This is a genomic window from Blautia caecimuris, from assembly GCF_024622975.1.
Taxonomy (GTDB): Bacteria; Bacillota; Clostridia; order Lachnospirales; family Lachnospiraceae; genus Blautia_A; species Blautia_A caecimuris.
Genome location: NZ_JANJZT010000013.1, coordinates 57,672 through 98,072 on the forward strand (window position 1 = coordinate 57,672; position 40,401 = coordinate 98,072).

At 39.7% G+C, this 40,401-nt stretch carries 44 protein-coding genes (1 of these 44 cut by a window edge); 10 read left to right on the forward strand and 34 right to left on the reverse strand.

Going from position 1 to position 40,401, the window contains the following annotated elements; all coding sequences use genetic code 11:
* Positions 1-1,428, forward strand: partial view of a TrkH family potassium uptake protein gene (locus NSA57_RS09705; RefSeq protein ID WP_147600147.1) — the 3' portion only. 12 nt of this gene lie to the left of the window's left edge; only the last 1,428 of its 1,440 coding nucleotides appear in the window; its start codon lies off the left edge, out of view; the stop codon is at positions 1,426-1,428.
* A gap of 333 nt (positions 1,429-1,761) precedes the next feature.
* Here the strand turns inward: NSA57_RS09705 and NSA57_RS09710 are convergent, their stop codons facing one another.
* A complete protein-coding gene (locus NSA57_RS09710; protein ID WP_178709438.1) occupies positions 1,762-3,435 on the reverse strand; it encodes a glycosyl hydrolase family 18 protein in 1,674 nt (557 codons plus the stop codon).
* Between the two features lie 777 nt (positions 3,436-4,212).
* Here NSA57_RS09710 and NSA57_RS09715 point away from each other — a divergent pair.
* The gene (locus NSA57_RS09715) at positions 4,213-4,956 is read left to right on the forward strand and encodes an adaptor protein MecA (protein ID WP_178709440.1); all 744 of its coding nucleotides are present in this window, start codon (positions 4,213-4,215) and stop codon (positions 4,954-4,956) included.
* 83 nt (positions 4,957-5,039) lie between these two features.
* Here NSA57_RS09715 and NSA57_RS09720 read toward each other — a convergent pair whose 3' ends face one another.
* The 14 genes from NSA57_RS09720 to NSA57_RS09785 form a co-directional block, all read right to left on the reverse strand.
* On the reverse strand, positions 5,040-6,680 hold the full coding sequence (locus NSA57_RS09720; protein WP_257464724.1) for a recombinase family protein: 1,641 nt from the start codon (positions 6,678-6,680) through the stop codon (positions 5,040-5,042).
* Positions 6,681-6,770: 90 nt separating this feature from the next.
* A complete protein-coding gene (locus tag NSA57_RS09725; RefSeq protein WP_257464725.1) occupies positions 6,771-7,016 on the reverse strand; it encodes a hypothetical protein in 246 nt (81 codons plus the stop codon).
* Complete coding sequence (locus NSA57_RS09730) at positions 7,003-7,371, reverse strand: replication initiator protein A (protein WP_257464726.1); 369 nt, start codon at positions 7,369-7,371, stop codon at positions 7,003-7,005. Before NSA57_RS09730 ends, NSA57_RS09725 begins: the two co-directional genes overlap by 14 nt.
* A 367-nt stretch (positions 7,372-7,738) precedes the next feature.
* The gene (locus NSA57_RS09735) at positions 7,739-8,101 is read right to left on the reverse strand and encodes a cysteine-rich VLP domain-containing protein (RefSeq protein WP_081484672.1); all 363 of its coding nucleotides are present in this window, start codon (positions 8,099-8,101) and stop codon (positions 7,739-7,741) included.
* 711 nt (positions 8,102-8,812) lie between these two features.
* Positions 8,813-9,106, reverse strand: coding sequence for a winged helix-turn-helix domain-containing protein (locus NSA57_RS09740; RefSeq protein ID WP_330671324.1), 294 nt, complete (start codon positions 9,104-9,106; stop codon positions 8,813-8,815).
* Positions 9,107-9,391: 285 nt separating this feature from the next.
* A complete protein-coding gene (locus NSA57_RS09745) occupies positions 9,392-10,771 on the reverse strand; it encodes an MATE family efflux transporter (protein WP_117755296.1) in 1,380 nt (459 codons plus the stop codon).
* Positions 10,772-11,267: 496 nt separating this feature from the next.
* A complete protein-coding gene (locus NSA57_RS09750) occupies positions 11,268-13,085 on the reverse strand; it encodes an FtsX-like permease family protein (RefSeq protein WP_257464728.1) in 1,818 nt (605 codons plus the stop codon).
* Between the two features lie 136 nt (positions 13,086-13,221).
* The gene (locus tag NSA57_RS09755; RefSeq protein WP_117755298.1) at positions 13,222-13,989 is read right to left on the reverse strand and encodes an ABC transporter ATP-binding protein; all 768 of its coding nucleotides are present in this window, start codon (positions 13,987-13,989) and stop codon (positions 13,222-13,224) included.
* Between the two features lie 90 nt (positions 13,990-14,079).
* Positions 14,080-14,268 carry a cysteine-rich KTR domain-containing protein gene (locus tag NSA57_RS09760; protein ID WP_040332740.1) on the reverse strand — a complete coding sequence of 63 codons (189 nt, stop codon included), beginning with the start codon at positions 14,266-14,268 and terminating at the stop codon, positions 14,080-14,082.
* A 5-nt stretch (positions 14,269-14,273) separates the two neighbouring features.
* Positions 14,274-14,396: a hypothetical protein gene (locus NSA57_RS09765; RefSeq protein ID WP_257464729.1), complete on the reverse strand. Its 123-nt coding sequence runs from the start codon at positions 14,394-14,396 to the stop codon at positions 14,274-14,276.
* A 10-nt stretch (positions 14,397-14,406) separates the two neighbouring features.
* Positions 14,407-15,054, reverse strand: coding sequence for an ABC-2 transporter permease (locus tag NSA57_RS09770; protein WP_230104406.1), 648 nt, complete (start codon positions 15,052-15,054; stop codon positions 14,407-14,409).
* Positions 15,047-15,907, reverse strand: a complete 861-nt coding sequence (locus tag NSA57_RS09775; RefSeq protein WP_117755300.1) for an ABC transporter ATP-binding protein — start codon at positions 15,905-15,907, stop codon at positions 15,047-15,049. The genes NSA57_RS09770 and NSA57_RS09775 overlap by 8 nt, the downstream gene beginning before the upstream one ends.
* The gene (locus NSA57_RS09780) at positions 15,900-16,283 is read right to left on the reverse strand and encodes a GntR family transcriptional regulator (protein WP_117755301.1); all 384 of its coding nucleotides are present in this window, start codon (positions 16,281-16,283) and stop codon (positions 15,900-15,902) included. Before NSA57_RS09780 ends, NSA57_RS09775 begins: the two co-directional genes overlap by 8 nt.
* A 434-nt stretch (positions 16,284-16,717) precedes the next feature.
* A complete protein-coding gene (locus tag NSA57_RS09785) occupies positions 16,718-16,918 on the reverse strand; it encodes a DUF1858 domain-containing protein (protein ID WP_022066590.1) in 201 nt (66 codons plus the stop codon).
* A gap of 222 nt (positions 16,919-17,140) precedes the next feature.
* On the opposite strand from NSA57_RS09785, the gene NSA57_RS09790 reads away from it, so the two are divergent.
* Positions 17,141-17,314: a 4Fe-4S ferredoxin gene (locus tag NSA57_RS09790; protein WP_022066589.1), complete on the forward strand. Its 174-nt coding sequence runs from the start codon at positions 17,141-17,143 to the stop codon at positions 17,312-17,314.
* A 65-nt stretch (positions 17,315-17,379) separates the two neighbouring features.
* On the opposite strand, the gene NSA57_RS09795 is transcribed toward NSA57_RS09790, so the two are convergent.
* The 7 genes from NSA57_RS09795 to rpsF all read right to left on the reverse strand — a co-directional run bounded on the left by NSA57_RS09795 (position 17,380) and on the right by rpsF (position 23,618).
* Complete coding sequence (locus NSA57_RS09795) at positions 17,380-17,922, reverse strand: MerR family transcriptional regulator (RefSeq protein ID WP_147600149.1); 543 nt, start codon at positions 17,920-17,922, stop codon at positions 17,380-17,382.
* Between the two features lie 508 nt (positions 17,923-18,430).
* A complete protein-coding gene (gene dnaB / locus NSA57_RS09800; protein ID WP_022066587.1) occupies positions 18,431-19,759 on the reverse strand; it encodes a replicative DNA helicase in 1,329 nt (442 codons plus the stop codon).
* An 18-nt stretch (positions 19,760-19,777) separates the two neighbouring features.
* Positions 19,778-20,224, reverse strand: coding sequence for a 50S ribosomal protein L9 (gene rplI / locus NSA57_RS09805; RefSeq protein WP_022066586.1), 447 nt, complete (start codon positions 20,222-20,224; stop codon positions 19,778-19,780).
* Positions 20,221-22,275, reverse strand: a complete 2,055-nt coding sequence (locus tag NSA57_RS09810; RefSeq protein WP_138270790.1) for a DHH family phosphoesterase — start codon at positions 22,273-22,275, stop codon at positions 20,221-20,223. Before NSA57_RS09810 ends, rplI begins: the two co-directional genes overlap by 4 nt.
* 147 nt (positions 22,276-22,422) lie before the next feature.
* Positions 22,423-22,686: a 30S ribosomal protein S18 gene (rpsR, locus tag NSA57_RS09815; RefSeq protein WP_022066584.1), complete on the reverse strand. Its 264-nt coding sequence runs from the start codon at positions 22,684-22,686 to the stop codon at positions 22,423-22,425.
* A gap of 112 nt (positions 22,687-22,798) precedes the next feature.
* The gene (locus NSA57_RS09820; RefSeq protein WP_178709446.1) at positions 22,799-23,260 is read right to left on the reverse strand and encodes a single-stranded DNA-binding protein; all 462 of its coding nucleotides are present in this window, start codon (positions 23,258-23,260) and stop codon (positions 22,799-22,801) included.
* Between the two features lie 70 nt (positions 23,261-23,330).
* On the reverse strand, positions 23,331-23,618 hold the full coding sequence (gene rpsF, locus NSA57_RS09825) for a 30S ribosomal protein S6 (protein ID WP_138270781.1): 288 nt from the start codon (positions 23,616-23,618) through the stop codon (positions 23,331-23,333).
* A 263-nt stretch (positions 23,619-23,881) separates the two neighbouring features.
* On the opposite strand from rpsF, the gene NSA57_RS09830 reads away from it, so the two are divergent.
* From NSA57_RS09830 to NSA57_RS09850, 5 genes are all read left to right on the forward strand, one after another.
* Positions 23,882-25,144, forward strand: coding sequence for a dihydroorotase (locus NSA57_RS09830; RefSeq protein WP_257464730.1), 1,263 nt, complete (start codon positions 23,882-23,884; stop codon positions 25,142-25,144).
* Between the two features lie 410 nt (positions 25,145-25,554).
* Positions 25,555-26,772: a MarR family transcriptional regulator gene (locus NSA57_RS09835; RefSeq protein ID WP_257464731.1), complete on the forward strand. Its 1,218-nt coding sequence runs from the start codon at positions 25,555-25,557 to the stop codon at positions 26,770-26,772.
* Positions 26,772-27,305 carry a hypothetical protein gene (locus NSA57_RS09840; RefSeq protein ID WP_257464732.1) on the forward strand — a complete coding sequence of 178 codons (534 nt, stop codon included), beginning with the start codon at positions 26,772-26,774 and terminating at the stop codon, positions 27,303-27,305. Before NSA57_RS09835 ends, NSA57_RS09840 begins: the two co-directional genes overlap by 1 nt.
* A gap of 58 nt (positions 27,306-27,363) precedes the next feature.
* Positions 27,364-28,293 (forward strand): tyrosine-type recombinase/integrase, encoded by a 930-nt coding sequence (locus tag NSA57_RS09845; RefSeq protein WP_257464733.1) that lies wholly within the window; start codon positions 27,364-27,366, stop codon positions 28,291-28,293.
* Between the two features lie 130 nt (positions 28,294-28,423).
* Positions 28,424-29,863 (forward strand): pentapeptide repeat-containing protein, encoded by a 1,440-nt coding sequence (locus NSA57_RS09850; RefSeq protein ID WP_257464734.1) that lies wholly within the window; start codon positions 28,424-28,426, stop codon positions 29,861-29,863.
* Position 29,864: 1 nt separating this feature from the next.
* On the opposite strand, the gene NSA57_RS09855 is transcribed toward NSA57_RS09850, so the two are convergent.
* From NSA57_RS09855 to NSA57_RS09880, 6 genes are all read right to left on the reverse strand, one after another.
* Complete coding sequence (locus NSA57_RS09855) at positions 29,865-31,064, reverse strand: pyridoxal phosphate-dependent aminotransferase (protein ID WP_257464735.1); 1,200 nt, start codon at positions 31,062-31,064, stop codon at positions 29,865-29,867.
* A complete protein-coding gene (locus NSA57_RS09860) occupies positions 31,042-31,713 on the reverse strand; it encodes a GNAT family N-acetyltransferase (RefSeq protein WP_257464736.1) in 672 nt (223 codons plus the stop codon). Before NSA57_RS09860 ends, NSA57_RS09855 begins: the two co-directional genes overlap by 23 nt.
* A 285-nt stretch (positions 31,714-31,998) precedes the next feature.
* Positions 31,999-32,517: a ClbS/DfsB family four-helix bundle protein gene (locus NSA57_RS09865; RefSeq protein ID WP_257464737.1), complete on the reverse strand. Its 519-nt coding sequence runs from the start codon at positions 32,515-32,517 to the stop codon at positions 31,999-32,001.
* A gap of 53 nt (positions 32,518-32,570) precedes the next feature.
* Positions 32,571-32,987, reverse strand: coding sequence for a DUF3788 domain-containing protein (locus tag NSA57_RS09870; protein WP_257464738.1), 417 nt, complete (start codon positions 32,985-32,987; stop codon positions 32,571-32,573).
* 181 nt (positions 32,988-33,168) lie between these two features.
* Positions 33,169-33,498 carry a DUF1648 domain-containing protein gene (locus NSA57_RS09875; RefSeq protein WP_257464739.1) on the reverse strand — a complete coding sequence of 110 codons (330 nt, stop codon included), beginning with the start codon at positions 33,496-33,498 and terminating at the stop codon, positions 33,169-33,171.
* A 181-nt stretch (positions 33,499-33,679) separates the two neighbouring features.
* On the reverse strand, positions 33,680-34,447 hold the full coding sequence (locus NSA57_RS09880) for a hypothetical protein (protein ID WP_257464740.1): 768 nt from the start codon (positions 34,445-34,447) through the stop codon (positions 33,680-33,682).
* A 364-nt stretch (positions 34,448-34,811) separates the two neighbouring features.
* Here NSA57_RS09880 and NSA57_RS09885 point away from each other — a divergent pair, with 364 nt between their 5' ends.
* Both NSA57_RS09885 and NSA57_RS09890 read left to right on the forward strand, forming a co-directional pair.
* Complete coding sequence (locus NSA57_RS09885; RefSeq protein ID WP_257464741.1) at positions 34,812-35,042, forward strand: helix-turn-helix domain-containing protein; 231 nt, start codon at positions 34,812-34,814, stop codon at positions 35,040-35,042.
* A 32-nt stretch (positions 35,043-35,074) separates the two neighbouring features.
* Entirely contained in the window at positions 35,075-35,743 is a 669-nt protein-coding gene (locus NSA57_RS09890; RefSeq protein ID WP_257464742.1) for a response regulator transcription factor, read from the forward strand.
* An 80-nt stretch (positions 35,744-35,823) separates the two neighbouring features.
* Here the strand turns inward: NSA57_RS09890 and NSA57_RS09895 are convergent, their stop codons facing one another.
* From NSA57_RS09895 to NSA57_RS09920, 6 genes are all read right to left on the reverse strand, one after another.
* On the reverse strand, positions 35,824-36,837 hold the full coding sequence (locus NSA57_RS09895; RefSeq protein ID WP_257464743.1) for an ABC transporter permease: 1,014 nt from the start codon (positions 36,835-36,837) through the stop codon (positions 35,824-35,826).
* Position 36,838: 1 nt separating this feature from the next.
* Positions 36,839-37,840, reverse strand: a complete 1,002-nt coding sequence (locus NSA57_RS09900) for an ABC transporter permease (RefSeq protein WP_257464744.1) — start codon at positions 37,838-37,840, stop codon at positions 36,839-36,841.
* On the reverse strand, positions 37,841-38,689 hold the full coding sequence (locus NSA57_RS09905; RefSeq protein WP_257464745.1) for an ABC transporter ATP-binding protein: 849 nt from the start codon (positions 38,687-38,689) through the stop codon (positions 37,841-37,843). It abuts the gene before it with no gap.
* The gene (locus tag NSA57_RS09910; protein WP_257464746.1) at positions 38,686-38,841 is read right to left on the reverse strand and encodes a hypothetical protein; all 156 of its coding nucleotides are present in this window, start codon (positions 38,839-38,841) and stop codon (positions 38,686-38,688) included. Before NSA57_RS09910 ends, NSA57_RS09905 begins: the two co-directional genes overlap by 4 nt.
* Positions 38,842-38,977: 136 nt before the next feature.
* On the reverse strand, positions 38,978-40,054 hold the full coding sequence (locus NSA57_RS09915; RefSeq protein ID WP_257464747.1) for a HAMP domain-containing sensor histidine kinase: 1,077 nt from the start codon (positions 40,052-40,054) through the stop codon (positions 38,978-38,980).
* The gene (locus tag NSA57_RS09920) at positions 40,051-40,362 is read right to left on the reverse strand and encodes a winged helix-turn-helix domain-containing protein (protein ID WP_330671325.1); all 312 of its coding nucleotides are present in this window, start codon (positions 40,360-40,362) and stop codon (positions 40,051-40,053) included. Before NSA57_RS09920 ends, NSA57_RS09915 begins: the two co-directional genes overlap by 4 nt.
* Between the last annotated feature and the right edge of the window lie 39 nt (positions 40,363-40,401).

Here is a 40,401-nt window from a genome sequence, read left to right on the forward strand (position 1 = left end):
ATTATTTTTTATATTGTTGGATGGGTATTTAATCTTCAGGCGATATTTATGGTTCTTCCATGCCTGACTGCTGTTATTTATGGAGAAACTGACCTTGGAGCTTTTCTTGTTTCCATTGTCATCTGTCTTGCCGTTGGTCTGCCCCTGACAAACAAGAAGCCTCAAAATAAAGTATTTTATATAAAAGACGGCTGTATTGCAGTTGCCCTCAGCTGGATTGTTCTCAGTATCACCGGAGCGATTCCCTTTATACTTTCCGGCGCGATTCCGCATCCCATTGATGCGATTTTTGAAACAGTATCCGGTTTTACCACTACCGGTTCCAGTATCCTGACTGACGTGGAAATTCTTCCGAAATCAGTCCTTTTCTGGAGAAGCTTTACCCACTGGATCGGCGGAATGGGAGTGCTTGTCTTTCTTCTTTCTCTCCTGCCTCTAGCAGGCGGATATCATATGAACCTAATGAGAGCAGAAAGCCCCGGACCTTCTGTCAGCAAGCTTGTCCCAAAAGTACAGTCCACTGCAAAAATACTTTACACGATTTATCTGGGCATGACTGTCCTGCAGATCATCCTTTTGCTGCTTGGCGGCGTACCTGTATTTGATTCTCTCTGTATTACTTTCGGTTCTGCCGGAACCGGAGGCTTTGGAATCAAAAATGACAGTATGGCAAGCTACAGCACTTATTGTCAGGTGGTAACAACTGTTTTTATTATTTTATTTGGTGTGAATTTTTCTGCCTACTATCTGATCCTCACAAAGAAATTTAAGCAGGCGTTTAAGCTTGAAGAAGTGCGGTATTATTTTGGAATCATCCTTGCTTCCGTAATTCTGATCGCAGTGAATACCCGCCACATGTTCAGCGGATTTGCAGAAGCATTCCAGCAGTCAGCATTCCAGGTTGGTTCTATTATTACAACCACCGGTTATTCCAGTACAGATTTCAACCAGTGGCCTGCGCTGTCAAAAACGATTCTGGTTCTGCTTATGTTTGTTGGTGCCTGTGCAGGAAGTACAGGAGGAGGTATCAAGGTTTCCCGTGTTGTTCTTCTCTGTAAGGCAGCCCGAAAGGAGTTTCAGCTATACCTTCACCCAAATGCGGTAAAAAAACTGAAAATGGATAATAAGGCGGTTTCACATGAGACGCTGCGCTCTACCAATATTTTTCTCAGTGTTTATCTGCTGATCTTCTGTGGTTCTATCCTGATCGTCTCACTGGATAATTTTGATCTGGTTACCAACTTTACCGCAGTTGCCGCTACCCTGAATAATATTGGACCCGGCCTTGAAGTTGCAGGACCAATGGGAAATTTCAGTTCCTTCTCCTATCTGTCCAAAAGTGTTATGATTTTCGACATGCTTGCCGGGCGGCTGGAAATCTTCCCTCTGCTTCTTTTATTCTTTAAGGATACATGGAAAAAATTTTAACTTTACTGTAAGCAGAAAAACAATTATATTTTGCCTGGATGAAAATGTTCCGTAACTGTGACAGAAAATATTTCAAAATCATCTGAAAAATATTATGTCAGAGGCAACACTGTTTTTCATAATTTTTTCAAATTGATATCACAATTTCTTCACATTTATGTTTTATAGTAAGGTATGTAGAAAGCTCAGTGCTTTCTATACAAATATTTTTCTTTTTCATACGCGCCGGTACGAAAGTACCGGCCTCCTTCCAATTATGACCTTTTTATAATCCATCTCTTTATAAAAAAAAGCGTCGGGAACAATTTTCCCACGCTTTTTTATGTATGTCCGTTATTTCAGATTTTCACTGATCACCTTCCAGATACTGCTGTTTTCAAATCCAAGTTTCCACTGTGCTACGCCTGCAAGTTTGTATTTCGGAATGAGTTTTACCTTTTCCGCAATAGACTGTGCATCCTCAACCCATATTTCATAACTGGAACCGTCTTTTTCATAAGAAGCAGTATTCTGCCCAACACTGCCGTCCCATATAGTCTCTGCCTTATTTTCTTTTATTACATTCTGTGCCTGATCCATTCCAATCGCTTCGCTTGTCAAAGCTCCTCCGGTTGTCTTCCAGAGTCTTGTATAAAATGGGATTGCCAGAATGGTCCGTTCTGCCGGTACTTCTGCCAGAGTATCCACAACCCCTTTTTCTACCCAGGGAAGAGAAGCCACAGAGCCCGGTTCTTCTGAACCTACATAATGTTCATCATATCCCATGATGATCACATAATCTACAACCTCCCCCTGTTCTTCTCTGTCATAATGACTGGTAAAATCTTCAGGTACCGGATTATCCACAGACAGTACAAGATTTCTCTTATGACACTCAATAGACAATTCTCTTAAAAATTGCAGAAAATGCGGTCCCGCATCTTCACTGAGCGTTTCAAAATCCACATTGATTCCATCAAGTCCTGTTTTTTCCGCAGCGCTCATAAGCTGACTGATAATATTCTGGCGTGAAGAAAGCTGAGACAAAGTATCTGTTGTACTTACGTCTGCGGTAAAGTTGTCAATCAGTCCCCATACCTTCATTCCTTTATCATGCGCCTGTTTTACATAGTCAGCAGAAGATATATCTGCAATATTGCCCTGTGTATCCTGCAAATAGAACCAGGTAGGAGAAATAACATTTACTCCGCTTACATTTGCCACTGCATCGGTAAAATATGTATTAGACTCTTCTGACGTCACCTGATGCCAGGACAGATTCACCGGTTCTTCCATAGCCAGGTGCTGATACTCTTCCTTCTGAAAGTCTCTCTCAAAATCCTTTGCTTCCGGAGAAGACACATCTTTCTTTTTCACAAATCCGATATATCCATCCATTGTAGCAACCTGCACCCATTCTTCATATTCCTCCATGAAGGTCAGAGTATCGCCTTTCTTGACCTCTGTGAGAACCGGTGACTTGATTCCTCCGCGATAACGGACATATGTATCTTTTTTTGCAGTTGCTACATTTACCCCGGTAAACTGATTCTGTATAATGATTCTGGAAGGATTTTCTCCCATATATACGTCCATGTCTGTATATTTTTGTACAAAAGGCAGACTTAAAAATACACTTCCATCCTTCAGCCACACATCTCCATCTCCGTTCTGAGATGCCGGATACATCTGAAGCTCAGAAGGTGTTGCATAAAGAATCTGCTGATTTGAACTGTCCCAGTAATATCTCTGGTTCAAATGGCCTGATACAAACTCCAGCGGAAGATAAGTCTGATCATCAGATGTTACTGCGCGCTCCTCCATAATCTCTGTTCCCAGGACGATCACGGACTCTCCCTCCGCAGTCTTGCCGTAATATTCGTTCAGATCCATGCGCTCTTTTGTCGGAATATATTTTTTGACCACATGAATTCCAACTCCTGCTGCAGCAAGCAGAAGAATCAGAACGCAGACGATAACTGCCGGCATATACTGCTTCTTCATTTGTTTTTTTACCTGCTTTTTCATTTGCTTTTTCCTTTCAGTTCAGAACTATATGTTTCACAAACTTCCTCTTATGTTAAAAAGGCTGTTTCATTATATCATACTTTTGTGCGATTGCGTTATAAAATCATTCTTTTTATATTTTTTTCATATTTCGGGAATACTCCGCCTGGTCAGGCATGAGAGGGGAATTTACTGCCTTTGACGGGGAATTCCCGTTCTTCTGTGCATATCATCATGCTTTTGCATAAAATTCCTTTGTACTGTGTGATATATTTTCTCTTCTTCCCTCCTTTCGCGGATTTTTGAAAGCACCCTGTGGGTTTCTGAAAAATCTCTGTCCATAAAAGAAGCCTTATCTTTAAAATACGTGGAATTTGTATGATTGCCGCAGCGGGAATGCTGCATGACTATAAAATGGCAACAATACATTTGAAAAAAGAAATCAGTCAATATGTAAGCTGTTATCTGTGATGTTCCGGCGCTTCCATTACATCCAGAATGATTTTTCTGTTTTTTATTATACCTTGTTTTTAATCATATGCAAGAGGTTTCAGCAAAATATAAAAAATTTTCGATTTTGTTTTCAAATATTTTATATTTAGGTAAATTGAATTTCTTTACATTCTCCATATTTGTGGTATATAATAGATGCTAAGTTGATATGCATTTTTTTGCTGTAAACCAATAAAATCATTGACAATGTCCTGCTCTTCAAAAATGACATCATCTGCATGTATGAGTATAATAACATATGCACATGGTAAACAGACAGGATAAAAAGAATAGGATGTGATTATTATGAAAATAGAAAAAATTAACGAAAACCAGATTCGCTGTACTCTGACCCGTGAAGACCTGGAGCTTCATCAGATCCGTCTCAGCGAACTTGCTTACGGTTCCGAAAGAGCAAAAAAACTTTTTCGTGATATGATGGAGCAGGCTCAGCTGGAATTCGGATTTGAAGCTGATAATATTCCTCTGATGATCGAGGCAATTCCTGTCACAACAGACAGTATTATCCTCATTATCACCAAAGTAGAGGATCCTGAAGAACTGGATACCCGCTTCTCCAAATTTACACCTTTTAAAGATCAGGGGCAGGGAGATCCGGTTTCCCTTGACGGTGCAGATAATATCATAGATCTTTTTCAGAAACTCTGTGAGTCCAAGCTGAAGACACTGTCCAAAAAGAACTCTGCAGAAGATAAAAAATCTGCAGAAGAAAAGCCGGAACAGGAAACTCCCGCTGTTAATGTAATCCGTCTGTTTGTTTTTTCCCGGCTGGATGATGTAATTGCTGCGGCTCATGGACTGAACGGATTCTTTACAGGCCAGAATACTCTGTACCGGAATACTGAAAATGAAACTTATCTTCTCGTTCTCCATCAGTCTGAGACTTCTCCTGAAGATTTTAACAGAGTATGCAATATCCTTTCTGAATATGGAAGCAGCAAGGCTTTCACAGTCTCGGGAGAAGCATATCTGAAAGAACATGGAAAACTGGTTTCTGCAAATGCCCTTCAACAGCTTGTACAGCTTTAACAAATAATAAAAGGACATTGCTCTTTAGCCGGAGGCCCATAAGGAAGTAAACTAAAATCCCGGTAAAACCGGCGTGGCAGAGGTCACGCCGGTTTTTCTGTATCTGTCAGTAGTTCCGGTTTGGCAAGTGGAATCCGGATTTTCCCCACATAGGTAAAATAGACTTCAATCGTGACATGTTTCTTCCCTCTGATCTTCTCCGGGCTGTGGACCACGATCTTTTCAATCAGTTCATTTACCGTAGAGGCGTCAAGCTCCTGCAAATCGGAATACCTGTCGGCAAGCTGAAGGAAACGCCCTACATCGGCAATCTGTCCGGCTTCATTTTCAATTTCTCTCTCCAGCGAAGCTGCAAGCTGCTGAATTTCCGCCTGCTCTGTTTCATACTGTGCCGAGAGTTTTTGAAAGCGGAGGTCGCTTAATTTCCCAAGTACGGAATCTTCATAAAGCCTTTGGATGATCTTGTCCAAATCCTCCATACGCTTCTGCGTCCCGGAGAGGGCTTTCCGTTTTTGCGTCAGTTCCGCTTTCCGGCTGGCCTCGTCCTGCGCCAACATTTCCTGAGTGAAATCATCCCGAAACAAACGCACATAGGTCAGTGTTCCCTGGATACATTCCAGCACCCGTTTATAAAGCGTAACCTCTCGGATGTAATGGATTTGGCAGGAACCTGTATTGCTCTTGTAATTGGAGCAGACGAAATGGTCTTGAGACTCATCCTTGTAGGTATTGCAGGTACAGTAATAGAGCTTTGCACCACAGTCGGCGCAATAGACAAGACCGGAGAAAATGCTTGTTTTTCCCGTCTTTGTGGGTCTGCGCTTGTTGGCTCTTAACGCCTGCACCCGTTCCCACTGTCCCCGCTCAATAATCGCTGGCTGTGTGTCCTCAAATATCCGTTGGTTTTCTTTCGGATTCTCCATCCGCTTTTTGAATTTTAGGGATTTTGTATAGGTCTTAAAATTAACGGTACAACCGGTATATTCCGGCCGCTCCAGTATTCCGGCAACGGATTTGGCACACCACCGGTACAGATTATCCGGCATGGCCCATCCCTTCTGTCTGGCGTTATACGCAGTAACCGTCAATACCCTGTCAGCGGTCAGGATTTTTGCAATCTGCATTGGTCCTTTGCCCGCAATGCACAGATCAAAGATACGCCGCACCACTCTTGCGGATTCCTCGTCTACAATCCATTTCTTTTTATTCTGTGGGTCTTTCACATATCCGTAGGGCGGGTTACTGGCGATGTGTTCCCCGGCTTCTCCGCGCATTTTTACGACTGCCCGGATTTTTTTGCTTGTGTCCTTGGTGTAATAATCGTTAAATACGTTTTTGAACACAGCGAAGTCATTTTCGCCCTTTGCACTGTCCACATCATCATTGATGGCGATAAACCGGACATCGTAAGCGGGGAAGATGAAATCCTGCAGCCGCCCCATATAGGAATATTCCCGGCCCAGACGGGACAGGTCTTTGACAATCAGGGTAGAAACCGAATAATCTTCCACATATTTCATCATTTCCCGAAATCCGGGCCTTTGAAAATTCGTTCCTGAGAATCCGTCGTCCACGAAAAACATGGGATTGCGGAATCCGTGTTCCGCCGCATATTTGGATAATAACGCCTTTTGGTTGGTGACGGAATTGCTCTCCCCATCGAGAGCGTCGTCCTGGCTCAAACGGCAATATAACGCTGTGATCTTATCTGGCTGTTGGTTCATAGTAGCTCCTTTCCTCCTGTAGTCCGGGATAACAGCCAGGTAAACGGTTGCCTGTATTATAACGCGCCCGTCCTCTTTTTTCAGCAGCTTTCATTCGGTTTCCTCCAAATTTCCCGCCATGATACGGCGCAGCTTGTCCAGTACGCTTTCCGCCTCTCCCCCTGCGTAATGGGGAATGACATGATAGACCGTATTTCCCTCAACGGCAATCATTTCTTCCGTACTGAAATCAAACTCGAAAGCACCGTCCTTGAAATGCTCTGCCACACGCTCGGCAATTTCAGGTTTCAGATTTTTGGGAAGTTCGCTTAAATCCACAGGCTTACGCAATCCCATCACGCTCCTTCCTTGCAGGTAAAATATTCAGCGTAATGGCCGCCGGACGGCCAAGCCCCTGCTTTCTGCGGAGAATCAGGCCACAGCGTTCTAATTCCTGAAATGCCCTGGTCGCCACCTGCCTGCTCCTATGCAGCTTTCCTTTTGCTTCTTCCAGCGTAAAGTAGAGACGAATCCGCCCGTCCGGTTCTATGTATCCGTTTTCTCTGGAAATGCCCGCCCGGTCTAAGAGCATGGCATACAGTACCTTTGCGTCGTTGGATAAGTCCATCGGCACCAGAAAACGGGGGAACGGCAGATAAGGCGGTACGCCGCTGTCCTCTTTGTAAGGCGTCAAAAAATCATTTTGCATCATATACTCCTTTCCATCAATCCATCCCTGATTGATTGGATTGATATTGACTATCTTGTTATTAACTTCTTCTCTTTAATTTCCATCTAAATATGGGCCGTCAAGACTGTCTGGAAATCCATCGCCGGAAAGAGAGGAACAGGGCTGTCCGGAGCGTCAGGTTTTCCAGTCTCTGAAAATCCAGTATTGGAGAATCCCATATAGGAGGAAATGGCAAAAGCGGTAAATTGGCAAAGTAGAAATCAACACCTGAATGGGAAAATCCCGTTTAGGTCAAAATTGTCCTGCGGACAGTTAAAAACAGGTTTTAGAGGGGAGCAGGGGATTTATCCCTCATACCCGTTGACCGCAGCCTGAAACGCCAATAATCTCAAGGCTTTTTTGCTTCTAATTGTCCGCATAGGAGCCGCCTTTTCCTGTCGCTGGCTGTTTTCTGTCCGCGGTGGATTTTCTTTGCACAGAGCTTACAGTATTTCGCCCGGTTGGAACCGGGAAGGAATGATTGGCCGCAGACCACGCAGCGTTTTAATTCCTCCTGGAACAGCAACGCCGTTTCCAATGGCCTGTCCAGCGGCAGGACAGCGCAGCGGAACCATTTGCAGAGAAGCGAATAGGAAATACTCTGGACGCAGACACATTTCTCCCCGTCGTCCAGAAGAATACAGTTTCCGTTATCGTAGTTGCAGCACTCGTGTACCAGTTTACGCATCCGGCGGTACTGCGGATAATTCATCACCGGAATCTGATTGTGGATAAAAACACCTCCTTCCTACCGTAAAAAAATGTCCCTCTACTATACATTTCATTTTTGAGGGGAAATAGGGCGGTCAATTTTGCACAAAAAATATCTTTCTATTGTTCAATTCATTTTTGAGACGAAATTACGGGGGCATTTTGCAAATTTCACAAAAAATTCATAATTGCCGTGTACAGGTAAGTTGTTATAAAATAATCCCCTCATATATCTGTACATTTTTTAGGGGAAAGTTGCCGTCTGAATAAAAATTTGCAAAAAAATCCGCCGCATTTGTTCCTACGACGGATTTTATGGAGCAGACAGATATTCAAATTTATAACCGATTCCGGCAACGCTCTCGACGTAATTTGGCAGATCAGGCTCAAACCTTAGTTTCTTCCAAAGTTTACTCACATGGTTATGGATTGCCTTTCTTGAACCTTGACAGCATAATGTCAAGGTTACTTGTCGGTAAATTTGTGCGTCCATTGTAAAGGCATACGAAAAGCGGAACAAAAATGGTTATCCCGAAAGTCTGATTATCCCGAATACATCATAGAAAGCCAGCGACAGAGGCATTTTTGAAAGAAATGTTCGGGATAATTTTCCCTTGCAGCACAAGCTGTAAAGTCTCCCTAATGTTCCTTCACCACCTACCATATCTAATAAAGGCCACAGGGCAAGCAAAATCTTACATTGTGGTCTATATTACGGCACTTCAAATTTATAACCAATGCCAACAACGCTTTTGATGTAGTCCGGGGAATTCTGCGTAACTTTCAGCTTCTTCCGCAGATTACTTACATGGTTATTGACTGCCTTGCGGGAGTAGTAGCAATAATCCTCATTCCAGACCAATTCCATAATCAGCTCATAAGTAAATACCCGTTTCGGGTGGGTGATCAACAAAGCGAGGATGTCAAATTCCTTAGCCGTTAATTTGATTTCCTGCTCGCCAATATATACAAGTCGTTGTTCCTGGCAGAAGTATAAATCACCCATGCGAATCTCTGTAAACGGTTCATCAATAACTGTCTGCCCTCTATAAGTTTCAGGAATGGTGCATGGGCTGTCGGTCCGATTATTTTGTTGTTTTTGGGAATTGAGAAGATAGCTTACCAATTCTTGACGCTGACGGGAGCTTAACAGCATGAGCAGTTTTTCTGCAATTTTGCCGCCCGGTTCGGATATATCAAATACAGCTAATTTCCCATGTTATCACCTCCTATTGACTCACAGGTTCATCGACTCTGCATCTACGCGTCTGGCTCTTTTCAATTCGATTCATCAATGACTTCTCCCCTTGTTGCTTGATTGAATGAGCGTTTTTCGCTCCCATTTTTTACTCATGAAATAGAGTAAACCTACAATAGCGGGCAGGACTGGCGAAAGCGCCTGACCGTAATAAATGCCGGGGAACCCCATATTAAGTGCAAAAGCCAAGATCCAACTCATAGGTAGACGCACGATAACTGCGTCCAGTAAAGCGTTAATCATAGCGACATTTGCCGCACCGACACCAATGGCAAAGGAATCCAAAGTGTACATAGCGGCATAAATCAAACTATTGATACCGCAACAGATACGCAAATAATAAACACCATCATTTACTACTTCTGGGCTGGTACTACCGAAAAGCAAAATCAATGGTTTTGCAAAAAGCTGTATGCCAATTACGACAACGAGCGTTACGGCGACATTCATCAACAAACTAATTTTTACCACCTTTCGGATGCGTTTGACTTGTCCAGCCCCCATACACTGACCGACCATCGCCGTTACTGCCTGTCCAATAGCCCAGCAGGGCATACCGGCAAATGTGTTGATTTGCAGTCCTACATTAAATGCAGCAGATACTGCAGTACCAAACTGATTGAGCATTCCCGTCACAAGCAGATAGGCTGTGTTTACCACGACCATCTGGATGGCTGTAGGCAGACCGACTTTCAAAATGGCGGTCAGCTTATCCCATTGAAACGTAAATTTTCTTTGAGTTTCCATAGAAAAAAATATCTTATGTCGCTTCAAATAGAATAGAGAAATCACAAAGGAAATTCCTTGTGCAGTAATTGTTGCACAAGCCGCTCCTGCTGTTCCCATTCCAAAAGGCCCCACCAAAATAATGTCTAAAACGACATTGATGATGGTAGCAATTCCCACAAAGTAGAGGGGAGATTTAGAATCCCCCAATCCTTTTAGCACAGAGCAGACCGCATTATATCCAAAGACGAACACAGTCCCACAGCAAATGATTTTCATATAGTCGCAGGCATCTTGATATGTGTCTGCTGGAACATTTAACATCTTGAATAAAGGCTGGTAGGTTGCCAAACTTACAATAGTCACAAGCAGAGAAGATACCAGTGAAAGCAAGGCCAGCATCTGAAAGGACTCCGCCTGCCCCTTTTTATCGTCTGCCCCCTTATACTGAGCAATCAACACGGCTCCGCCCATCGTCATACCAATACAAATTGAATTGATAATATAGCACAATTTAGAAGCGTTACCAATGGCCGCAAGGCCTGTATCGCCTACAATTCGGCCGACTACAAGCATATCTACTACATTGTAAAATGATTGCAGTATATTTGCTAAAAGCAACGGGAAAGCGAAAACGACCAGTTTTTTCGGCACACTCCCAGTCAACAAACTATGTTCTTCAGTCATATCTATTTCCTCCAAAAGAAAAAGGGTACACTACATCGTGCACCCTTTGCATAGTCACTTATAAATAAGCAAAACAAAAGGCCACAAACAAAACATTGTCTGTGGCCTAAACAGTCAATTATCGATTGTTGATTTGATAAAAGGGTATAAAAAGCAAAGACAGTCTTATATCTGCCTTAGCCTTTCCACTTTATAAATCAACTTTCAGAAAAGGCTCCGCACAATGTTTCATAGTATAAACTTGTGTGGAGCTGAATCCAATACAAAACTTCCCGAACAACATCGTGTTCACCTCTCTCATGTTTACTGTAATAAATTATACGTAATTTGCACTCTATTGTCAACTCAAGCCTTATAGGCAGATACTTCTGATCTTGACGATTACCTGCATTAAGCGAAGCAGATAGATATCGGCAACCACACCTCAGCTACATCCAACTACCAGCCAATTTCATGGTCAATATTACGGCATTTCAAATTTATAACCAACCAAAAATTATCTCATTTCAGGCCGAAGAATGACTCGTCTGAACAGGAACATGGTCGCACCGAAATAGGTCAGGTATATAGCGCAGAACAGCAGGATTGTGACCAGACCATAGAACAGCACCAGTCCTTCCTGCAAAATTGCGTCCCCGAAAAAGAACTGCGTCCCCACAATCAGCAGAACTGTAAGAACGATAGGAAAAAATAGAGGGATTAGGAATACGGTGGACAGTTCCTTGCGGATAAGGGAAGCCTGCCTATGGCCTGATACACCCAGCCGGTCAATCACCGCGTAATTTTTCTGGTTCCGGTCGATGGCGGAAAGCTGCTCAAAGGCCAGCACTGAACAGGAGAGAATGATAAAAATAACGCTCAGATACAAGCCGCAGAAAGAAAGTGTCGTGAATCCGGTCAGTGAATTGGCAACGCCCCACGCCTTTACTGTTACCCCCATCGTCACCCGTTCCGGCAAACCCTGTCCAAGCTGGATGTCAGGCTGCCATTTACCGCTGTTCAGGAATTGCTTGAGTTCGTTTTTCAGTTCCGGGTATCCGCTATCCTCAAGTTTCATCACCAGACGGATTTTCTCCCCGGACAGCCGGGAAGCCACTTCATCCGGCAGAACCAGAACATATCCCTTTGTTCCGGCCATTTGATACTGCTCCATTGGCTCTGTCAGGATCGGCGTTTCCGCAGGGGTCAAAGTCCGGCCGTTTAGTGTAATCTCCGGCTGCTGTTCCAATCTCTGCCGAGTGCCGTCCATATAGTTCCATGTATCACAGTGAATCAAAAATTCATTGTCGCTCATGGAAACAGGCGAAAGCCCCAGAATCTCTCGGAGGTGATTGTAGTCAGACAAGGCCAAGGCTTCAATGGCTTCATTCGGAACCGCATACAGGTAATAGGTTACGCTGTCCTCTGCCTCGCAGCGTTCCTCCACAAAGGAACGGACGGAATCCATGCTGTTCTTGGTTAAGGGCGCGTCAATGGCAACACCGGCATCATAGGGGTAATACGCCTCCATGTTGGCCTTATAGCCCGCCCCCATTGTCAATCCCACAAACATGGTCGCAAGCGAAACGGTCAGCAGGATCGCCACAACAGCCATTGTCCGCCCTGAAGATTGGATGCGCCTGCCGATCTGTCCCAAGAAAAATAGATTTTCTCCCCGATACTTCCGGCGCGGGTTTCTTTTTGCCAGTTGGTAGAGCAACACAGGAACCTTCCGGTGCAGCTCATAAACGCCTGCAAGAATCAGCAGACAAGCCCCGCTCCAATACAGCATCGCTTCATTGGTCTGAATGTGCAGCGCCTTTTCCAGCAGAATTACGCCCGCCACCATAGCGGCAAGGGAGAGCAGACCGGTCAGAACGCTCCGATATAAGGGCTGGTATCCAACTTCCTCATTCTTCTGGTTGTCGTAAAGCAGTTCAATCACTTTCTGGCGCCGGATGACCTTTGCCGCACGAAGCATACTGAATCCATACATCAGGACGAAAAAGAAAAAGGTCGTCCCCAAAGCACGGAGAGAGAACAAGACCTGATAATGATGCGTAACTTCAAAAATATTTTGAACTACCTGATTCAATAACCCGGACAGTCCGGTTCCAAGCAGCGAACCCAGCAAAAAGGCGGCTCCGCCAATCATGCTGTTTTCCACCAGAAATAGGTTTCGGACGGTTTTCACCTCCATACCCATCAGTTCATAAGCGGCAAACTCTTTTTTCCGCTGGCTCAACATGAACCGGATAGCATATCCAACGATAAACGAGGACAGCAGCGCAACCAGCACGGACAGCATCAGGATACCAGAGGTAAGCATCGACATATTTTCCGTCATGGCAAGAATATCTGGGGAGAATCCCAGCGCCAGGAAGGAGTACATCAACGACGCAGTCAGGGTAAGCGTCACAAAGTAGATGATATAATCCCGTAGACTCCTACGAATATTCCGAAAAGCAAGTTTAGAGTACATCGTTCACGCCCCCTCCCATCATGGTGAGGACATCTAAAATTTTGTTAAAGAAAGTCCTGCGTGAATCGTTGCCTTTGAGAATTTCCATGAAGATTGCACCGTCCTGTAAAAAGAAAATACGGTTTGCGTAGCTTGCGGAAAAGGCGTCGTGCGTCACCATCAGAATGGTTGCTCCCATGGTTTCATTGATGCTCTGAATGGTGGAAAGCAGCATCTGGGACGAATGGCTGTCCAGTGCGCCGGTGGGTTCGTCCGCCAGAATCAGCTTGGGATTGTTGATGATGGCTCTGGCGCAGGCGCACCGCTGCTTCTGGCCGCCGGACACCTGATAGGGGTATTTGTCCAGAATATCCGTGATGTTCAGCTTTCCGGTCAATTCCCGCACCCGGCCGTCGATCTCGCCTGCGGGGATCTTGTTGATGGTAAGAGCCAAGGCAATATTTTCGGAGATGGTCAGGGTATCCAGTAGGTTAAAATCCTGAAACACAAAGCCCAGGTTTTTCCGACGGAACCGGGCAATCTGCTTTTCATTGATTTCGGTCACATCGGTTCCATCCAGATAGATATGTCCCGTGCTGACCGTATCAATGGTGGAAATGCAGTTGAGCAGGGTGGTCTTACCGGAACCGGACGCACCCATGATCCCCACAAATTCCCCCTCCTGAACGGAAAAGCTGATGTCCTGAATCGCTTTTGTAACATTCTCGCCGTTCCCGTAATACTTCTGGATATGCTCCAGTTTCAAAACCTCGTTCATATAGTTAGACCTCCTTCAATCATTCATAGCATAATAGCGACACCTCCATTCAAAAAGAGCCAATAACCACAAGGAACCAGACCTTGTGAGTTATCGGCTCTGCGGCTGTGCGTCTGGCGCTTTGATAACAGTTATATGAAATTGTTCAATATCAATCAGACACTCGCTTTTGCATTTGGGACAAAAGAGAGGAAAATTTTTTAAGATGGTATCTTCCCGGATTTTGTCGCGTGTTTTATTTCCACAGATGGGACAACGGATGAACTCGGTTTTCTCCATACCCGTCATTTTGCATCCCGATCCTTATCTTTCTGCTTCTTTTCTTCCCGATATTTTCGGATCAGCTTGTTACGGAAAGGGATACCAATGCCAATCAGAAGAACTACCGCTAAAATTGTGAAATCCATATTGCTCACCTCACATTTCCTTGTTTTCCATAATCCGAATGGAGAACCAGATCGACACAGCGTACATGACAACGACGAGTACAAGCACAAGGCCGATCAGCAGTACCGGGGAACTTACAACCGTAGTCACAATGGGATTGTCTGTGGGCATCTTGGGCAGGAAAAACAAGGTCGCCAAAAATCCAGCCACTGGAATATACATGAACACACGGCCTTTGATGGCTCCATATTTGTAATAGCCCGGAATTTGAAATACGGTATAAAGGGCGAACAGGAACAGGCCGCCAATGGCTGCGCTAATCATATCAAGTGTCCCAACACTTTCACCCATTGCCCGCAGCACAAGCGGCTGTGTGATAAGAGAAACCACCAGGGCCAGTGCGCCCAATGCAAGAACAAAGAGATACCGGCCTGTCACCATTTCGCTTTTCTTGATGGGTAAAATCCCATACAAACGCTCCATGCTGTTTTTTTCCGTTACCGAGAAAGTGTAGCCTGTGGTCATGGCGATAAAGCACATGGCAAAGGAAACGCCTGTCAGGATGGAACGGTTAATGGCCGCAAAAGCGATAGGGAGAAGCATGGTAAACCCAATCACTTTGATATATGGCTTTACCAGAGAAAAGTCCAATTTTGTGGATTTCAAAATATTATTCATAATCGTCACCTTTCTTGCTTGTAAACACTACAATTTCATCAATGGTGGCAGGCTCAACGGTCAGGTTGGAAAAACCGCTAATATCTTCGGTTTTCATCAGCGCCTCAAATCCCGTAGGAAATGTACGAATACCAGCCGCCTTATTTTTCAGATCATCGGACAGTTCCTCCATTCCACCTTTTACAATGCGGAACATATCTACAAAATCATCTTTGCTGCCAGTAAAGAACAGCTCGCCATAACTGATGTAGGTAATATAATCGGCCGCACGCTCCAAATCGCCGGTGATATGGGTGGAGAACAAAACACTATGCTCGCCATCTTCAATATACTCTGAAAGAATTTTCAAAAGTTCATCTCTGGAAACTGGGTCAAGTCCACTGGTCGGTTCGTCAAGGATTAGCAGTTTTGCGTCGTATGAAAACGCACAGGCAAGCATTAACTTCATCTGCATACCTTTGGAAAGTTCTTTTACCTTTTTGGTGGGTGCAATGTGAAATTTCCGTAACATATCCGCAAATTTCTGGCTGTCCCAATTTGGATAAAATACCGAGATGGATTTTTCAACCTGCGACACTTTCCAATCATCACTGAAATAGTTTGTATCGAAAACAACGCCCAGCTCTGATTTTACTTTTTGTTCTTCTGCGATATTATCCAGCCCCATCACTTTGACTGTGCCGTCGGTACGCTTGAGCATATTCAAAATCAGTTTGATTGTCGTTGTTTTGCCAGAACCATTCGGACCAATCAAGCCCATAATATAGCCCTTTGGCAAAGTAAAGCTGATATTGTGAAGCTGAAAGGAATCAAAAGATTTTGAAAGGTTCGTTACCTCTAAATAATTAGTCATCTGTTTTTACCTCCATTAAGATGTCCAAAAGGCGATGTAGTTCCTCTGTGGATAGATTTGCCATTTTTGCTGCTTTTATTGCTTCGGTAAGATTGTTTTCTACTTTGCAAATAAGCTGCTCCTTAATCAGTTCTGAACCAGACCCCATTACGAAACATCCGCGCCCCTGCACATTTTTAACAAAGCCCTCTTGCTCTAATTCTGTGTATGCCTTTGTCACTGTTAAGACGCTGATCTTTAAGTCTTTGGCAAGCGTTCTAAGAGAGGGCAGAGTTTCTTCGGCTTGAAGTTCGCCAGATAAAATAGCTGCCTTGATCTGTTGTTTAATCTGCTCGTATATGGGGACGCCAGATACATTTGAAATAATCAGTTTCATTCCTGCATCCTCCGTGTGTTTTAACTGTTATGCTGTTGTGTATAACAGTATAACACAAGCAGGGCTAAAATGTCAATACCTGAGGATAAACTACCGGTAAACTACTGGCAAGCAATGCAATCTTCCGTAAGATTGCGTATTTAGCAGGATTTCCGTTCCCGGAATTCCTGCTAAATGCTTGTTGGTGACATGTCCCCAAACCCCTGAGATCATCACCTGCGGTGATGGCTGCGCGTTCCGTTGGAACGCTGAAAATGGAAACCTAATATCTTGCAAAAATAAAAAATGCTATGCAATTAGTAAACCTTTTGCATAGCATTTTCTATTTTTCCGTTTACCTGGCGTAAGTCATAAGTTTTGTAATGTTTCCTTATGGGCTACTGCCATTATGCAATGTCCTTTTATTATTCATTCTGCTCCTCTGTATATCTCTCTTATTGAGCAAGAAAATCATTGATCTGCTGAACAAGGATATCTGCATCGAATCCATGAACCATAGCAGCCTCTTCCAGAGACTCCATCTGTGAAGACGGGCAGCCGATGCAGTGCATTCCCATTCTCATAAGAATTGCAGCGCAGTTGGGATCTATTCTGAGAAGCTCACCAATTGTTGTTTCTTTGGAAACCTGTGCCATTTCTGCTACCTCCTTTTATAATATGCAGAAAACCAATCCATCATTTCCTGCAATGTTATGCTGTTTATAGCACATTTATTATAATATAAAAATCACCTAGAATCAACGGGCTAATTATAAAAATATGTTTATAATTTTATACTTGTAATCCTCTATAAGATATATTAGAATAGCATTATAGAACCTTTCGGGGTACTAATGAGAAAAAAGGAGGATACTATAATGGCATACGTAATTACAGACGAATGTGTAAGCTGCGGATCCTGTGCTGCTGAGTGCCCATCTGAGGCAATTTCTGAAGGCGCAGATCATTTCGAGATCGATGCAGACGCTTGCGTTGACTGCGGAACATGTGCAGATGTTTGTCCTACAGAGGCTATCCAGCCAGGAGAATAATCCAACGGACTACATACAGAAAAAGAAAAGAAGAGCTGCAGCAAACGCTGCGGCTCTTTTTTGTTTTATATATTCTTATGTATTTTCAGGATTCTCCCTGATTTTTTATCCACTGAAGCGGCAGCGGCTTCGCGTCTGGCAAGCTGCTGTCTTCTGATTGCAAGATCAAGAGAACGATATCTCTCCTCATCTTCATTTTGGGACTGTATCTCCTGTGTGATCAGTCTTTCCAGGATTGTCTGGAATTCCAGGATTTTAGGATTTACGGTTTCTTCTGCCGCACCGACCTCCACAGAATATACAGCTTCCTTTACCGGCACCTCATTTACAGATACCGCTTCTTCCAAAAGGCGTATCTTACTGTCAGAAGAGCCCGGAGCCGTGCGGGCAATCTGAGGGATCAGATCCTTAATCGCCCGAAGCTGCAAACCTCTTTTCTTCAGTTCTCTGATATTCAGAAAAAGTTGAATATCATATCTGGTGTAGTAGCGGTGGCCAAGTTCATTTCTCTGGATATGAAGGTCAAGCTCGTCCTCCCAGTAACGCATAACATATGGCTTCACCCCCGTCATTTCTGATGCCTGTCTGACCGTATATCTTGTCTCCATACCGCACCTCCTACATCTCAAATTATAGCAGAGTATATGAGTATTTCAACAAAAACCGTTCGACAATTTTTGCTGTAAAATAATCCGTAGTTATTATCCAGTCTTTTTACGGCTTATTAAAAGTTTTGATTTAAACTATAAATAAGCAGATGTAAAAAAGTGCATAATCTCCTCGCTGATTTGTCTTTGCGAAACGCCCACATAGAGTTTAACCTTTCTTTTATGTCCACATATTCCGAATTTTAGTATGTAAAATTTGATATTTGATCATTTATAGTTTTTAATTGTATTCTGTAACGCATTTGCTCCTGTATGTATGGGAATTTCATAAAATTGTATCAGCTGTATTGCAAAGTATTATCTTCAAGCAGTTATATCCGGAGCAAAGCGAATGGTTTTTTATTTACCGGGAATGCCGCTGCAGAGTTACTACTTTCCCGATAAGCAAAAAAATCTCCCATATTTCACCCGACAGGTGTCCAATACGGAAGATTCTTTTTGTACGACTTTATTTTTTCATATTTACAAACTGTGTATACCTTGGCAGCCATACCAGCTCAATGGTTCCAATGGGGCCGTTACGCTGTTTGGCAATAATGACCTCGGCAATATCCTTTTTTTCTGTATCCTTGTGATAATAATCATCTCTGTACAAAAACATTACTACGTCCGCATCCTGCTCAATAGCTCCGGATTCTCGAAGGTCAGAAAGCATTGGCCTGTGATCAGGTCTCTGCTCTACCGCACGGCTTAACTGTGACAGTGCAATAACAGGAACACCAAGCTCACGGGCAAGAGCTTTCAGAGAACGGGAAATATCTGAAATTTCCTGCTGTCTGGAATCGCTTTTTCCACTTCCGCTCATCAGCTGCAGATAGTCGATCATGATAATTCCGAGATTGTGCTCCAGCTTGTACTTCCTGCATTTGGATCGCATTTCCGCAATGCTGATACCCGGCGTATCGTCAATGATCAGATTGGAACGGCCAATAATATCCGCGCCCTCTACCAGCTTTGTCCAGTCCTCGTCTTTCAGATTACCGGTTCTCATGTTCTGGGAATCCACATGGGACTCCATTGCCAGCAGTCGGTTTACAAGCTGCTCCTTTGACATTTCCAGACTGAAGATCGCCACAGTAACATTTTTACGAAATGCCATATACTGCGCGATATTCAGTACAAAAGCGGTCTTTCCCATAGAGGGTCGGGCCGCGATCAGGACAAGATCTGAAGGATGCATACCCGAAGTTTTGTAATCCAGGTCAACAAAGCCTGTAGGAATTCCGGTAACGCTTCCCTTCAGCTTGGAAGCTTTTTCAATATTATTAATGGCATTCAGAACCACCTGCTGAATCGGTACATAATCGCCGCCAATACTTCTCTGTAAAATACTGAAAAGTTTTTTTTCTGCCTCTTCCAGAAGGGTTTCTGTATTTTCCTTTTCCAGATAACAGCTGTTCGCCACCTCCTCCGTAGTCTTAATGAGACGACGAAGAAGAGCTTTTTCACTTACAATATTTGCATAATATTTTATATTTGCAGAAGTAGGAACTGCTTCCAGAAGCTCTCTGACATATTCCATACTGCTGATATCCGGAGGAAGGTCCTTTTCTTTCAGTCTGTTCTGAAGAGTAATCAGATCAACCGGCTGTCCTTCATTGCACAGCTCTACCATAGCGTCAAAAATAATACCGTACTGATTCTGATAAAAATCATCGCTTGTAAGAATTTCAGACGCAACAAGGATCGCATCCCTGTCCATGAGCATGGAGCCGATCACAGACTGTTCTGCTTCAATGCTGTGGGGAAGTATTCTCCTGACCAGTGCTTCTTCCATACTGCGGGCTCCTCCGTTTTATGCTTCTTTGATCCAGACCTTAAGACTTCCGGTTACCTTCGGATGCAGTTTCACACCGACCTGAGTCACACCCAGATTGCGGATCGGACCGTCAAGCTGAAGTTTCTTTTTATCAATGTCCAGATTCAGCTGAGACTTTGCAGCCTCGGAAATTTCTTTTGCTGAAACAGAACCAAAGGTTCTTCCGCCTTCTCCTACTTTCAGCGTAAGAATTACTTCTTTTGTTTCCAGATCCTTTGCAAATGCCTGAGCAGCCTCCAGATTTTCCTGTGCTACTTTTTCTTCATTTGCCTTCTGAAGCTTCAGGTCATTGAGATTTTTCGGTGTTGCCTCAACGCCCAGTTTCTTTGGCAGAATCATATTTCTGGCATAGCCGTCACTGACATTTACAATCTGACCTTTTTTTCCAAGAGATTTTACATCTTCTAATAAAATTACTTTCATTTTGTTTCCTTTTCCTCCTGATACATTTCGTCAATAATGTTCTTCAGCATCTCTTCAACCTCAGGCATTGGTTTCTTCACCTGTGCGCCTGCAATATTCAGATGACCTCCGCCGCCCATTTTTTCCATCAGCACCTGTACATTCACTTCATCAATGGCTCTGGCGCTGATATACACCTCATTATTATACGGCGTCAGCACAAAAGATGCTTTTACACCGGCAATATTCAAAAGCTCGTTTGCCGCCTGAGCGCCCACTACTGTAGGACTTTCCAGGCCCTCGCTAGGACACTTGGCAATGGCAAAGCAGTCTTTATAAATACTTGCGGTACGAACTGCCTCTGCCCGTGCCTTATATGAATCAATATTATCTCTGAGAAGCTTGCGCACTCTTGTCATATCTGCGCCGCTTCTTCTCAGAAAGGCTGCCGCTTCGAAAGTCCGCACGCCAGCTCTGGTAATAAAATTATTGGTGTCGATCATAATTCCCGCATAAATACAGTCTGCCTCTATATTTCTCAGTCTCAGATCATCAGAAAAATACTGAAGGATCTCTGCCACCATTTCACAGGTAGAGGAAGCATAGGGTTCCACATAGGAAAGCACTGCATTCTGAATGATTTCATTGCCTCTGCGGTGGTGATCCAGCACAACAATTGTTTTTGTCATATACAGAAGCTCCTGACATTCTGTATAGCTGGGCTTGTTGGTATCCACCACTACCACTACCGTATTATTATCCACAAGCTCCATAGCCTGATTTTTGTCAATGAACATAGAAGGCTCATAATCCGGATTATTCAGGTAACCTGCCATCAGAGGTCTGATAGAAGTAGACGGATCATTTACTACAATGTGCACCGGTTTGCCCAGAGTTTTTCCCGCACGGTAAATACCAATGGCAGCTCCCAGCGCATCCACATCAGTGATCTTATGACCCATAACGACCACTCGTTCCTTGGTACTCATAAACTCCTTCAGCGCCTGCGCCTTTACACGGGCTTTGACACGGGTTGTCTTTTCCATCTGCTGAGCTTTTCCGCCATAATAGGTGATGCTGTCTCCGTTTTTGATGACTACCTGATCGCCGCCCCGACCCAGAGCCATTTCAATGGCAATCCGGCAGTACTCATAATTCTGAAGATACGTAGCTGCATTAAGACCGATTCCAATACTGAGGGTGACTGTCATTTCATTTCCTATATTGACAGTCTTAACTTCCTCCAGAATATGAAATTTCTGCTCTTTTAGAGCTTCCAGAGAACTCTGACGCATAATCAGGAAATATTTGTCCTTTTCAAGCTTACGCACTAGGCCATCATAATTTGAAAAATACTTTGTGATCTTTCTGTCAATTAAAGCAATCAGAAGAGAACGCCTTACATCTTCCACACTCTCAAGTGCTTCTTCGTAATTATCCAGATATGCCAGAGCAACTACAAGCTTGTTGTCCTCGTTTGCTTTAATATAATCTTTCAGTTCTGTCTCATCATACAGATACATGGCAATCAGGCTTGTATTCTCGGAAAGTCCCTCCAGAACTTCTGAATGAACCATTGCCTCGCCTAACAGGACGCGCTGCATGGAAATCCTGTATATACAGTCACCAACCTGTGTACTGATCTCGGATATCTCTTTTTCTTCCGGAACCGGAAGCTTGTCCGGCGTAATATCCGGAAAAATCGTATTAATATTTTTTCTGTAGAACTGATCTTTTCCTGTAAGCTGCGCAAATACCTTGTTGCACCAGATCATTCTCCCCTGCATATCCATGATCGCATATGGCAGAGCAAGCTCTTCCAGAACTCTCTTTTCAAGGAATTCATACTGACTTGCAAAGGCCACAAGATCGTTAAACATCTGAGGTCTGTGGTAACAGAAAATACCTACAGCGCAGGCCAGATAGATCAGCGCTCCCAGTGTAACAACCACTCCGGCTTTTATATCTATCGCATAAACCACTATGTTCAGGATAATCAGAAGAGCGGTCAGATACAGGGGCCATCTTGTCAGATGTTTCAGATGACCTTTTAATTTGAATTTACCATCCATAATCTTCATTACCATTCTTTTTTGAAAAATTTACATGTTTCCTTTCACTCAACAAAACATATTATAACAGATTTCAGGGATTTTTTCCATATAAATAATGAGATAAAAAAACCGCTGCCATTTGATCGGCAGCGGTATCAGGTTCAATTAGTCCTGAACGTATGGCATCAGGGAAAGATGACGTGCTCTCTTAATAGCAACTGTCAGAGCTCTCTGATGTTTTGCACAGTTTCCTGTAATTCTTCTCGGAAGGATTTTACCTCTCTCAGAAACATATTTTCTGAGTTTTGCTACATCCTTGTAATCGATCTCATTGTTTTCTTTACCGCAGAATACACAAACTTTTTTTCTTCTGCGTCCGCCTCTTCTTTTCATAGGAGAGTCCGGTCTTTCGCCTCTATTGTAAGCCATGATGGTTTCCTCCTGTTTTTCTTTCAATTTGATTGACTGAGAAATCCTGATCTCTCACCTGGATACAACCAGCTTTCTCTCTTCTCTTCGTCGTTCATTTAATGCTCAGGCTTTAATTGAACGGCAATTCTTCGTCAATTCCATCCGGGATATTCATGAAGCCGTCTGCACTTGCAGCGCTTGGGCTTGGCATGGACGGCGCTGACGGAGCAACGCTCTGCTGAGGATGAGATGCTACATAGTTATCACTTGCGGCTTTGCTCTCAGCAAATTCCTGTTCCTCAACTACCACCTCTGTAGTATACACCTTCTGACCTTCTCTGTTTGTATAGCTTCCGGTCTGAATGCGTCCGCTGACTACAATACGGATTCCCTGATGAAAATATTTTTCTGCAAACTCTGCTCCGCGTCCGAATACCACACAGCTGATAAAATCAGCGGATGCCTCTCCATCTCTGCGGAACCGTCTGTCTACTGCCAGTGTATATCTGGCGATTGCCAGAGCATTTTCTCCTGCGGAATATCTGACCTCAGGATCTCTTGTTAAGCGACCCATTAAAATTACTTTGTTCATTTTTCTACCTCTTTCTTTCAGTAAGTGAACGGGTTCTAATGGTGCTTTCTAAAATCCATGTGTAAAAAGATTATGCGTCTTTACGAACGACTAAGTATCTTAATACGTTGTCCATGATGCGTACATGTCTTTCTACTTCCGCCGGACACTCTGCATCTGCTTCAAACTGAATGAAATAGTAGAAGCCTTCATGCATTTTCTGAATTTCGTAAGCTAATTTCTTCTTACCCCATTCTTCTACTTCTGTGATCACGCCGTTGTAACGTGTAATGTAGCCTTTTGCTTTCTCTACTACTGCATCACGTACTTCGTCTTCAACTTTAGCGCTCACAACTAATGCTAACTCGTACTTGTTCATGCTTTTTACCTCCTTGTGGTCTTTATGGCCCTCTGTACTGTCAGAGAGCAAGGATATGAAAATATATCACAGTTGTTTATTCTATCATATGGTTTCCCTGTTGTAAAGAACTTTTTGTCGAATCACCTATTTATTTTTGCCTGAAAACAGATACTACTCCTTTTCTCTCTTCCCTTGACAAATTTCCTTTCTTTCTTCTATACTGAATCTAAATAACAAGGGCTGTTTACTGCTGATATGCCCGTTAAAAGGAGGATTATTATATGCTTTTAAAAAATGGTTTTCTTATAAATCCCAAAACGCATACTCAGGAACTTACAGATATCCGTATTCTAAACGGAAAGATTTCTCAGATTTCTGCTGGTCTTGTTCCTGAAAATAGTGAAGAAGTTCTGGATCTTACCGGTCTGACTGTTGCGCCGGGCCTTGTTGACACTCATATTCATTTTCGTGATCCAGGACTTACCTATAAGGAAGATCTCCACACAGGTGCTCTTGCCGCTGCCAGGGGCGGCGTAACCTCTGTAATCTGCATGGCAAATACAAAACCTGCTGTAGATTCTGTTGAAACCCTTACAGATATTCTGACACGGGCAAAAAAAGAAAAAATTAACATTTATCAGACAGCTTCTGTATCCCAAGGGCTTAAGGGAGAAATCATGAATGATTTTAAAGCCTTAAAGGAAGCCGGTGCCTGCGGTTTTACAGATGACGGCATCCCTCTTCTTGATGCGGAATTCTGCAGCCGGGCCATGGAAAACGCAGCCGAATTAAATATGCCTATCAGCCTTCACGAAGAGGATAAAAGCTTTATCGCAAATAACGGAATCAATGCCGGTCCTGTAGCAGACAGGCTTGGGATTACAGGTTCTCCTGCAATTGCCGAAGAAGTCATGGTTGCCCGGGACTGTATGCTTGCCCTTCATACTAAGGCTCCTGTTGTGATCCAGCATATCAGCTCCGGCAATTCTGTCGCTCTTGTGCGTCTTGCAAAAGAACTTGGCGCGGATATCCATGCGGAAGCCACCCCTCATCATTTTACTCTTACCGATGAGGCAGTTCTTACTTATGGTACTCTTGCAAAAATGAATCCGCCTCTGCGTACAGAAAAAGACCGGCAGGCGATCATTGCAGGCCTGAAAGACGGAACCATTGATCTGATTGCCACTGACCACGCCCCTCACAGTGCTGAAGAAAAATCCAAAGCCCTCACAGATGCTCCAAGCGGCATTACAGGATTAGAAACATCTCTTGGCCTTGGTATCACCAATCTGGTAAAAAAAGGCTGCCTGACGCTGGAAGAGCTTCTGGAAAAAATGACCTGTAATCCTGCTGATCTTTATCATCTGCCCGGTGGTTCTGTTGAGGAGGGAGCTCCTGCCGATCTGGTAATTTTTAATCCAGATGAAACATGGACTGTGGATTCTTTCCTGTCTAAATCCTCCAATACACCATTTAAAGGTATGGAATTATATGGAAAAATTCATTACACTATCTGTAGAGGAGAAATTGTCTATCAGGACTGATACCTGACTAATCCCATATAACACAGTCAATATTTTGCGGAGAGCGCGACATCCAGAACCTTTGTAAAATGCCGGATCACTCTCCGCAGAATCTTTGTAAAAATGAATATATATATGAAAAAAAGAGCCTGAAATCAAGGCTCTTTAGAGAGGTGCCACCCGGATTTGAACCGGGGATAGAGGTGTTGCAGACCCCGGAAAAAATCCTTGGAACCCGCTAAAACTCTAAGGTTTTCCAAACTGTCCATCCTATATCCACCCTAATTTTCATGTTGCTTTCATGCCATATCAGGTATTTTACTGTGCCAAATCAATGCCACTTAGCACCCCTATGGGCATATTATAAACATTTTAGTATCTTTCGTCTACAATTATTTTACTACAACTACAATATTATATGGAGGTTTATCGTGAATTATCAATTAGAATTAAAACAAATTGTGGATTTTCCACGCTGCCGGATTTACCGGGAATTTATACAAACCCTTATGAAAGACAGAAGCATCCGTACCAACGGAGGTTCCTGTCTTTTTTATTTTCTCATTTTATGTTCTTATGCAAATTACAGTTCCTCTTATCGGAACATCGAACACCTTACTTACAAAGTTGTTCCTGGCGAATGGATCTGTTCTCTTAAAGAACTACAGATTCACTTCCGCCAAAAATTCCAGCACCAGGTCATATCCATACTGGATACCCTGGTAGAGCAAAACCTTCTAACCTACTCACTACACGAAAAAAATAAGATTATCCAATACAAGATCAAAGACTGGCCAAAAGATAATACTGCCCTTTCCTATAATTACCCATGCAAAAAAGACATCGGGTTTTTCTTTTTTCCAATCGCAGATGTTCATAAACTAATCGGACTGGGAAAATGTTCGGAAATGGATGCTCTTTTGGATCTTTGGATTCATGCAGTCTATAATGATCCATCTGTGCAAGGCTCTGATGCCGGTCCGGTAGTATATTTTCGCAATCAGACTGGAAATCCCTTGTTCAGTTATCAGGAACTTGCCAGACGTTGGAAACAGTCGAAATCTTCTGTGTCCCGTCTGCTTAAAAAACTTGAAGATACCGACATGATCACACTGATTTCCTATTCCGGGAAACATGGCAGCATGGTATATCTACGTAATTATCTGTCCGTTATGTTTAATATCAGTGATGTCATGATTGATAAGGAGGAAATTGCCATGAAAATGCAACTGCCAATACATATACCCGAAGACACCTTGCCTGTTAAAAACAATTCTGAATGCGTTTCAGAATCTATTACTGACGAACAAATCATCGTTTCACAGGAAGGCTCCTGCGTTCCAGAATCACACATCAAAGCCATTGTTCGCAAAGTCGCTGAAATACTGGAAATACAAGGCATTTCTTGTTGTAGATGCCCCAAAACAAAGTATATATTATCTCCTTTATCAGCCTGCAAGGATAGTATATATCTATATTCACTACGTATTATCTGCCCCTGGGGGAAAGCAGCCTATCAGTTTGAGTTAAAACTAAAACCGGAAAATCACGCCGTCACCAACGTCCCAGGGCATACTCCGCCTCTGCAGCATACCTTACCTGCCTTCGCTGAAATCCCAGAAGTTCTGTTGAAAGGAGGGGTTGTATAATGTCAAAGAAAAATCACCACCCTGTTTCTGCTGAAGTAGAAAATAATCCGTTGTACCATGATACCTATAAGCTTCTCCGTTGTTACCGGGATTCTACTTATAGCCTGATGGTTGCTGTCCGGCAGGTAGAAATTCAGTTCCAACTGGAATACAACACCAGTGTAGACGAATTTCTGGATTCCATCTATGCTGCAGGAGCAGATCTGGGAAACAGCCAGATTGAAGAATGGGCAAAAAGCATTGCCCGCAGCAATAAAATGATAAAGCTGCTTCTCTCTTCTGTGGATCTGCTCCGGAAAAATCATAAGCATGGGGAAGAATATTACTGGATATTATATTACGCCTTTCTGTCTCCCCATGAACTGAAAAACACAGAGGAAATCCTGGAAGAGTTGGAAAGGCATGTTCCCAGTATCTCCTACCGGACGTACTACCGAAGAAGGCAGGCTGCTATTAACGCTCTTAGCAGCATACTATGGGGATTTTCTGCAAAGGGGACACTGGAAACTTTAAATAAATTTTTCCCAAAATAAAATCGACATTTTCCATATAGGCACTCATAATTGAAAAAAACAAAGGAGGGTGCCTATCATGGATCAATTATCAAATTTTATATCCGAATATCTCAAAACATGTGAAACAATAAAAAAATTAAATTCAAAAACCATTAAAGCATACCGTATAGATTTATCACAATTTCATACATATATGCTACCACAGGAGGATTTCACAGAAAAAACAACCTTAAATTCGTTCCTGTCACTGTTACACCAAAAATACAAGCCCAAAACAGCCAAAAGGAAAATTGCTACTTTGAAGGCGTTTTTCCATTATCTTGTTTATGAAGAATTTTTATCTCAAAATCCTTTTGAGAAACTCAATGTGAAATTTCGGGAACCACAAGTCCTGCCTAGAATAGTCCCTAATACTATTATAGAAATCTTTCTCCGAACTATGTATAAACAAAAAAGGCTTGCACACACAACACACAAATACAATTCAATCCTTCGTGATATAGCCGTAATAGAATTACTATTTGCAACTGGAGTACGTGTTTCTGAACTATGCTCACTTACTCTTTCCCAAATAGATTTCACTACTTACAAAATTATTATAAACGGGAAGGGATCAAAAGAACGTATTTTACAAATTGGGAATGAAGATGTCAAAGAAATACTATCCGAATACTATGCAGCCTTTAAAACAGATATTTCTAAAACAGGGTGGTTCTTTATTAACCGTCTTCACAAAAGATACTCTGAAGAATCTGTCCGAAGCATGATCGTCAAATATCTGAAACTTGCCGCTATAGATATGCACGTAACTCCACACATGTTCCGGCATTCCTTTGCGACACTGTTATTAGAATCTGATGTTGATATTCGGTATATACAGAGAATGCTGGGACACAGCTCTATAAAAACAACCGAAATATATACAAATGTGTCTACCTCCAAACAAAACAGCATTCTCACTGCTAAACACCCACGTAACTCAATGCATATTGATATTACAAGGTAACACTGCAGGCCGCCTAATTTGAAGCGGCCTCTTTTTTCTCCCTCTTTGCCCATTCTAAACCAAGGATAATATCTAATTATCCGTAATGCTTTGTTTATATTACACTACTTTTACAAAAGGAGAATATTCTATGAATCTAGTTGAAAAATATAAGTATTTTAAAAAGGGAAGTAGCTCTGATTTTTCTGCACAAAATTTGAGTTATCATATTTTTGAAAATATAGATTTCAAACAATATTTCGATGTAGATAAGGAAATTACTTCTTTTTTTCGCTGCGATTTCCGAGGTTCTACTTTTAGAAATATTACATTTTATAAAAATGAATTTGACCGTGCAGATTTCATTTCTTGTACTTTTATAGATTGCAAATTTTATGAAGTTAATTTTGGACGTTCTCAAACAAAAGATTGCTATTTTTATCATTGTTCGTTTGCTGACAATTTGTATAATACAAATACAATACAGACATCAAGCTATGAGGATTGTGAATTTAATAACGAAAAAATCTTGGCTAATATAAATGATTGCACTTATGCTACCTGCATTTTTGACAGTTGTAATTTTGATAGGACATCTGCTGATAGATTACATTTCTTTAAATGTAAAATGTGTAAGATAAACTTTGCGACATTACATGCAGAAAATTTCACCTTTGACAATTGCTATTTAGAAGATATAGACTTAGGTATGCCTTTTGTATTTGGTTATTTCATTACAAACACTAGTTTAAAACATGTAAATTTTTTGTACAGAGGACATAGAGTTTCTTTTCAAGAATCAAAAGAGCATGCCAGAGAGTTATGGTCTCAAAATAGATATGCTAATTATTTTAATTCGCATATTATTTTAGGTGAAACCCAAAAACTCCCAGATATATTACCATCAATACTTAATAATATAGAAAAATTAAGCCCATTCAAACAAAAGATTGAACTTCAGCAAATATTTGATTGTATAATATATTATATGAAGCACAACGTAATTAATTTTGATTGTATATATAAAATAATACATTATTTAGAGGTAATATATAATAAAGAAAAATATACCCCTGAAATACAAATGATTTTTGCATCATATACATACCAAATTACATATTTACTTAAAACTTTTGATTTTGATTATAACTTCTATACTAACAAAAGCAATGTGGTTTCATTTGTTACATTTTGTTGTAATACGGAGGATTATGATATAGCAGTAAATTGTACTGAAAAATTCGTTAGAAGTACCTGCAATAAATTTGGTTCTCCAGATAGTTATGTATTATACCATTCTCAAAAAGGCTCTTGGCTATTAACATTTGCAATATCACCATTAATTGCCCTTGCCATAGTTAGAATGGTAAAATACTCTTTTAATTTGAATATAGAACTGCGTATAAAGAATAAACTATATCAAAAATTAGCAGTCTTGTTAGATCAAAATTTATCAATTGAGGATTTGAATAAAATTACAGATGTAGCGGTTAGAGCAAATCTTATAGAAGAAAAAGAAAATAGTACTCAATTAAATACAGAACTAGGATCTTTGTTGGATATAGTAAGAAATATAGAAATCGGATTATAAATCAGGGGGATACTTCCCCTGATTTATTAATATATTGAATAATTTTATTTACATTGGATAGTAAAATTTCTTTTGGATAAGAAAGATTTATTCTAAACCAATAGTATTTGTTTGAAAAAAATAGATACCGAGAGTGAGGAATAGTTATAATGTTCAACTTGTCAGATAACTCTTCCGAAATTTTATCGTCATTCAAAGTCCTAAAACAGTATTTAGGAATACCCATTATACAAAACATGCCTCCTTGACAGCTTGCTAATTTTACCTTCGTTTTAACACAAAGTGAACTCAATATTTCATAATTTATAGAGCAGTAATTACAAATATTTTGGATGTAAGTTTCTACTATATTTTTGTTATTATCTGAATACAAATTAAGAAATACTTCTAATTGTTTATAACTTAATGAGCCAAGTTTATATACACTTTGCTTTTCTATTTCGCTTATATACCTTTGGGGTCCATAAACTAAACAAGTTTTTGCCCCATTCAAAAATAGATTTTTGCTAAGAGAGCGAAAAATAAAAACATTCTCATTATGATTAAAAATATTCAGTTCAGATAAAAGATTAATATTATTGTTCCAGGGCATACCCCCATATATGTAATCAATAAAAATAAAAATATTTAGATGATGACAAATATTAAAAATTTTTGTATAAAAATCTTCCGTCAAAGATATACCTGATCCAAAAAGAGGATCGGTTATAATTAGTAGTTCTATCCTTTGTGATATTAATTGCTGTTCCAATTCTGCAATATCAAATTTCAAATTTCCATTATCATCCAATACCTGATAATAATAAATGTTTCCATGTAATTTCTTTAGCATATCAATATAAGTAAAATAAGTAGGAGATAATAATAAGGAGTTTAGTGTTCCTTTTTCAAATAATAATTCTAAAATCAAATATGCTGCTACAGTTCCATTAGGAAATATTGAAATATTTTTAGCAATTTCTTCTGGTAATTTCTGATTTTTAGCAAAATATCTTTTATAGATTTCCATTTCATTAACAAAATAATATTGCTTAATTGCAGGAATTTCTTCCGATAAGTTAGTCGGATTTGTAAAACAACTAGGAATATTATAAAATTGGGGATTATGTAAGTCCCAATCAGAAATAAAAAACTTTTGTGATCTTAAAGTGGGATTAATAATATTCCCTATGTTAGAATCATAATTTACAGGTATTTTCATTGTACCTCCGTAATAAATAAGTTCTCATTTTGGGATTTATATCATAAATTTCGTAACCCTTATTCAAAAAATCCGAGATTCCCTTTAAATCTGCATAGGGTAAAGAAAGATAATCAGGACTCTGAGTTGTGATTTTATCATGTAAAATATTGCCATACATTAAAAATCGAAGCTCATTACCATAGTAAAATTCTAAATTTATAGCACTTTGATGAATTTTAAAGGCTGTTTTCAAGCTTGGAAAATTACTTGGATGGACAGTACTAATAATGGCATTATAATTTTGTTCTAAACTATATTTGTTTAGGTGCTGTAAAAGCATATATAAATAACCATTTCCTTGCCATTTCGGAGCTATAATTCCATGTTCAAATTGAATGATATTATTTTTGTTTTTCGTAATAAATTTTGTTAGATCAGTTTTTGCTTTGCTTGGTGTAACATATGAAGCAAAACCTAATAGAGTATTATCGTAAAAAACTCCAATCATTATTCCAGCACCAAGAAGAATATATTCTAAATAGTCTGTATCAGGTTTCACAAATGTCTCTCTAAGAAAAGAGGATTCTATCAGTGAATCTCTACACTGTACTATCGCATCTATTTGTTGAATATTTAATTGCTTAAAACATAAATTATAAGTATTCATATTACCCCCTTCTGTTTGACAATCAAATTTATATTACAAGATAATTAGATATTATCCTTGGTTCATATAACCTCAAATTCTATATTTATTATAACGCATTCTACATTTTTGCACAACATCTCCTGAGTTAAAATCACCATGCCTTTGAGTCTGAATAATGTTTGTCTCTTTTATTTTATTAAAAAAGTGCATATCCTGAAACTGAATATGCACTCCAAATAGCATTATATATTTATTTTCTTTTGCACAAAAAAGCACGATATTTTCTAAAACTCTATCTGTGTGTCAAAGTAAAAGCTTCTTCCACTTCCTAATCTTTGTCCGAAATGTTCCAAAGGGGGCTACTGTATTTACATGAATAAACTTATAAACTTCCCATACTGCTGTTTTGGTAGCTTCATCTGCCCACTTTCTTTTATGTGGTAAAAATAGCTCCTCTTCCGTCATAGAATCAATCATTGTAAAAATTCTCTGTATATTATCATCCAGCATGCCCATTAGTTCTTTTAGAGATAAATGTGCATAGGTATCGGTAAACCACTGATACAATTCCCCCAATTGATTCCACTTAAAACCATCCGATGGTGTTTTCACTGGAAGTCCAGCCTGTTCATCATTTTCCCATTTCAATACTAATGTGGTCCACCCAACCTGATATGCAAGATTTTCTGCAGGTGTTCGATCTACCTCCATACATCGTTTGTCCTTCAAGGATTCCGGGATATCCTCAAACTCTGCAATATATTTGTCGTAAGCCCTCTTGATTTCTGCCTTTAGTTCCTCTTTATTTTCATACGTCTTCATCGTTTACCTCGCAGTCTTCCGTCTTTACTCCTTGTTCCATACTCCAAAATTGATTATCCCCTACGAATTTCAATAAGCTGAAGTACATCCGCAAACATTTCTCCTTGATCTTCTAAATCAATCATAAGCCATTTTTGTCCATTTCCCCATCTTGTTTTTTCGTAAAGTTCTCTTAATTCTGGGGCACAGTCGCATAAAATATTCTCAACTGCTTCTTTTACTTTTGAACCAATCACAACCAGCACTGTGAAATACCCTTCTCTTGGATATATCGTACACAGGCTTTTCCCAGACTTTTTAAATTTTACATTCCAACCACGTTCCAAACTACAACGGCTAAATTCTATTTTCTCATTGCACCTGTACTTCTTTTTAATCTCGGAGCAAAATTGCATAAACACCGGATTTCTAATATATGCTGCAAAATCCTCTAATACCGGAATTTCCTCTTGGTTTTTTATATCAATCATAACCATTCTCCTTTGCTCTTTATAGAAACTGAAGTCTATGGCTTTTCTTCAAACTTAACATGTTAAAGCCTCATCTTGTGCTCTGCTTATCCTCGCTCCTCCATAAACCTATAATATGAACTTCAGTATATCACATCAACGTCCGTTCTTGTGAGATAACTGGAATTTTTTGTTGAAACACTTAAACAAATGAAGCATAAATAACATAAATTTCTGCAATCAAAACAATTCCGAGAACGCCATCTATCATCAAATTATACTGTATATCTGTCAAAAATGTTTTTGAATGTGTCAGGAAGTATTTAATATTTTCTTTCCCAGTCAAAAGTGTAATTATGAGTAACAAAATAGGAAATAAAAAAATCTCTACCTTATTTCCAAAATCATCTGCTATCCCATTTGCAAAATGAACAGGAATAATCTGAGGTAAGAAAAACACGCTTACTATTGCTAATAAAATACCAATACTGCACATTCCCCATGTTAATTTTCTGCTTCCTACAAGTTTCATAAAAATGCCTTCTTTCTGCAAAAATTAATTTTATAGTTTTTCTCCTGGCTATGCCTATTTCTCCACAAATCTAATAATATGGACTTCAGTATATCATATCATTTATATCGCATCAACATCCAATCTTGTGAGGTACATTTGAAATAATTCCGGCTAAATACTCCTTGCTGTCTTGCCCCTTCTACTCTGTATCGGATTTCTCTTGATCTGCGTCTTCTCTTTTATTCTTCCTTTTCGTTAACCTGTTTTTCACTTCAACCAAACCTACAAAGGCAACAACCACTGTAGCCATCCCCATTCCTATCCCTGAAGCAATATCATTGATGATATTTTGAGCAGGAGATAACGCCATTCCCAGTAAAACGCCATATACCATCGCAAATAGTAGAACAGAAAGGAGGTCTTTGACCTTACGTTCACGAAATGTCTTCTTATACTTTTCCTCCCATTCTTCTTTCAGACTTTGCAATTCTACTTTCCCTTTTTTCCCATCCTCTAATAATAATGTAAAAGGTACATAAGCTCCGATCAAAACGCTAATTGTTATATTTGGAATTTCTAAAGCCAATTTCGAAGCATCACGACTTGCAATAATAAATCCCGATATGCAGGCACCCACATACGCCATAAAAATATAGCGTTTTTTTTCACTTATCCCCAAATCACTTTTTTTAAAACATAAAGAAAACAGATAGTCCATAGCCCAAATCAAAAGAAGTAATAGCACTGCACATATCACAGCATTAAAGTTAGCCTCTATGAGTAACGAAAAGCAAATATATGCATACGATGATATGAGCATAAGCAAAACATAAACAAGTTGCTGTATCGGCTTCTTGATTCTATTTACAAATTCAAAAACCCAATATTTTTCCCTATAAACACAATAAATAAAGCCCACCGTAAGTATCATGCTGATAGCATAAGATATTATTAAAACTCTCTCCATGTATTATTTCTCCTTTGTAAAAACTGTTTGATATAGCCTATATCTTCATTTTTCAAATAAAGCTGATCTCCTGCCTTAATATTTAACGCTGCAGTAAACTCATTCCAATATTATTATAGCAGAATTGTAGCAATTATCTATTGTTTACGATTTATAACTATAAATTTCAAATTTTTCAAAATAGATACTTAACCTCGATTCAATTCTTTGAATAACTACTTTTATATCCTTTTATCACATCTCTATAAATACAAATTACTCTCTAAATTTTTGCCGATTGTTTCTAATAAGTAACAACCTTTATTTGTTGTATTGGGTATACTTTGTAAAAGTTACTAACTAGTCACACACAGGGAGGTTTATTATGCAGTGGATTTTGCAAGATATACCCTTAGGCCGCAATATACAAACAATACGAATGAACCAAAACCTAACACAAATGCAAGTGGTAGAACGGATGCAACTATCTGGTAGTTCCATGTCCCGAAGCACTCTAGCTAATATCGAAGCAGGTCGTAGAAATATAAAAGCAAGTGATCTTCGGACACTAAAAAATGTACTTCATGCAAATTATGATGATTTTTTTAAAGATTGAATATTAAGTTTTACAGTTTTGAGGTCATGCAAATGTCAAGTTTATTAATTGTTGAAGATGAACAGCGTATCCAAGATATGCTTGTAGAATTTCTTGAAAGCCAGGGACATCTTTGCTATAGAGCAAATGACGGAATAGACGCATTAGCCATATTAAAAAGCCATTCCGTTGAATTGATTGTTCTGGATATTATGTTGCCCCATTTAAACGGTTTCGATTTTTGCACGCAAGCCCGTCTATTTAGTGATATACCCATCATTATATTAACAGCAAAGGATTCTGAAGAGGACAAAATACATGGTTACGAATTAGGTGCAGACGATTATGTAACCAAACCATTCAGTCCCAAAGTTTTATGTGCCAAAATCAATGCCATTCTTAGAAGGCGTGAAGGAACTGAATCCTCCTATCTATATGCAGGAATTATAAAAGTAAATATCTCCTCCCACGAAGTTTTTGTAAATGATATTCTTATTTCTTTAACTCATAAAGAATATGAACTGCTGCTTTTCTTCATAAAACATCCGGACTTTGTTTTTACCCGAAAGCAGCTCCTAGAAAAAATATGGGAGTATGAACATAATATTGATACCCGCACTGTGGATACGCATATTAAAACTCTACGTCATAAACTTGGCAGTGCTGGATCTTATATTATTACTCTTGTACGTTCAGGTTATAAATTTCAAATACATCTATAAAGACTGAGACATATATAAAAACATCAAATCTTCAATAAAGACTCTCTATCTGTTTCTGTTTGAAGACTTGATGTTTTTAGTTAGTTATCTTCTTTCTTCTGCCTTCTTTCAATTGCCCAGAACAGCACGAACCATAAAATACTATGCAAGACCATAATAGCAATAGACTTTCCAACTTCTGCTGTATTTCCATTTACCATTCCCATAATTCCTTCAAATGTTGCTGTAGACGGAACTAAATAACACAATTTACCCAGTGTAGTTTCTCCCAAATGAAGTAAATAAGAAATTAACGGTACTGCAATAAATATAATCATAGAAATTTTTACGTATGTTATACCAATTAAAATTCCATCAGCCCATTTTCCAATCAGCATACCTACTAGTGCGGAAATAAATGCAGACAACACAATAAGCAACAACATAACTGGAATATATTTTAAGGCTAAACGAAGACTAAAACAAACCGTCAAAATGGAGGATAAGCATCCAAAAGTAAATCCAATAAAGATTTTCTGTAGCATATATTGTTTTTTTGTCATTGGAAGAATCTCATTAATATATACAACACCTTCTTCTTTTTCAGAAACCATATTCATTGCATTAAACACGCATCCCATAAACATGGCAATAATTAAGATAACAGCTATAAAAACATATTTATAGTTTGCAATAAAATTAGGTTGCGGTAATACTTTCACATCTAAATCATTCGTATCTCCACGTTGATCATAAATTGCTGGTAAAGAAGCTGCAATCTCTTTAAATAATTCCAATTCATCTCCCGATACTAGTACCTTGATACAATTTCCTATTTTTTGAACTCCTAAAATATTAGTCGCTGGGTCATTTATTTTAGCAATTAAATCATCTTCTGTTTCATAAGTATGAACAACCCCATAAGCCTTTAACCATTCAATGTCTTCTGAGGTGAAATCCTGTTTACATACAGCAAAGTTTATTTCCTCCAAAGAAGAAAGATCAACCCCGCCTATAGCAGTTAAAAGGATTGCCAATACAACAGGTAAGAAGAAGGACATAATACACATTTTATCTTTTCTAACGGCTTTTAACTGATAAAGAATACCTCCCATATTACCCCTCCTTACTAAGTTCCCGCATAAACGCCATTTTCACCAACATGAAAAGCAGAAAAATACTGCAAAGACATAACAAAAAGTAAGTAATTCCTTCTTGTTGAAAATCAAAAAACGCATTTTTCATTCCCATATAAAGGTGATAGAAAGGGTGCCATTTAATCCAACTGTTTTGTGCCGAAGTATTTGCAGAAAGGAATACAGGAGCAGAAATAAATAATGCGACAACCAAATAAGCAAGTGAAAACTGTTTAAAATCTTTCAGCAATAAGGAACAGCCCATTCCTACCAGAGCCATAATTAAAGATAAAATCCCAGTCTGTAAGAGTACTCGTGGCAATATATGGAATGTTTCTGGACTCCTTACATTGAAAATAGCAAGGAGTGTGGCAAATATTAAATCTGAAATCAAAAACACAAGCAATTTTGATAGAATAAAAAATGCCTTAGGGGCAGGCGTGATACCATATACCCGCATAACCCCCATCTGTTTCTCTTTAAATAAAATAGAAGCAATTCCTAAAAATCCAACTGCAATAATTTCGATAAACAACAATTCACAGCTCATTTCTTTTCTCTGCTTTTCTTCTGCTGTATTTTTTCCTACAATTATTGGAGTTTCAAACTCTTTACCTTTTAGCAATGAATGAGCATAAGTAATTCTATGATTATCAATCGTATCACTGCCATAATACAATACGAATTCAGGATTTTTTTCTTTATACATAATCCCAATTCCATTCGTATCTTTTGATAAACAGTCATATACTTCCTGTTCTGACCGAACAACTTTGATCTTATCACTAAAACCTTCTGAATAAGATACTCCTTTAGGTACATACATATACACACCATACCCTGGAGCTTTCATAAAGTTCACGTATCCAAAATTAATAAACAATGTATAAAGTATCAAAGAACCCAATGCCAACAAAAAGAATTTTCCTGAAATCATCATCTGGAGGTCTTTTTTTAGCAACGAACAAAACGATTTTTGCATTTACGTCAGCCTCCTCCCCGTATATTTAATAAACATATCTTCCAAAGTTGGCTCTTTTGAATGAATACTAATAATCTCATCCTGTGCAAACATCATACTTTTTCTTAGTTCATCTGCTTCAATAATCTCTGTCTTCCTTTCTCCTTTGTAAACGTATTCAATAAGAACCTGATGACTACTGTTTCTTTCTTTGAGATTTTTTGGTGTATCTAATGCCACAATATCCCCGTTTGAAATGAAAGCTACCCTATCGCAAAGCAAATCAGCATCAACCATATTATGAGTTGTAAGGAATACAGTTGTCCCTCTTTTTTTTTCTTCTTCAATAATCTTCCGAAATAAAACAGCTCCTGCAGGATCTAAACCACTTGTCGGTTCATCTAAGAACAGTAATTTAGGGCTGCTCATCAATACTCTTGCCATACTTGCCCTCTGCCTCATTCCTTTTGAGTATGATGAAACTGGTTTTTTCAAAAAATCCTTTTTAAATTGTAAACTATCCAAAACCTCCAAGGGATCTCTTAATTGTGCTTTTGGATAAAAAGAGGCAAAATAGCTTAGATTATCCAAAACACTTAAATTATTGTAAAGATAAGGAAATTCAAACAGAACTCCTATCTGTTGAAAAAAAGTTGGACTTCTGAAATCACATATTTCCTTTCCAAACAAACGTACAGTTCCTTTATACCCCTTTAAAATTCCAGTTAAAATTTTTTGAGTGGTTGATTTCCCTGATCCATTAGGACCAAGAAATCCAAAGATTTCTCCTTCGTCAACATGAAAATTCAATCCATGAAGGACCTCTTTATCTTTCCCATATGCAAAGGTCAGATTTTTCACATCTATCATTCCTCATCACCCCACTTGTTCCTCTTTTTTTTGTTTTTTTCCTGTTCTCTTTTAGTCCACCATTTTATAAATTTCACTTTAATGGGAATCACCGCAATAATTGCGACTACAATAAAAAGCCACCAGTACCATTCCATTCCTAAAAATTCCATATTAATTTCCTCCTCTTCTACTATTTTATATCTATATACTACGACCCTTGGTTGAAATTCCTGTGCGTTCTCAGTGAAATTGATGTGAAATCATCAAAAAAAGCTGCCACTCAGACAGCTTTTACAAATTTTGCATCTACAATACTTTCGGAAGGGCAAAGTAAAATTCTACTCCATCTTTTTTATTGCTTACCCCATATTTATATCCTTGCATATTTAAAACCTGGGCCACAATGGCCAATCCTAATCCAGTTCCTTCATATTCTGTTTCAGAAGTGCGATAAAATTTATTCCATATTTTTCCTATGACATCTTCGGGAATACATTTTCCTTGATTAAAAATACGAAAGGTAATTTCGTCCTTTACTTCTTCTACTGTCAATTTCAAGATTCCGGTTGTTTCTACATTTTTTCTGGCATTCAGTAAAAGATTTTCAACAACTTGTTCCATACGGCGTTTATCAGTTTCGACATATACTTTATTTTCAGGTAATACATATTGAAAAATATAATTACTGTTTGGAATATCCAATAATAGTCTACCTGCCATTGTTTCAACAAATTCTATAAATTCAAATCTTTCTTTGCGAAGAGTGTAAGCGCCTGATTCCAAGGAAGATAAATCAATTAGAGTAGAAATCAGCTTGCTCATTCTCTCTGTTTCCTCAATAATTATTTTGGTATATTTTTCTTTTATAACAGGATTCTCGTTATTTTCCATTCCCTCTGCATAGGCTCTTATAATTCCTATTGGCGTTTTCATCTCATGTGACAAATTATCCACTAACTCTTTCCTTTCAGCCAGCAAACATTCCTTCTGACGAACATCTTTCTCTAGCTGGATATTAGTAGTTTCCACTTCATGTAAAACTTTTTGTAGATTAATCGCCATTTTATTAATATTATGAGCCAACACACCATATTCGTCTTTTGAGGAAACATTGCACAATTCCGAAAAATCAAGGTTAGCAATTTTGCTTGTAACCTCATTAATTTCCAGAAGCGGTTTTGTTATAAAACATTTTAGGCAATGATCCATAGTTAAAATGATAGCTACAATAACCAAAAGCAACCCATATAAGGCAACATTATCTCCAGGCGATTTTATCGCTATGATAAAGAGAATTCCTAAACTCACACCAGATAATTTTGATACCAACAGGATCTTTTTTTGTATGGAATGTAGTTCCATTTTATAAATTATTTTTTTCATTCCTTTACCTCAAATTTATATCCTGATCGAATCAATGTCACAATATATCCACCTGCAATTTCTCCAAGCTTATGTCTTAAAGTTTTAATATGAGAGTCAACTGTTCTACTATTCCCTTCATATTCATAACCCCAGATACGATTTATAAGCTGTTCCCTTGAAAAAACCTGACCTTCATTTGTTAAAAAAAATTGGAGCAATTCAAATTCTTTATAGGTCAAATCAATTTCTTTAGAAGAAACATATACTTTATGTGTTGAGGTTACTAAAGTGTTAGTGATTTCATGAGCTGTCACCAGATTGCTCACATCAGTTGACGCTCACTTGCTTAACTTTCTGTCACCAGT

Bases quoted from the DNA above. Each gene is read 5' to 3' on its own strand.
- NSA57_RS09710 (WP_178709438.1), bottom strand. From the start codon at position 3,435: ATGAAAAAGCAGGTAAAAAAACAAATGAAGAAGCAGTATATGCCGGCA.
- NSA57_RS09715 (WP_178709440.1), top strand. From the start codon at position 4,213: ATGAAAATAGAAAAAATTAACGAAAACCAGATTCGCTGTACTCTGACC.
- NSA57_RS09720 (WP_257464724.1), bottom strand. From the start codon at position 6,680: ATGAACCAACAGCCAGATAAGATCACAGCGTTATATTGCCGTTTGAGC.
- NSA57_RS09725 (WP_257464725.1), bottom strand. From the start codon at position 7,016: ATGGGATTGCGTAAGCCTGTGGATTTAAGCGAACTTCCCAAAAATCTG.
- NSA57_RS09730 (WP_257464726.1), bottom strand. From the start codon at position 7,371: ATGATGCAAAATGATTTTTTGACGCCTTACAAAGAGGACAGCGGCGTA.
- NSA57_RS09735 (WP_081484672.1), bottom strand. From the start codon at position 8,101: ATGAATTATCCGCAGTACCGCCGGATGCGTAAACTGGTACACGAGTGC.
- NSA57_RS09740 (WP_330671324.1), bottom strand. From the start codon at position 9,106: ATGGGTGATTTATACTTCTGCCAGGAACAACGACTTGTATATATTGGC.
- NSA57_RS09745 (WP_117755296.1), bottom strand. From the start codon at position 10,771: ATGACTGAAGAACATAGTTTGTTGACTGGGAGTGTGCCGAAAAAACTG.
- NSA57_RS09750 (WP_257464728.1), bottom strand. From the start codon at position 13,085: ATGTCGATGCTTACCTCTGGTATCCTGATGCTGTCCGTGCTGGTTGCG.
- NSA57_RS09755 (WP_117755298.1), bottom strand. From the start codon at position 13,989: ATGAACGAGGTTTTGAAACTGGAGCATATCCAGAAGTATTACGGGAAC.
- NSA57_RS09760 (WP_040332740.1), bottom strand. From the start codon at position 14,268: ATGGAGAAAACCGAGTTCATCCGTTGTCCCATCTGTGGAAATAAAACA.
- NSA57_RS09765 (WP_257464729.1), bottom strand. From the start codon at position 14,396: ATGGATTTCACAATTTTAGCGGTAGTTCTTCTGATTGGCATTGGTATC.
- NSA57_RS09770 (WP_230104406.1), bottom strand. From the start codon at position 15,054: ATGAATAATATTTTGAAATCCACAAAATTGGACTTTTCTCTGGTAAAG.
- NSA57_RS09775 (WP_117755300.1), bottom strand. From the start codon at position 15,907: ATGACTAATTATTTAGAGGTAACGAACCTTTCAAAATCTTTTGATTCC.
- NSA57_RS09780 (WP_117755301.1), bottom strand. From the start codon at position 16,283: ATGAAACTGATTATTTCAAATGTATCTGGCGTCCCCATATACGAGCAG.
- NSA57_RS09785 (WP_022066590.1), bottom strand. From the start codon at position 16,918: ATGGCACAGGTTTCCAAAGAAACAACAATTGGTGAGCTTCTCAGAATA.
- NSA57_RS09790 (WP_022066589.1), top strand. From the start codon at position 17,141: ATGGCATACGTAATTACAGACGAATGTGTAAGCTGCGGATCCTGTGCT.
- NSA57_RS09795 (WP_147600149.1), bottom strand. From the start codon at position 17,922: ATGGAGACAAGATATACGGTCAGACAGGCATCAGAAATGACGGGGGTG.
- dnaB (WP_022066587.1), bottom strand. From the start codon at position 19,759: ATGGAAGAAGCACTGGTCAGGAGAATACTTCCCCACAGCATTGAAGCA.
- rplI (WP_022066586.1), bottom strand. From the start codon at position 20,224: ATGAAAGTAATTTTATTAGAAGATGTAAAATCTCTTGGAAAAAAAGGT.
- NSA57_RS09810 (WP_138270790.1), bottom strand. From the start codon at position 22,275: ATGGATGGTAAATTCAAATTAAAAGGTCATCTGAAACATCTGACAAGA.
- rpsR (WP_022066584.1), bottom strand. From the start codon at position 22,686: ATGGCTTACAATAGAGGCGAAAGACCGGACTCTCCTATGAAAAGAAGA.
- NSA57_RS09820 (WP_178709446.1), bottom strand. From the start codon at position 23,260: ATGAACAAAGTAATTTTAATGGGTCGCTTAACAAGAGATCCTGAGGTC.
- rpsF (WP_138270781.1), bottom strand. From the start codon at position 23,618: ATGAACAAGTACGAGTTAGCATTAGTTGTGAGCGCTAAAGTTGAAGAC.
- NSA57_RS09830 (WP_257464730.1), top strand. From the start codon at position 23,882: ATGCTTTTAAAAAATGGTTTTCTTATAAATCCCAAAACGCATACTCAG.
- NSA57_RS09840 (WP_257464732.1), top strand. From the start codon at position 26,772: ATGTCAAAGAAAAATCACCACCCTGTTTCTGCTGAAGTAGAAAATAAT.
- NSA57_RS09845 (WP_257464733.1), top strand. From the start codon at position 27,364: ATGGATCAATTATCAAATTTTATATCCGAATATCTCAAAACATGTGAA.
- NSA57_RS09850 (WP_257464734.1), top strand. From the start codon at position 28,424: ATGAATCTAGTTGAAAAATATAAGTATTTTAAAAAGGGAAGTAGCTCT.
- NSA57_RS09855 (WP_257464735.1), bottom strand. From the start codon at position 31,064: ATGAAAATACCTGTAAATTATGATTCTAACATAGGGAATATTATTAAT.
- NSA57_RS09860 (WP_257464736.1), bottom strand. From the start codon at position 31,713: ATGAATACTTATAATTTATGTTTTAAGCAATTAAATATTCAACAAATA.
- NSA57_RS09865 (WP_257464737.1), bottom strand. From the start codon at position 32,517: ATGAAGACGTATGAAAATAAAGAGGAACTAAAGGCAGAAATCAAGAGG.
- NSA57_RS09870 (WP_257464738.1), bottom strand. From the start codon at position 32,987: ATGATTGATATAAAAAACCAAGAGGAAATTCCGGTATTAGAGGATTTT.
- NSA57_RS09875 (WP_257464739.1), bottom strand. From the start codon at position 33,498: ATGAAACTTGTAGGAAGCAGAAAATTAACATGGGGAATGTGCAGTATT.
- NSA57_RS09880 (WP_257464740.1), bottom strand. From the start codon at position 34,447: ATGGAGAGAGTTTTAATAATATCTTATGCTATCAGCATGATACTTACG.
- NSA57_RS09885 (WP_257464741.1), top strand. From the start codon at position 34,812: ATGCAGTGGATTTTGCAAGATATACCCTTAGGCCGCAATATACAAACA.
- NSA57_RS09890 (WP_257464742.1), top strand. From the start codon at position 35,075: ATGTCAAGTTTATTAATTGTTGAAGATGAACAGCGTATCCAAGATATG.
- NSA57_RS09895 (WP_257464743.1), bottom strand. From the start codon at position 36,837: ATGGGAGGTATTCTTTATCAGTTAAAAGCCGTTAGAAAAGATAAAATG.
- NSA57_RS09900 (WP_257464744.1), bottom strand. From the start codon at position 37,840: ATGCAAAAATCGTTTTGTTCGTTGCTAAAAAAAGACCTCCAGATGATG.
- NSA57_RS09905 (WP_257464745.1), bottom strand. From the start codon at position 38,689: ATGATAGATGTGAAAAATCTGACCTTTGCATATGGGAAAGATAAAGAG.
- NSA57_RS09910 (WP_257464746.1), bottom strand. From the start codon at position 38,841: ATGGAATTTTTAGGAATGGAATGGTACTGGTGGCTTTTTATTGTAGTC.
- NSA57_RS09915 (WP_257464747.1), bottom strand. From the start codon at position 40,054: ATGAAAAAAATAATTTATAAAATGGAACTACATTCCATACAAAAAAAG.